At 39.4% G+C, this 57,671-nt stretch carries 42 protein-coding genes (2 of these 42 cut by a window edge); 27 read left to right on the top strand and 15 right to left on the bottom strand.

The genetic code is table 11. The features are described 5' to 3' along the window. Positions 1-1,748 carry the 3' portion of an ATP-dependent Clp protease ATP-binding subunit ClpA gene (clpA, locus tag PMI_RS03395; RefSeq protein ID WP_004244559.1) on the top strand. 547 nt of this gene lie to the left of the window's left edge, so 1,748 of the gene's 2,295 nt are visible here — the last part of the coding sequence; its start codon lies beyond the left edge, outside the window; its stop codon occupies positions 1,746-1,748. 119 nt (positions 1,749-1,867) lie between these two features. Here clpA and infA read toward each other — a convergent pair whose 3' ends face one another. From infA to trxB, 5 genes are all read right to left on the bottom strand, one after another. Next, positions 1,868-2,086: a translation initiation factor IF-1 gene (gene infA / locus PMI_RS03400; RefSeq protein WP_004244560.1), complete on the bottom strand. Its 219-nt coding sequence runs from the start codon at positions 2,084-2,086 to the stop codon at positions 1,868-1,870. Between the two features lie 319 nt (positions 2,087-2,405). Then, the gene (gene aat / locus PMI_RS03405; RefSeq protein WP_012367702.1) at positions 2,406-3,098 is read right to left on the bottom strand and encodes a leucyl/phenylalanyl-tRNA--protein transferase; all 693 of its coding nucleotides are present in this window, start codon (positions 3,096-3,098) and stop codon (positions 2,406-2,408) included. Between the two features lies 1 nt (position 3,099). Next, complete coding sequence (gene cydC, locus PMI_RS03410) at positions 3,100-4,851, bottom strand: heme ABC transporter ATP-binding protein/permease CydC (RefSeq protein WP_012367703.1); 1,752 nt, start codon at positions 4,849-4,851, stop codon at positions 3,100-3,102. 2 nt (positions 4,852-4,853) lie between these two features. Beyond that, on the bottom strand, positions 4,854-6,623 hold the full coding sequence (gene cydD / locus PMI_RS03415; RefSeq protein ID WP_012367704.1) for a heme ABC transporter permease/ATP-binding protein CydD: 1,770 nt from the start codon (positions 6,621-6,623) through the stop codon (positions 4,854-4,856). A 141-nt stretch (positions 6,624-6,764) separates the two neighbouring features. Then, a complete protein-coding gene (gene trxB, locus PMI_RS03420) occupies positions 6,765-7,724 on the bottom strand; it encodes a thioredoxin-disulfide reductase (RefSeq protein ID WP_004247618.1) in 960 nt (319 codons plus the stop codon). A 542-nt stretch (positions 7,725-8,266) separates the two neighbouring features. On the opposite strand from trxB, the gene lrp reads away from it, so the two are divergent. From lrp to serS, 5 genes are all read left to right on the top strand, one after another. Then, positions 8,267-8,761: a leucine-responsive transcriptional regulator Lrp gene (lrp, locus tag PMI_RS03425; protein ID WP_004244566.1), complete on the top strand. Its 495-nt coding sequence runs from the start codon at positions 8,267-8,269 to the stop codon at positions 8,759-8,761. A gap of 127 nt (positions 8,762-8,888) precedes the next feature. Continuing rightward, positions 8,889-12,692, top strand: coding sequence for a DNA translocase FtsK (locus tag PMI_RS03430; RefSeq protein WP_012367705.1), 3,804 nt, complete (start codon positions 8,889-8,891; stop codon positions 12,690-12,692). A gap of 112 nt (positions 12,693-12,804) precedes the next feature. Continuing rightward, the gene (lolA, locus tag PMI_RS03435; RefSeq protein ID WP_004244569.1) at positions 12,805-13,410 is read left to right on the top strand and encodes an outer membrane lipoprotein periplasmic chaperone LolA; all 606 of its coding nucleotides are present in this window, start codon (positions 12,805-12,807) and stop codon (positions 13,408-13,410) included. A 10-nt stretch (positions 13,411-13,420) separates the two neighbouring features. Then, positions 13,421-14,770, top strand: coding sequence for a replication-associated recombination protein A (locus PMI_RS03440; protein ID WP_012367706.1), 1,350 nt, complete (start codon positions 13,421-13,423; stop codon positions 14,768-14,770). Between the two features lie 133 nt (positions 14,771-14,903). Then, entirely contained in the window at positions 14,904-16,193 is a 1,290-nt protein-coding gene (gene serS / locus PMI_RS03445; RefSeq protein ID WP_004244571.1) for a serine--tRNA ligase, read from the top strand. A gap of 179 nt (positions 16,194-16,372) precedes the next feature. Here serS and PMI_RS03450 read toward each other — a convergent pair whose 3' ends face one another. Continuing rightward, entirely contained in the window at positions 16,373-16,705 is a 333-nt protein-coding gene (locus tag PMI_RS03450) for a hypothetical protein (protein ID WP_004244572.1), read from the bottom strand. Between the two features lie 400 nt (positions 16,706-17,105). Here PMI_RS03450 and allD point away from each other — a divergent pair, with 400 nt between their 5' ends. Next, positions 17,106-18,155 carry an ureidoglycolate dehydrogenase gene (gene allD, locus PMI_RS03455; RefSeq protein WP_012367707.1) on the top strand — a complete coding sequence of 350 codons (1,050 nt, stop codon included), beginning with the start codon at positions 17,106-17,108 and terminating at the stop codon, positions 18,153-18,155. Between the two features lie 72 nt (positions 18,156-18,227). On the opposite strand, the gene PMI_RS03460 is transcribed toward allD, so the two are convergent. From PMI_RS03460 to ycaO, 5 genes are all read right to left on the bottom strand, one after another. Then, complete coding sequence (locus PMI_RS03460; RefSeq protein ID WP_004244574.1) at positions 18,228-19,133, bottom strand: BPSS1780 family membrane protein; 906 nt, start codon at positions 19,131-19,133, stop codon at positions 18,228-18,230. A 357-nt stretch (positions 19,134-19,490) separates the two neighbouring features. After that, positions 19,491-20,231 carry a pyruvate formate lyase 1-activating protein gene (pflA, locus tag PMI_RS03465; protein WP_004244575.1) on the bottom strand — a complete coding sequence of 247 codons (741 nt, stop codon included), beginning with the start codon at positions 20,229-20,231 and terminating at the stop codon, positions 19,491-19,493. Between the two features lie 107 nt (positions 20,232-20,338). Continuing rightward, positions 20,339-22,621: a formate C-acetyltransferase gene (gene pflB / locus PMI_RS03470; RefSeq protein ID WP_004244576.1), complete on the bottom strand. Its 2,283-nt coding sequence runs from the start codon at positions 22,619-22,621 to the stop codon at positions 20,339-20,341. A gap of 54 nt (positions 22,622-22,675) precedes the next feature. Next, the gene (gene focA / locus PMI_RS03475) at positions 22,676-23,530 is read right to left on the bottom strand and encodes a formate transporter FocA (RefSeq protein WP_004244577.1); all 855 of its coding nucleotides are present in this window, start codon (positions 23,528-23,530) and stop codon (positions 22,676-22,678) included. A gap of 670 nt (positions 23,531-24,200) precedes the next feature. Then, positions 24,201-25,958 (bottom strand): 30S ribosomal protein S12 methylthiotransferase accessory factor YcaO, encoded by a 1,758-nt coding sequence (ycaO, locus tag PMI_RS03480; RefSeq protein ID WP_012367708.1) that lies wholly within the window; start codon positions 25,956-25,958, stop codon positions 24,201-24,203. Positions 25,959-26,185: 227 nt separating this feature from the next. Between ycaO and ansB the strand changes: the two genes are divergently transcribed. Then, positions 26,186-27,223 carry an L-asparaginase 2 gene (ansB, locus tag PMI_RS03485; RefSeq protein ID WP_004244579.1) on the top strand — a complete coding sequence of 346 codons (1,038 nt, stop codon included), beginning with the start codon at positions 26,186-26,188 and terminating at the stop codon, positions 27,221-27,223. A gap of 74 nt (positions 27,224-27,297) precedes the next feature. Here ansB and PMI_RS03490 read toward each other — a convergent pair whose 3' ends face one another. Continuing rightward, complete coding sequence (locus tag PMI_RS03490; RefSeq protein WP_012367709.1) at positions 27,298-28,566, bottom strand: two-partner secretion domain-containing protein; 1,269 nt, start codon at positions 28,564-28,566, stop codon at positions 27,298-27,300. 136 nt (positions 28,567-28,702) lie between these two features. Further along, on the bottom strand, positions 28,703-30,133 hold the full coding sequence (locus PMI_RS03495; RefSeq protein WP_012367710.1) for an MFS transporter: 1,431 nt from the start codon (positions 30,131-30,133) through the stop codon (positions 28,703-28,705). Positions 30,134-30,269: 136 nt separating this feature from the next. Between PMI_RS03495 and serC the strand changes: the two genes are divergently transcribed. From serC to kdsB, 11 genes are all read left to right on the top strand, one after another. Continuing rightward, the gene (gene serC / locus PMI_RS03500) at positions 30,270-31,358 is read left to right on the top strand and encodes a 3-phosphoserine/phosphohydroxythreonine transaminase (protein WP_004244582.1); all 1,089 of its coding nucleotides are present in this window, start codon (positions 30,270-30,272) and stop codon (positions 31,356-31,358) included. 196 nt (positions 31,359-31,554) lie between these two features. Then, the gene (gene aroA / locus PMI_RS03505; RefSeq protein ID WP_012367711.1) at positions 31,555-32,841 is read left to right on the top strand and encodes a 3-phosphoshikimate 1-carboxyvinyltransferase; all 1,287 of its coding nucleotides are present in this window, start codon (positions 31,555-31,557) and stop codon (positions 32,839-32,841) included. Positions 32,842-33,129: 288 nt separating this feature from the next. Continuing rightward, positions 33,130-33,807 carry a (d)CMP kinase gene (gene cmk, locus PMI_RS03510; RefSeq protein ID WP_004244585.1) on the top strand — a complete coding sequence of 226 codons (678 nt, stop codon included), beginning with the start codon at positions 33,130-33,132 and terminating at the stop codon, positions 33,805-33,807. Positions 33,808-33,988: 181 nt separating this feature from the next. Then, a complete protein-coding gene (gene rpsA, locus PMI_RS03515) occupies positions 33,989-35,662 on the top strand; it encodes a 30S ribosomal protein S1 (protein WP_004244586.1) in 1,674 nt (557 codons plus the stop codon). 64 nt (positions 35,663-35,726) lie between these two features. Then, positions 35,727-36,014: an integration host factor subunit beta gene (gene ihfB, locus PMI_RS03520; RefSeq protein WP_004244587.1), complete on the top strand. Its 288-nt coding sequence runs from the start codon at positions 35,727-35,729 to the stop codon at positions 36,012-36,014. 421 nt (positions 36,015-36,435) lie between these two features. After that, complete coding sequence (locus PMI_RS03525) at positions 36,436-38,805, top strand: DNA internalization-related competence protein ComEC/Rec2 (RefSeq protein WP_012367712.1); 2,370 nt, start codon at positions 36,436-36,438, stop codon at positions 38,803-38,805. Positions 38,806-38,841: 36 nt separating this feature from the next. After that, positions 38,842-40,587: a lipid A ABC transporter ATP-binding protein/permease MsbA gene (msbA, locus tag PMI_RS03530; RefSeq protein ID WP_004244589.1), complete on the top strand. Its 1,746-nt coding sequence runs from the start codon at positions 38,842-38,844 to the stop codon at positions 40,585-40,587. Next, positions 40,584-41,585, top strand: coding sequence for a tetraacyldisaccharide 4'-kinase (gene lpxK, locus PMI_RS03535; protein ID WP_012367713.1), 1,002 nt, complete (start codon positions 40,584-40,586; stop codon positions 41,583-41,585). The genes msbA and lpxK overlap by 4 nt, the downstream gene beginning before the upstream one ends. Before the next feature lie 495 nt (positions 41,586-42,080). Beyond that, on the top strand, positions 42,081-42,296 hold the full coding sequence (locus PMI_RS03540) for a cold-shock protein (RefSeq protein ID WP_004247631.1): 216 nt from the start codon (positions 42,081-42,083) through the stop codon (positions 42,294-42,296). A gap of 414 nt (positions 42,297-42,710) precedes the next feature. Continuing rightward, positions 42,711-42,890: a Trm112 family protein gene (locus PMI_RS03545; protein WP_004244593.1), complete on the top strand. Its 180-nt coding sequence runs from the start codon at positions 42,711-42,713 to the stop codon at positions 42,888-42,890. Positions 42,891-42,894: 4 nt separating this feature from the next. Next, positions 42,895-43,656 (top strand): 3-deoxy-manno-octulosonate cytidylyltransferase, encoded by a 762-nt coding sequence (kdsB, locus tag PMI_RS03550; RefSeq protein ID WP_004244594.1) that lies wholly within the window; start codon positions 42,895-42,897, stop codon positions 43,654-43,656. 123 nt (positions 43,657-43,779) lie between these two features. Here kdsB and elyC read toward each other — a convergent pair whose 3' ends face one another. Continuing rightward, the gene (gene elyC / locus PMI_RS03555; protein WP_004244595.1) at positions 43,780-44,610 is read right to left on the bottom strand and encodes an envelope biogenesis factor ElyC; all 831 of its coding nucleotides are present in this window, start codon (positions 44,608-44,610) and stop codon (positions 43,780-43,782) included. 379 nt (positions 44,611-44,989) lie between these two features. On the opposite strand from elyC, the gene cmoM reads away from it, so the two are divergent. The 4 genes from cmoM to mukB are packed head-to-tail and all read left to right on the top strand — an operon-like array spanning position 44,990 to position 52,261. Continuing rightward, the gene (gene cmoM, locus PMI_RS03560) at positions 44,990-45,763 is read left to right on the top strand and encodes a tRNA uridine 5-oxyacetic acid(34) methyltransferase CmoM (protein ID WP_004244596.1); all 774 of its coding nucleotides are present in this window, start codon (positions 44,990-44,992) and stop codon (positions 45,761-45,763) included. A 9-nt stretch (positions 45,764-45,772) separates the two neighbouring features. Beyond that, complete coding sequence (mukF, locus tag PMI_RS03565; protein WP_004244597.1) at positions 45,773-47,095, top strand: chromosome partition protein MukF; 1,323 nt, start codon at positions 45,773-45,775, stop codon at positions 47,093-47,095. Continuing rightward, positions 47,076-47,807 carry a chromosome partition protein MukE gene (gene mukE / locus PMI_RS03570; RefSeq protein ID WP_004247634.1) on the top strand — a complete coding sequence of 244 codons (732 nt, stop codon included), beginning with the start codon at positions 47,076-47,078 and terminating at the stop codon, positions 47,805-47,807. Before mukF ends, mukE begins: the two co-directional genes overlap by 20 nt. Beyond that, positions 47,804-52,261, top strand: coding sequence for a chromosome partition protein MukB (gene mukB / locus PMI_RS03575; RefSeq protein WP_012367715.1), 4,458 nt, complete (start codon positions 47,804-47,806; stop codon positions 52,259-52,261). Before mukE ends, mukB begins: the two co-directional genes overlap by 4 nt. A 282-nt stretch (positions 52,262-52,543) precedes the next feature. On the opposite strand, the gene catA4 is transcribed toward mukB, so the two are convergent. After that, entirely contained in the window at positions 52,544-53,197 is a 654-nt protein-coding gene (catA4, locus tag PMI_RS03580; protein WP_004244601.1) for a type A-4 chloramphenicol O-acetyltransferase, read from the bottom strand. 405 nt (positions 53,198-53,602) lie between these two features. Between catA4 and aphA the strand changes: the two genes are divergently transcribed. The 4 genes from aphA to PMI_RS03600 all read left to right on the top strand — a co-directional run. After that, on the top strand, positions 53,603-54,316 hold the full coding sequence (gene aphA / locus PMI_RS03585; protein ID WP_004247637.1) for an acid phosphatase AphA: 714 nt from the start codon (positions 53,603-53,605) through the stop codon (positions 54,314-54,316). 349 nt (positions 54,317-54,665) lie between these two features. Next, entirely contained in the window at positions 54,666-56,381 is a 1,716-nt protein-coding gene (gene ldtD / locus PMI_RS03590) for a L,D-transpeptidase (protein WP_012367716.1), read from the top strand. 337 nt (positions 56,382-56,718) lie between these two features. Continuing rightward, a complete protein-coding gene (gene mepK, locus PMI_RS03595) occupies positions 56,719-57,267 on the top strand; it encodes a peptidoglycan L,D-endopeptidase MepK (RefSeq protein WP_004244605.1) in 549 nt (182 codons plus the stop codon). A 49-nt stretch (positions 57,268-57,316) separates the two neighbouring features. Beyond that, positions 57,317-57,671 carry the 5' portion of an MBL fold metallo-hydrolase gene (locus PMI_RS03600; protein ID WP_012367717.1) on the top strand. 296 nt of this gene lie beyond the right edge of the window, so only the first 355 of its 651 coding nucleotides appear in the window; the start codon lies at positions 57,317-57,319; its stop codon lies off the right edge, out of view.

A 57,671-nucleotide genomic window follows, 5' to 3' on the forward strand; every position in this document is an offset into this window, starting at 1 on the left:
TGGCGCGTCAGGGTAAAATTGATCCACTTATCGGCCGTCAAGCGGAATTAGAAAGAACGATACAAGTCTTATGTCGTCGACGTAAAAATAATCCATTACTGGTCGGTGAATCGGGTGTCGGTAAAACGGCAATTGCAGAAGGGCTCGCATGGCGTATTGAACAAAATGATGTGCCTGATGTGATGAAAGGCTGCACGCTCTATTCTCTTGATATTGGATCTTTATTAGCAGGAACCAAATATCGTGGTGATTTCGAAAAACGCTTTAAAGCGTTATTGAAAACACTTGAAAAAGATGAAAAAAGTATCTTATTTATCGATGAAATTCATACCATCATTGGTGCTGGCGCCGCCTCTGGTGGGCAAGTTGATGCCGCTAACTTAATTAAACCACTATTATCAAGTGGTCGTATTCGTGTGATTGGTTCAACCACTTATCAAGAATTTAGTCAGATCTTTGAAAAAGATCGCGCCTTGGCTCGTCGTTTCCAAAAAATTGATGTAATTGAGCCTTCGGCAGATGAAACCGTATTAATTATTAAGGGATTGCGTCAGAAGTATGAAGCACATCACGATGTGCGTTATACCAATAAGGCAATTCAGGCAGCTGTTGATTTATCGGTTAAATACATTACTGATAGACACCTTCCTGATAAAGCCATTGATGTTATTGATGAAGCCGGTGCGAAAACCCGTTTAATTGCACCAAGTAAACGTAAAAAGACGATTAATGTCTCTGATATTGAATCGGTAGTAGCAAAAATTGCCCGTATTCCAGAAAAAACGGTTTCTAGCAGTGATAAGTCAATGCTAAAAAATCTGGATAACCAATTAAAAATGTTGGTGTTCGGTCAAGATCAAGCTATTCATGCCTTGGCTGAATCTATCAAAATGAGCCGAGCAGGTTTAGGGCAAGAGAATAAGCCGGTTGGCTCTTTCTTATTCGCCGGACCTACTGGGGTGGGTAAAACAGAAGTAACGGTCCAGTTGGCGAAAGCGCTTAATATTAAGCTACTGCGCTTTGATATGTCTGAATATATGGAACGACATACGGTAAGTCGTTTAATTGGGGCACCTCCTGGTTATGTTGGTTTTGATCAAGGTGGATTACTCACAGATGCGGTGATTAAAAACCCTTATTCTGTAGTGTTACTTGATGAGATTGAAAAAGCACATCCCGATGTGTTTAACATTCTGCTACAAGTGATGGATAACGGAACACTTACTGATAATAATGGCCGTAAAGCTGATTTTCGTAATGTGATTTTGGTGATGACAACCAATGCGGGTGTTCATGAAACGCAACGTAAATCGATAGGGTTTACTGAACAAGATCATAGCACTGATGCCATGGTTGAAATCAAAAAAGCGTTTTCCCCAGAGTTTCGTAACCGTTTAGATGGCATTATTTGGTTTAATGCGCTATCAGCCGATATTATTGCTATGGTGGTTGATAAATTTATTGTCGAGTTACAAGCTCAATTGGATGATAAAGGGGTATCGCTAGAGGTAAGTCAAGAAGCTCGCCAATGGTTAAGTGATAAAGGTTACGATAAAGCAATGGGAGCAAGACCTATGGCTCGCGTAATTCAAGAAAATCTGAAAAAACCATTAGCCAATGAAATTCTGTTTGGCTCGTTAGTTAATGGCGGCTCGGTTTCTGTGACCTTAAATGACCAAGAAAATAAATTACAGTACCAATTTACTAGCCAAGAAAAATTGGCTAAAAAAGAAGATACCGTTATTTAATAATAGCGGTTTATCTTAGGCTAAAAAGCAGACACCACAGGTCAGCATCAATTCATGCTTTGCCTGTGGTGTTTTTTTTCACCCGAAATGATGATATTGCGGGAGAGAATGGATTGGGATCAACGGCTACGGAAGATGATACGGCCTTTGCTCAGGTCATATGGGGTCAGCTCAACGGTAACCTTGTCGCCTGTCAGGATACGAATATAGTTTTTACGCATTTTTCCTGAAATATGAGCGGTAACGACGTGTCCGTTTTCTAATTCTACACGGAACATCGTGTTTGGCAGAGTATCCAGTACAGTGCCTTGCATTTCAATGTTGTCTTCTTTGGCCATCTAATCCTCTAAGTTTTAATAACCATATTTTTTAAACGGCAAGATAATGCCGAAAATATTGTCCTATGTAAAGGAATGTTATTGGTTAACAAAGATGTTTGCTTTGCTAACAAGTTAATATTCCTTACCGTTACTTGTGTTTTAGTTGCTGAAAAACAAGGTTAATAACACAAGTCATAATTCTTTATTGTGCGGTATTTATTGCAATAAAATAACAACATCCAAACCACACTTTGGATGTGCAAGATGAATTTTTGTATAGACCACAGCAGTGAAATTCTATTTAAAATCTGATGGGCTTTACAAAAACGAGTGGTGATTATAATTCCAACGATTGCTGATACCAACACTTTTTATCAATAATCACCTTTTTCCAACGAGATAGCGCCTCTAAATAGCGATCTCTGGCAATTTCTATCGCACCTAATGCTGCCGTATGAGAGTTTAACACTTGGCAATCAAATAGTTGACCCCCATAACGCAGAAAATGGTTATAAAAAGCAACAAAGGCACATTTAGAAGCATTATTTCGACGACTAAACATTGATTCACCGCAGAAAACGGCACCAACGTTAACTCCATATAAACCACCGATCAATTCGTCGCCCTCCCAAACTTCTACAGAATGGGCTTCTCCTTGTTGGTGCAATGCCCGATAGCCGGTTTTTATATCAGGGCCTATCCAAGTTCCCTCATCACGTACACTACAGGCCTCAATGACATCAGAGAATGCCTGATTTAAGGTGATGGTATAAGGCGCTTGGCGTAAAAACTTACGTAACGTACGACCAATATGCAATGTTCCTGCGGGTAAGACGGCTCGGGGATCGGGTGACCACCATAACGGCGTTTCATGGGGTGTATACCAAGGGAAAATCCCCGTTTGATAAGCCTCTTTCAAACGAGCAGGGGAAATATCGCCGCCAATTGCCAATAACCCACTTGGCTCTTTTAAAGCCAAATGGGGGGCAGGAAAAGTCACATCGTGTTCATCTAATTGAAACAACGGCATATTACGCCTCATCATGTGGCATTAACAATGCTTGTCTTTGATGAAATTTAGCATACTGACCTTGCTGTTGTAATAACTGACGATGCGTGCCGGTTTCGACAATGTGACCGCCATCCATCACACAAATTTTATCCATTTTATCTAACCCAGAAAGCCGGTGGGTGATCATTAATACCGCTTTGCCTTGGCAATGTTGCTGTAATAGTGCGAGGATCTGTTGCTCTGTATCTGCATCAAGACCTTCTGTTGGCTCATCAAGTAAGATAAGTGGTGCATTATGGAGTATGGCTCTTGCCAGCCCTAAACGTCGTTGTTCGCCTCCAGAAAGCTGTCTTCCACCATCACCCATCCATGCATTTAAACCTTCATCATTTTCGACCAGTTGTTCAAGACCAACTTGGCGTAGAACATGAGTAAGCTCTTCATCTGTCGCATCTTCTTTTGCCATAATTAAGTTCTCTCTTAAAGTATGGCTAAAAACATGCACACGTTGAGGTACAACAGACATCATTGAACGTAATGTCGCTTCATCATAATCAGCAAGAGATAAATGATTTAATGTGATCACGCCCTGAGAGGGATCGAATGCGCGATTGACTAATTGTAAGAGTGTTGATTTACCACAACCCGTTTTACCCAGTAATGCCACATGTTGTCCTGCTTCAATGGTGAGATCAACATGATTGATCACAGGCATGGGTTGATTAGGATAGGTAAAGCAGACATCCCGTAGTGTTAATGAGGCGCTCGGTTTTATCTCTCCCCCTTGGGCTGGGAAGGTGACATCGGGTTGTTGCTCAATTAAATGCGTAATACGCGTAGCCGATGTCATGACTTGCCCTAAATGTTGAAATGCGACAGTCACCGGGCCGAGCGATTCAAATGCCGCTAATGCACAGAAAGTAAAGAGAGCGATGAGTGCTTCTGGCATAAAGTGGGCATCAATACCATCGGCAGCTAACCATAAAATCAGTGTGGCGGTTAATCCCGAGGCCAAAATCATTAGCGATTGAGATAAACCAGTTAAGTTAGCTTGTTGTGCTTGACGGCGCAGCCAGCGTGCTTCAAGTTGTGCTAAATTTTGTCTAAAGCGGGGAAGGGCGCCAAAAATTGTTAATTCAGCTTGCCCTTGTAACATACTGGTGAGTACGGTGCGATATTGCCCTCTTAGGTCTGTGAGATCACGACCAATGGGCTTTCCGGCATAATAAAATACAAAAGGTAATACCACCAGCAGGGTGAGCATAATACCACCTAGCGTATTTGCTAAGTGAGCATCAATAAGCCCAAGCCCAAACATAATGGTCATGATAACCACAAAGGCGGCAATTATCGGTGAGATCACCCGGATATAAAGGTGATCTAAGGTTTCAACATCAGCTACTAAACGGTTAAGTAATTCACCTTGACGAAAACGGGCGATCCCCCCAGGAGAGAGCGGTAAAATTTTCTTAAAAGTGAAAACACGCAAGTGTGAGAGTACACGAAAGGTGGCATCATGACTGACAAGACGCTCAAAATAACGCCCCGCAGTACGAAATATTGCCGCACCTCGTACCCCAGCGGCGGGTAACATATAGTTAAAACTATAAATGCCCGCAAAACCCGCTAATGACGTGCCCGCTAAGAACCAGCCAGAAAGTGTTAAAAGGCCGATACTGGCTAATAATGTTAAAATTGCCAACAAAATACCCAGTAACAGCATAAACCAGTGACGACGGTATAACGCGAGAAAAGGAAGCAGTACTCTCATGATCAAAGTTCCTCTTTACGATGAGCAAGAAGACGAGCAAAGGCACCATGTTGTTGACTGAGTGACTGATAAGTCCCAGTTTCAATGATTTGCCCTTTTTCCATTACCCAAATCTGATCATATTCCATCGTTTCTTCTAATAAGTGGGTAATCAACAGCGTCGTTTGATGTAATGAAGCTTCATTAAGCGCTTGCATAACGCGCTGTTCACTGTGAGAGTCTAAACTTGCTGCAGGCTCATCTAATAATAAAAAGTGACAAGGTGATAAAAGGGCGCGAGCTACCGCAATACGTTGGGCTTGACCAACGGAAAGACGGGCAGCATTATCACCAATAATGGTGTTTAAACCATCCGGTAATTCGTTAATAAAATCACTTACATAAGCTTTTTCAATAGCTTGATTTATCTTCGCTTCACTGGCGTTCGGATCACTTAAACGAATATTATCCAGCAGGGTTTGCTCTGGTAAGTTAGGGTTTTGTCCCACCCAGCTGATACATTGGCGCCATGCCTGTGGAGAGAGTTGAGTTAACTCAACACCATTGACGGTTAATGAGCCACGATAAGGTAAAAAACCTAACAATACATTAAGTAATGAACTCTTACCTGCGCCACTTTGCCCGACCAGTGCAATACGCTGTATGGGATGAATGGTAAAGTTAAGAGGGCCTGCCAGTTTGGCTCCTTGATGTGACAAGATTTCTAATTGTTGGGCAACTATTTCAATACCTTGGTCGGTATTAATAGTTTGATTACCCGTAGGTTGGGGCTGTTCACCTTCGGCTTCTAAAAACTCAACCAAAGAGCCAGCTGCACCTACCGCCTGTGCTTTAGCATGATAATAGGTGCCTAAGTCGCGTAATGGTTGGAAAAACTCAGGGGCAAGGATCAGGGCTAAAAAACCAGAAAATAACGTCACGCCTAACCCATAATCACCAAAGCTCAATTCTCCAAGATAGGAAAAACCAAAATAGACCGCGACGACCGCAATGGATACGGCGGTAAAGAATTCTAATACGCCAGAAGAGAGAAATGCCATACGTAGCACTTCCATGGTTCGCTTACGAAAGTCTTCCGTTGCATCCGTTATCTGTTTTACTTCTGCATCACCACGGTTGAATAGGCGCAATGTATCCAAACCACGTAATCTATCAAGGAAGTTGCCACTTAAGCGACCTAAGGCAAGAAAATTACGCCGGTTAGCATCTGCTGCGCCTAAGCCAACTAACGCCATAAATAAAGGAATAAGAGGGGCTGTGACAAAAAGAATTAATCCTGCGGCCCAATTAATAGGAAAAATGGTAATAAGAATCAGCAAAGGTACAATAGAGGCGAGATACATTTGCGGCAGATAACGCGCATAGTAATCTTGCATATCTTCTATTTGTTCTAGAATAATCGTTGCCCAACTTCCTGCGGGCTTGCCTTTGACCCATACAGGGCCTAGCGCTTCAAGTCTATCAAGTACTATTTTGCGAATTTGCTGTCTGACCGCCATACCACAGCGATAGCCTACACGTTCGCGTATCGCCATCACGACAGCGCGTAAAATAAAGATGCTGATAAGGATAAGGAAAGTAGTCGTATGTGTATCACGACTTAGCCCATCCATAATGAACGCTTGTAGTAGAATGGCTAATAACCATGCTTGCGCAATAATTAATAAACCACTGACTACCCCTAAAATCATTGATAGCCGTAACCAACGGCGGGCTGGAGCACTTTGCTGTTTCAGCCATCGAACCAATTCATTTTGTTTAGTTTTATCCATGAGAAAAGATTCAAATCTGCAGGTGAGATACAAAGTATCAAAAACGCCAAGAATAATAATGATTACTCTTTAACGACCAAGCTAGTATGTTACATGGTAAAAGGCGCTACTGAAATAGCGCCTTGAAAGGAAGTGAGGATTTTAGTTAGATTTTAGTGCGTCTAAGTAACGTTCTGCATCTAAAGCAGCCATACAACCTGTACCAGCTGAGGTAATGGCTTGACGATAAATATGATCCATTACATCACCTGCGGCAAAAACACCTTCAATAGATGTTTGGGTAGCATTGCCTTGCGTACCGGATTGAACTTTAATGTAACCGTTATCTAAGGCTAATTGATCTTCAAAAATTGCCGTGTTAGGGCTATGACCAATAGCAATAAAGACGCCCATGACCTCTAGCTCTTCGGTTTTATCACTTTTCGTATCTTTTAAGCGCACTTTAGTGACACCCATATCATCACCTAACACTTCATCTAAGGTACGATCGGTATGCAAAATGATATTGCCATTCTTAACTTTGTCCATTAAACGGTCAATTAAGATTTTTTCAGAGCGGAATGAATCGCGGCGGTGGATTAGGTGCACTTCTGAGGCGATATTTGCTAAATACAGTGCTTCTTCTACGGCAGTATTACCACCACCGACAACAGCAACTTTCTGGTTACGATAGAAAAAGCCATCACAGGTTGCACAGGCAGAAACACCACGGCCTTTAAATGCTTCTTCAGAAGGTAAACCGATATAACGTGCTGATGCCCCTGTTGCAATGATCAAGGCATCACAAGTATATTCTTGTTCATCACCAAATAGGCGGAAAGGTCGGTTTTTCAGATCGACTTTGTTGATATGGTCAGAGATAATCTCGGTATTAAATTTTTCAGCGTGCTGAAACATGCGATCCATTAAACCAGGACCAGTTAATCCTTCAGGGTCGCCAGGCCAGTTTTCAACTTCAGTTGTGGTAGTGAGCTGTCCTCCTTTTTCAACACCCGTAATCAGCACGGGTTCTAGGTTAGCTCGTGCTGCATAAACTGCTGCAGTATAGCCGGCAGGACCTGAACCTAAAATAATAAGTTTGCTATGTTTGATGGTGCTCATGGATACCTCATCTTTGATTAGGCTTGATGCGAATTGAGCGATTGTAGGAGAAATAAGACGTTAAAAAAAGCCAAGAAAGGGAAATAGCGATAATATTTTAACTATTTTAGCAATAGTTAATAGTAATATAGTTTAATAATTATAGAGTTATATTGCGTTAACATCATCGAATTAACCTGAAACATTTTGCTTTACAATTGCTGTTTATCTTGCATATATAGACAATAACATAGCGCCTTGTTCTGATTTTTGCTCATTTGCTTTGACAATCCGCTGTACATTTGCGAAAACATGACTGTAAAAGATAATTATCCTCAGACGTAATAGGTATTATTTTTAGACAGACAGGGCATAGGATAGTGCTTTTGCAAGATGAATAGATAAGAATTTGGATAAAATGATTGTTTTATCTGGCATTAAATAAAAATAGATTGGTAGTTTGCTCTGACCGTTTGATACCGAGGTCTCAATATGATGCTGAAGGTGTACAGGTATGGGTATAGGAAAATAAAGTAAGAGAAAAAGAGAAAGAGAGTATAGAGATGATTGATAATAAAAAACGTCCGGGTAAAGATCTTGATAGAATAGACCGGAATATTCTAAATGAGCTTCAGAAAGATGGTCGTATCTCAAACGTTGAGCTGTCTAAACGCGTTGGTTTATCACCAACCCCATGTTTAGAGCGTGTACGCCGATTAGAACGCCAAGGATTTATTTCTGGTTATACTGCGCTATTAAACCCCCATTACCTAGATGCATCTCTGTTGGTATTTGTGGAAATCACATTAAACCGTGGTGCACCAGATGTCTTTGAACAATTTAATATGGCTGTTCAAAAACTTGAAGAGATCCAAGAATGTCATTTAGTTTCTGGTGACTTTGACTATCTGTTGAAAACTCGTGTACCTGATATGTCTGCTTATCGTAAATTATTAGGCGAAACGCTATTACGTCTTCCTGGTGTAAACGACACCCGCACTTATGTGGTGATGGAAGAAGTAAAACAAAGCAATCGCCTAGTGATTAAAACACGCTAAGCCTGCTAATAGGTTAGTGCAAAACAGGATAAAGTTAGGTACACTCCTGTTTATGTATACAGTTTCAACGCTGGGTTATCTCAGCGTTGTTCCGTTTAAACCTTAAGTGAAACCTGGAGAGCCCTCTTTGAGCCAGGAATATACAGAAGATAAAAATATTCGTTTTACTAAGATAAGTAACCGCCGTCGTATTTGGGAAGCCCTTCTTATTTTGATAGGCATTGGTGCTATCTTTTTAATGATTTCTTTACTGAGCTTCCATCCAGCCGATCCGAGTTGGTCACAAACCACGTGGAATGAACCTATTCAAAACTTAGGTGGCAATATTGGTGCATGGCTTGCTGATATCCTTTTTTCAGCATTTGGCTTGCTCGCTTATGCAATCCCTATTGTGGTGGTATTTGGTTGCTGGAATGCATTACGTCATCAAAAAAATCGTGAATACACAGATTTTTTCTCCCTTGCATTACGTACAATTGGTGCCTTGGCTCTGGTTCTTACATCTTGTGCGTTAGCTGATCTTAATTTTGATGATATCTACAATTTTAGCTCTGGTGGGGTGATTGGTAGCTTATTTAGCAAGGCATTGCTACCTTGGTTTAATATGCTAGGTGCAACACTGGCGCTACTATCAGTATGGGCGATAGGCTTTACGCTATTTACTGGCTGGTCATGGCTGACGATTACCGAAAAGATTGGTGCGGTTATCTTAGGTGCGGTTGCTTTTATTACTAATCGTGGTCAAAAAGATATTGACTATGATGATTATGAAGAACCCGCCGATCCTATTCAGGCAGATCCCGAGGTGCTGGTGGATAACAACACCCAGCCAGAACATCAACTTTCTGCGCAAATAGAACCAGATAGTGATGATATTCTCTTTTCTGCACCTTCCGCCCTTGAGTTAGCGCGTCAGCAAGAAATGGCGATCACGCCACAACATGATGATATAACTGAAACTTCAGAAGTTGCTAGCGGATCTGCAACCCCAACGATTTCAGCCACAGAGACAGTTATCGCTGAGGCGCACGAGAGCAAAGAGCGGGCAGAGCATATTGTTGATAATCAACAACCGACGCATGCCACAACCCATGATGCAGAAGTAACACCGCCATCCATTATGGCTACTCATGACGCTAGCCCAGTCACTGAGCCTGAACCTGAACACTATCGCTTTGAAATACCATCGGCATTTCTTAAGCAACAAGCGCATTCCTCTGATTCTATGGCAGACAATAGTGTCGTGACAGAAGAAGTACCGACAACCATGCCACTGACGGAAAACAAACCTATTGAGACAAACGAAGCGCCAATTGTCTCGCAAAAAACAGCGGCGGATAATAGCGACCATAGTGCATCATTATTTACGCCATCATTTACGCCATCTGCTACATCAACAGATAGCAATTCAGCTTCATTAACTCAAACAGCCGCCGGTGTTGCCAGTGTGGCAACAGCAGCAATAGTCAGTCACGGTGCACAAGTTAAACAAGGATTAGGGCCTGAATTACCTCGACCAAATCCTGTACGATTACCAACGCGTCGAGAGCTTTATGGTATTCGTATCCCATCACAACGTGAGGCGGAATTACGCCGCCGTGAAGAAGCGCTTCAACAAGATCATGAAGACGATTTAGCGGATATACAAGAGCAGGCTAATTTCGAACAATCGTTACGTCAGCAATTTCTTGAGCAACAACGTGAGCGCTATGGTGAGGATACATCAGCAACACAAAATGTTGAGCCAACCATCACGATGTCATCAGCGACATCTAGCTCGCAGTCAACCTATGACGAGTATGACGAGTCTGATAATCAACCTTTCATTGATACCCATACCTTTTCTGCGCAAGAAACAGAAGAGGAGAGTGATGAGTATGAACAACACCTCGCTGAGCAGTTTAAGCAACAACTGCAAGAACGTTACGGTGAGGATGTTTTACAGGATGAAGATGACGAGGTATTGCCATCAGTCACGACTGGAGCATCCGAGACGTCAGCCTCGGCACAAGGGTATCATCCCCATATTCAGCACTCTTTTGCGTCTCAATCTACCCCTGTTACTCAACAGACTGATAACAGCACTCTTTATCCTAACAGTGATGCATTCTTACAAGTATCACCTCGTGATGATGAAGAAGAGGAATACACACCGACTATCGAGTTACAAGAAAATCTTGATGCATTAGGCTCGTTATCACCGGTGGATGATTTGTTAGATGAAGAGCCTGCAGAGCCTGTTTTTACGCCGATGGTAACCCCTGCAGAGCCAGTATCTTCTGTATCTTCTGTAGGGCAAACACCTATTGAGCCTCAAGCACAGATGGCTCAACATTTTGCACAGCAACAGCAACAGCAACAGCAACAGCAACAGCAACAGCAACAGCAACAGTCATTAATTCATCCGTTATTAATGCGCAATGATAGGCCGTTACAAAAACCGACAACACCAATGCCATCACTTGACTTATTAACCTCTCCTCCTATGGATGATGAACCTGTTGATATGTTTGAGCTTGAGCGTATTGGTAAGTTAATTGAAGCGCGTTTAAATGACTACCGTGTTAAAGCAAAAGTGGTTGGTATTTCACCGGGCCCGGTGATCACCCGTTTTGAGCTAGAGCTAGCGCCTGGTGTAAAAGCTGCACGTATTTCAAATCTATCCCGCGACTTAGCACGTTCACTTTCCACGACGGCAGTGCGTATTGTTGAAGTTATACCGGGCAAACCTTATGTTGGGCTTGAGTTACCAAACAAAAAACGCCAAACCGTCTATATGCGTGAACTATTAGATAGTGATGCATTCCGTGACAGTCGTTCACCATTAACTGTGGTATTAGGGAAAGATATCGGTGGGCAACCTGTGGTTGCTAACTTGGCTAAAATGCCTCACTTACTGGTTGCTGGTACTACAGGTTCGGGTAAATCTGTTGGGGTGAATGCGATGATCATCAGCATTCTCTATAAAGCGAAGCCAGAAGATGTACGCTTTATTATGATTGACCCGAAAATGTTGGAATTATCGGTTTATGAAGGTATTCCGCATCTGTTAACCGAAGTGGTCACAGATATGAAAGATGCTGCGAGTGCTTTGCGCTGGAGTGTCGCAGAAATGGAACGCCGTTATAAATTAATGTCCGCATTAGGGGTACGTAACCTTGCGGGCTATAACGAAAAAATTAAAGAAGCGGAAGCCATGGGGCGTCCAATTCCAGATCCACTATGGAAACCTTCTGACAGCATGGCACCTGAGTTGCCTATGTTAGAAAAAGAGCCTTATATTGTGGTCATCGTCGATGAGTTTGCTGATCTAATGATGACCGCGGGTAAAAAAGTGGAAGAATTAATTGCTCGCTTAGCACAGAAAGCACGTGCGGCGGGAATTCACTTAGTATTAGCCACTCAGCGCCCTTCAGTGGATATTATTACTGGTTTAATTAAAGCGAATATTCCAAGTCGCATCGCATTTACCGTATCGAGTAAAATCGACTCGCGCACTATTTTAGACCAAGGTGGTGCCGAATCCTTGTTAGGTATGGGTGATATGCTTTATGCCCCTAATGGCTATATGCCAGAGCGTGTACATGGTGCATTTGTCAGCGATGATGAAGTACATGCGGTTGCAACAGACTGGAAAGCACGTGGCCGACCTCAATATATTGAAGCCATTACCAAATGTGGTGAAGAAGGCGAAGGTGGCAATGGTGGTGGTTATGATGATGGTGAAGAGCTTGATCCGCTATTTGATCAGGCCGTAGAATTTGTGGTTGAAAAACAGCGAGTCTCCATTTCCGGTGTACAGCGTCAATTTAGAATAGGCTATAACCGTGCAGCTAGAATTGTTGAGCAGATGGAGATGCAGGGTATTGTCAGTGCACCTAATCACAATAATACGCGTGATGTATTATCACCACCGCCAGCAGAAATGTAATATCTTGAAAACAGAGTTATCAGCGCTTAAATCAGCATGATAATCTAATAAATATCACTATAACTTATACGCCGACATGATGTCGGCGTAATCTCAGTCAGAGGCGTGTTGAATGAAAAAAGTATTACTCACAGTCTGTGCTATCGCGTTGTTTGGTAGCCAAGCCGCTTGGGCGGATGCTCGTCAAGACTTACAACAACGTCTTAATAAAGTGAATAGCTTTCAGGCTAACTTTAGTCAAACGGTGACCAGTAACGAAGGTGCGTTAATTCAAAAAGGGGAAGGACATTTAAAAGTACAGCGTCCTGATCTGTTTAATTGGCAAATGACGGCACCGGATGAGAGCACACTAATTTCTGATGGTAAAACATTGTGGTTTTATAACCCATTTGTCGAACAAGTGACGGCAACTTGGTTAGAGAGTGCCACAACGAATACCCCTTTTATGTTGATTGCGCGTAATGATAGTAAAGAATGGCAAAATTACGATGTTAAGCAAAATGGTGATCGCTTTGAATTAACCCCTAAAACAGAGAACAATTTAAAGCACTTTTCTATTACCGTTTCACCTAATGGTCAAATCCAACAATTTGCGGCTACAGAGCAAGATGGGCAAGTCAGCCAATACCAATTAACGGCACAAAAGGTCGCCCCCATTGATGCATCAGCGTTCCGCTTTACACCACCCGCGGGTGTGACGGTGGATGACCAACGCTAGTGAGGCTATTTTGAGTAATTTATCACTCGACTTTTCACAAAATGAATTTCAACCTCTGGCCGCGAGAATGCGGCCTGAAACATTAGAACAGTATATTGGGCAGAAGCATCTACTCGCTGAAGGTAAACCGCTACCACGGGCGATAAAAGCAGGCCAATTGCATTCAATGATCTTATGGGGACCTCCGGGTACAGGAAAAACCACATTAGCTGAAATTATCGGGCGCTATGCCCAAGCGGATATAGAAAGACTTTCTGCGGTGACGTCAGGGATCAAAGAGATCAGGGCCGCCATTGACATAGCGCACCAAAATAGAAATGCGGGGCGTAGAACCATCCTATTTGTTGATGAAGTTCATCGTTTTAATAAAAGCCAACAAGACGCTTTTTTGCCACATATTGAAGATGGCACTATCACCTTTATTGGTGCAACAACGGAAAACCCTTCTTTTGAATTAAATTCGGCACTGCTATCACGTGCACGAGTTTACCTGCTACGCTCATTGACAGAAACAGACATTGAACAGGTATTACAGCAAGCATTAGATGATACTGAACGTGGATTAGGTGGGCGTAATATTATTTTACCTGATAATACACGCAAAATGATTGCTGAATTAGTCAATGGCGATGCGCGCCGTTCACTCAACCTGCTTGAAATGATGGCTGATATGGCAGAAGTCGATAGCCAAGGCAAACGAACACTAACAGCGGAATTATTAAAAGAAATTAGTGGTGAACGTAGCGCCCGTTTTGATAATAAAGGTGATCGATTTTACGATCTTATCTCTGCTTTGCATAAATCAGTACGTGGCTCGGCACCTGATGCAGCACTTTATTGGTATGCTCGTATCATCACTGCGGGGGGAGATCCACTGTATGTTGCTCGTCGCTTACTGGCTATTGCTTCAGAAGATGTCGGTAATGCAGATCCTCGTGCTATGCAAGTTGCCATCGCTGCATGGGATTGCTTTACGCGGGTAGGCCCTGCAGAAGGTGAACGTGCGATAGCACAAGCGATTGTTTATCTTGCTTGTGCGCCGAAAAGTAATGCTGTGTATACCGCTTATAAAGCCGCACTGGCAGATGCGAAAAGTAAACCTGATTATGATGTACCTGCACATTTACGTAACGCGCCAACGCAATTAATGAAAGAGATGGGCTTAGGTGCAGAGTATCGCTATGCTCATGATGAACCTAATGCTTATGCGGCAGGAGAGGTCTATTTTCCTGCTGAAATGGCACAAACGCGTTATTATCACCCTGTTAATCGAGGGTTAGAGATCAAGCTTGCTGAGAAATTAGACTGGCTTTCTCAGCAAGATCAAAATAGTGTGACAAAACGCTATCGCAAATTGTAAAGATGCGGTAAGGTTATTCAATCATTAGTAATTTTTTTAACTACCCCTTATCTCAGGTATCTTCGCGATAGGTAAACAAGAGAATGATAGGAGATAAGGTTTTTATTAATCTATCAATAAGCACAGGATAAGCATGCTCGATCCAAATCTACTGCGTAATGAGCTAGACGCGGTCGCCGAAAAACTGGCTCGCAGGGGGTTTACCCTCGATGTGGAAAAAATTCGTCAACAAGAAGAACGCCGTAAGGTGTTACAGGTTGAAACAGAATCCCTGCAAGCAGAACGTAATTCCCGATCGAAGTCTATTGGTGCTGCTAAAGCGCGTGGTGAAGATATTGAGCCACTTCGTCAGGAAGTTAACCAATTAGGTGAAAAACTTGAAGCGGCAAAAGCGGAATTAGATAAACTGCAAGCCGACATTCGTGACTATGCGTTAACTTTACCGAATCTGCCTCATGACTCTGTGCCTAATGGTAAAGATGACAGCGAGAACGTTGAAGTATTTCGTTGGGGTGAACCAAAGACTTATGACTTTGAATTAAAAGATCACGTTACTCTAGGTGAACTTACAGATGGTTTAGATTTCCCATCTGCCGTGAAAATCACCGGTTCACGTTTTGTTGTGATGAAAGGTCAAATTGCACGTTTACATCGCGCGATCGCCCAGTTCATGCTGAACTTGCATACAGAACAACATGGCTATCAAGAAATGTATGTGCCTTATTTAGTTAACCATGCCACTTTATATGGCACAGGACAGTTACCTAAATTCAGTGGTGATTTATTCCATACCAAACCACTTGAAGAAGAGTCTGAAAGCCAATATGCGCTGATCCCAACAGCAGAAGTACCTGTTACCAATATGGTTAGAGACGTTATTCTCGAAGAAGACGAACTACCATTGCGAATGACTGCACATACGCCATGTTTCCGCTCAGAAGCGGGCTCTTATGGCCGTGATACACGTGGTCTGATCCGTATGCACCAATTTGATAAAGTAGAGTTAGTACAAATTGTACATCCTGAAAAATCAATGGATGCATTAGAAGAGCTAACTGGCCATGCAGAGAAAGTGTTGCAATTGCTCAATCTGCCTTACCGTAAAGTGGTACTTTGTACAGGTGATATGGGCTTTGGTGCACGTAAAACCTATGACTTAGAAGTGTGGGTACCGGCACAAAATACCTACCGTGAAATTTCTTCATGCTCTAACTGCTGGGATTTCCAAGCACGCCGTATGCAAGCACGTTTCCGTGCTAAAGGTGACAAGAAAACTCAACTTGTGCACACTTTAAATGGTTCAGGTTTAGCTGTAGGGCGTACTTTAGTCGCCATTATGGAAAACTATCAAACCGCTGATGGTCGTATTGAAATTCCAGAAGTTTTACGTCCTTATATGAATGGCCTTGAGTATATTGGTTAATAAAAACCTAATTACTCAGTGGTTATAATATTAAAACCCCCTATTAAACAGGGGGTTTTTTAATGGTATAAAGAGCATCAAAAGACTAGTGGTGGTAATTTCTATTAACCTTTTAACCTGAGTATAATTTTATTAATGTTTTATATTCTGGCTATATACTAGCTTCAGTATCTAATACTTCAATGAGGTTGAGATAAGTAAGGCAACAAAGAGAAGAATACTTCTATTTTTCTTTCATTTGTCATATCAACAAAATCGTCCATTGCAATTTCTATAAAATCAATGGTGTTATTATCAATAGTGAATTTATACATTAAATGGCCACTCCAACTGCGATGAACATAGACACAGTTTTCTATACTATATGAAAGCCATTTATCTTCCATACATGCAGGTAACCAGCCGTTTAGTATATTTTTTTTAGCATCTTCAGTTAGGGAATAATTAATATGATGAATCAATGGTGTTTTTTCAAAATACTTTAGGTTCTTTAACATTTCTTTATTTATCATTCTTTATTCCACAAATAATAATTGTTATTACAGACTACCTAAATGGACTTAAATGATCAAAAGAAACATATCATTTTTTCTCTTTAATACAGATGAAGGGTGACATTATTAATAAATAATAGCAGGTAGTTTTTTACTGATGATTTTTTTAATAAAAGAGCGTTTTATTGCTCTTAATATTATTTAATAACAGTTATCAGGTGCAGAAAAAACAGATGATTATTAAAAAATTCTTACTAAAATAAGTGAGATTAAATAAAAATATAATGCAATTCGCTATTGGTTAAACTGATCACAGCAGATCATCTCTATACTGCTACATTAAAATTATCGCTCAAGTTAATTTCAATTATCTTATGACGTTTCTATTTATTTAGAACCCTACTAAAGAGCCTATTGTATGATAATTTCTAAACAGCAGTTACACCAATTAATCAAAAATAAGTTACATAATGCAGGACTGAATGAAAACCATGCAGACATTGTTGCCGATGTATTAGTTCATGCTGATGTGAAAGGAATTCATTCCCATGGTGCTGTACGTGTGGAATATTATGCTGAGCGCATTAGTAAGGGAGGAACAAATACGCATCCTAAGTTTACTTATCAAGAGACAGGACCTTGTAGTGCGATTTTTGATGGTGATAATGGTGCTGGACATGTTGCTGCTAAGCAGGCCATGGAGCACGCGATTAATATGGCACAAGAGAAAGGCATTGCTGTTGTTGGGGTTAGACGTATTGGTCATAGTGGGGCGTTATCCTACTTTGTAGAACAAGCCTCTGCATCTGGAATGATTGGTATTTCACTTTGCCAATCGGATCCTATGGTAGTGCCATTTGGTGGATCTGAAGTTTATTATGGCACTAATCCTATCGCTTTTTCAGCCCCGAGTGCAGATGATAAACCTATTACCTTTGATATGGCGACGACGGTGCAGGCATGGGGTAAAATTCTCGATGCGCGGGCTAAACATAGTGACATTCCTGACACATGGGCGGTAGATGAAGCGGGCAAACCAACCTGTGATCCCTTTGCAGTAAAAGGTTTATTACCTATTGCGGGGCCAAAAGGCTATGGCTTGATGATGATGGTCGATGTATTGTCCGGTATTTTATTAGGATTACCCTTTGGTAAACATGTTAGCTCTATGTATCATGATTTGACACAAGGTCGTGAATTAGGTCAGCTCCACATTGTGATTAATCCAGCCTTTTTCACTGATGCTGATTTATTTAAAAAACACATTTCTCAAGTAATGGCTGAGTTAAAGAGTATTAAGCCTGCAGTCGGTTTTGAACAGGTATTATATCCTGGGGAAAATAGTCAGCTTGCAGCGCAGCGAAGCGAAAAAGAGGGGATAGAAATAGTTGACGAAATTTATCATTACTTAAATTCTGATGTATTATTTAATCAATCTTATGATAATAAAAATCCATTTGCCAGCTAAGTTATATTAATAAAAAAACAGCCATCCATTAATTAGGTGGCTGTTTTTGGGTTATCCAAAATTATAAAATATTTAACTGACTAATTTACCGATATTCGATTCTGCGGTTTTATTTAAAGAAACTTTATTCCCACCATCACCATTATTGTCATTGTTATCAGTATGGTTATTAGTCATATTACCCATATTTTTCTGATAGAAAATATGGCGATATGATCCATACATTGCAGTAAAAGAGAGTGGAATAGTGATAAATAAGCCTAATCCAAATGGGATAATACTCAAGCCAATAATGATGCTTAACAGCACAAAGAATAGAAAGCCACCAAATAAGTTGTTTTTAACCGCCATAAAACTGGCTTTAACGGCAGGGATAGCTTTATAGTCATTTACTAAAATTAAGGCAGGGGCAAACCAATAAGAGGCAGTACTGATTAAGCTAAAAATGATAATAATGATAGAAGAAAACGTAATTGGTGTCAGGTTATCAGCCAATAAGCCTTGAATATAGTAGGTTGGTGCATCATTAAGAGCGGCTTGAGCAACTTCCATCAATAATGAACCACTGATTAATAGTGCTAAAATAAAGCCTGCTAAGATAATAAGCACACTAATACCATAAGCACCCATGATGCTAAGGTAGCGTTTGTTCTGGAAACCAGAAAATAAATTATCCAGATTTAGCTGACCAGTCTCATATTGCTGATGGGCTATCATCATAAGCCCGGCAACTAATACAGCTGAAATAAACGGGGAGATAATCGGCCCAATAAGTGGGATAAATCCAAGGATAGATGAGATAATTAAGTTAACAAGAAAGTAAATAATTACAGCGCCTACCCACATAAAAAAGCGCTCTTTAACTAAATCCCAGCCAATACCTAACCACTCGGTTGCCCCTGAAGCACCTCTTTGTAGAGGAACTGGCGTAAACACCTCTTCTGGCTCCGTAAGCGATGAACTATTATCTTGTTCCATTTTTTTCTCTGCCTTAAAAATAATTAATTGTTTATAAATATAACTTTTTATAATTCATATCATATCTTTTTATTTTGTAATTAATCAATACTATTAAACTAAAGAATGCTTAAGGATAATCTTAGAAACTTCTAAATGACCATTAGAATGAGTAACAATTTTATATTGTCATAATTAACTGCAATAGTCGTTATTAAAAATATCTTTATTTGAGGTATGGAAAACAATATTTTTTAATTTAGTGGCTGGCGCTTTCTCAAAAGAACATGCCGCAGGGAGGGGAAAACTTGATGGCAGTTTTACATAAAAAAAGCAGTACATTGTGCACTGCTTTTTAAAATGGGGGTGTATAAAAGCTTAATACATCACTTTATGACCATAAGATGCAATAATTGCTTTAACATTTTCCATCGTCTCTTTTGACGGTGGATGAATACCATCGAGTTTATACTCTTCTCCTAAAGCAACCCATTTATGTTTACCTAATTCGTGGTAAGGGAGAAGCTCGACTTTTTCGATATTTTTCATATCTTTTATAAATTCGCCTAAACGATGAGCAGAATCATCATCATCAGACCAACCGGGCACAACTACGTAACGTATCCAGGTTTTTTGGCCTCGTTTAGCTAAATAGCGGGCGAATTCCAGTGTACGTTGGTTAGAAACACCAACCAGTTTTTGGTGAATGTCATCATTCACTTGTTTTAAATCCAGCATGACTAAATCAGTCACGTCCATTAATTCATCGATGACAGGATCATAACGGCGTACAAAACCGTTAGTATCTAAGCAGGTATGGATATTTTCTTTTTTACAAGCACGGAACCAATCACGTACAAATTCTGCTTGTAAGATAGCTTCACCACCAGAAGCTGTAACGCCACCACCAGAGGCATTCATAAAGTGACGATAAGTCACTGCCTCTTTCATTAATTCATCAACTGTGACGATTTGCCCACCATGAGTATCCCATGTGTCACGGTTGTGACAATAGAGGCATCTCATTAGGCATCCTTGGAAGAAAACAATAAAGCGTATTCCGGGACCGTCAACAGTACCGCAGGATTCAAATGAGTGGATACGACCAAGTACGGACATAACAGGGTTACTCCAAAACTGTCTAGATAAAAAGGCCCCAAAGTAGGGGCCTTTATTCTAAGCGATTTTATCTACTTTCTCAGTAAATAAATGCATGAGTTATCAAATTACATTGTTTGAGTGAATGTACGAGTGATAACGTCTTGTTGCTGCTCTTTAGTTAATGAGTTGAAACGGACTGCATAACCAGAAACACGGATAGTTAATTGAGGATATTTCTCAGGATCTTCCATTGCTTCTAACAGCATTTCACGATTCATTACGTTAACATTCAGATGTTGGCCACCTTCGATATCCGCTTCATGATGGAAGTAACCATCCATCAGACCTGCAAGGTTTGCTTTACGAACATCATCATCTTTACCTAACGCGTTAGGTACGATAGAGAAGGTATAAGAAATACCATCTTTCGCGTAAGCAAATGGCAGTTTAGCAACTGAAGTTAATGAAGCAACTGCACCTTTTTGGTCACGGCCATGCATTGGGTTAGCACCTGGTCCGAATGGTGCGCCAGCACGACGACCGTCTGGAGTGTTACCTGTTTTCTTACCATACACAACGTTTGAAGTGATGGTCAGAATTGACTGAGTTGGCACTGCGTTACGGTAAGTGTGCAGTTTCTGAATTTTCTTCATGAAACGTTCAACTAAGTCACAAGCGATATCATCAACACGAGAATCGTTGTTACCAAATTGTGGGTATTCACCTTCAATGTTGAAGTCTACGGCTAAACCGTTTTCATCACGGATTGGTGATACTTTTGCATATTTGATAGCAGACAGTGAGTCAGCCGCAACAGATAGACCTGCGATACCACAAGCCATAGTACGGTATACATCACGGTCATGAAGTGCCATCAGTGCTGCTTCATAGCTGTATTTATCGTGCATGTAGTGGATAACATTCAGTGCAGTAACATACTGAGTTGCTAACCAATCCATAAATTGATCCATACGGTTCATCACAGTATCAAAGTCTAATACTTCGTCCATGATAGGTGCGTGTTTTGGACCTACTTGGATTTTCAGTTTCTCATCCACACCACCATTGATGGTATACAGTAAGGTTTTAGCTAAGTTTGCACGAGCACCGAAGAACTGCATTTGTTTACCCACAACCATTGGGCTAACACAACATGCAATTGCATAGTCATCACTGTTGAAGTCAGGACGCATTAAGTCATCATTTTCGTACTGGATTGAAGAAGTATCGATTGAGACTTTAGCTGCATATTTTTTGAAATTAATAGGCAGTTGTTCTGACCATAGGATAGTCATGTTTGGTTCTGGTGAAGGACCCATGGTGTACAGGGTATTTAAGAAACGGAAAGTATTCTTAGTTACCAAAGTACGACCATCTAAACCCATACCACCTAATGATTCTGTTGCCCAGATTGGGTCACCAGAGAATAATTCATCATACTCAGGAGTACGTAAGAAACGAACCATACGTAATTTCATGACTAAGTGGTCAATTAATTCCTGAGCTTGTTCTTCAGTCAACAGACCTGCATCGAGATCACGTTGGATATAGATATCTAAGAAAGTAGATACACGACCGAAGGACATTGCTGCGCCGTTTTGAGATTTAACGGCGGCTAAGTAACCGAAGTAAGTCCATTGTACTGCTTCTTTCGCATTTTGAGCTGGGCGAGAAATATCACAACCATATTTCGCAGCCATTTCTTGGATTTGACCTAATGCAGCGTGCTGCTCTGCGATTTCTTCACGCAGTTGGATAGTCATTTCCAGATCTTCACCTTTTTCCAGTTTTTCTTGTAAAGAGGTGAATTGAGCGAATTTGTCTTTACGTAGGAACTCGATACCGTACAGTGCAACACGACGGTAGTCACCGATGATACGGCCACGACCATAAGCATCTGGCAGACCAGTTAAGATACCTGATTTACGGCATTTTAAGATGTCTGGAGTATAAACATCGAATACACCTTGGTTGTGTGTTTTACGATATTCAGTAAAGATTTTTTTCAGCTCTGGATCTAGCTCACGGTTATAAGCGTGGCAAGAACTTTCAACCATACGGATCCCACCGAATGGGATGATTGCACGTTTTAGAGGTGCATCAGTCTGTAAACCGACGATTTGTTCTAAATCTTTTTCGATATAACCCGCATCGTGTGAAGTGATAGTTGAAGCAACAGAAGTATCAAAATCAACCGGCGCATGAGTGCGGTTTTCAATTTTGATGCCTTCCATAACTTGTTCCCAAAGTGTATCAGTTGCTTTAGTGGAACCTGCTAGGAAAGATTCGTCGCCTTCATATGGAGTATAGTTTTTTTGAATAAAGTCACGAACATTAACATTGTTCTGCCATTCACCTTCAGAAAAACCTTTCCATGCTTCAGCAAATTTTTCATTTAAATCAGACATGATACTTCTACCTTTTTACAATGGAACTTAAGAAATCAGTCATAACTGCACGGATTAATGTTTATCGCCGCGCAGATGCATTAACCAGTATACCAGACCGACTAGGACTGCTCCGCCGATAATATTACCGATAGTGACTGGCAATAAATTATCAACGAGGAAATTTGATACTGTTAGATTTGAAAATTGTTCTGGTGATGCACCTACTGTAGTCCAGAATTCTGCCGGTGCAAAATTCTTAATTACAATACCTAAAGGAATAAGAAACATGTTAGCGATACTGTGCTCAAAGCCACTCGCCACAAACATACCGATAGGTAAAATAAGTGCAAAGAGTTTATCAATTAAAGTTCGACCTGCATAACTCATCCAAACTGCAAGACAAACCATTAAATTAGCTAAAATACCTAAACAAACTGCTTCAATAAAGGTGTGCTCAACTTTATGCTGTGCAGTTTGTAATACATTCAGACCCCATAACCCATTAGCTGCTGCATATTGACCTGCAAACCACATTAAGGCAACAAAGAATAGGGCGCCAATAAAGTTACCAATATAGACATTTATCCAATTAGCGAACATCTTAGCCCAAGAAATACGTCCTGTCGCTTTAGGAATAATGGTGAGTACAGTTGAAGTGAATAAGTCTGCACCACAAACAACCACGAGCATTAAGCCTAAAGAGAAACAAATTCCTCCAACGAGTTTAGCGAGACCAAATGGAACAGATGCGGTGCCTGTAGTCGCTGTAATATAAAAAACAAACGCAATTGAAATAAACATTCCCGCAGTAAAAGCAGATAAGTAAGTTGTTGGGATATGTTTGTTTGCTTTATAACAACATGCATCATCGGCAACTTTTGCCATATCAGCAGGTGATAATAAATTAAAAGGGCTGTCAGCTTTCATACTAACACTCTCTTATATGTTGGAATAATTATAGCACGCAATAATAGTAGCAAAGGGTCTTACTCCTAAAGTTGATATGGATCATAGTCGCTTATGAGAGACGCAATTTTAGTACGTAAAAACCGGCTAAATTAGCTATAATTATTTGATTAATAATAAGAAAAAATTTTTTAAATTTTATCAAAAAATTTTAGCCTGGCTGGATAAACAAAGTAAAAAGTAAATATAACGTATTATTTATTTCTATTGACGTTAACAGTTAAAAATAAAATTTAACGCTCCATTTACTTTTGTGCTAAATATAAACATTACTTTATTTGTGGATAATCTAATTGATTACGCCAGCCTTAAAACCATTATAAAAATACGGTTTTTAAATTTTTGAGATCTAGGTAAATAATTAGCAATTTAAACTATATTTTTGTGTTTTTTTTAGATTAAAAAGTTAATCTTATCTTTTTACGTCATATTTAAAACTTAAAATCGTCACTTTTGACATATTTGACACTTTTGTCATTTGACATAATTGTCATGGTGGCAAAATTGTCGTTATATTTTTTTATATATAATAAAACACTCTACTTGTTAGTAGAGTGTTTTGATTTTAAACAAAGCGATTATTATTCAGTTAAAAATAATTATTTAATAAATAACCTTAAATAAAATAGTGTTATTTATTCGATTGACGTTTTGCTTGTTGTAATTTTTCATACGCGGCTAATAAAGATTGATGAACTGGCAAATTCGCTAATGATGGATCAATGGGTTGCAAGCCATAAAAAGGTTGTTTACCTTCAATTGCATTTAATGCAGCTTGCAGTGTTTCCTCGCCATACATACGAGAAAATGCCTCCATATATTGTGCAGGCCCACGCTCATGCTCTTCACGTAATAGTAAAAGATTATGCAGGCAACGATAATAATTTTGACGCGCTGGTGTAAATAATGATGCGTTGAAATCTTGTGTCCACTCAACCCAAACTAATGCTTGTTCTAAATCGCCGCCAGCGAGTGCTAACATTGATTTTAATTCACCTACACGTAAATGACTCCAGCCATTATCTTTACCCGGTGCAATACCAATCATTTCTCTGATACGAGTAAAGTCATCTAAGCCATCTTCATCAAATTGGCCAATAAGTGAGAGGTACTCTTCCTTTGTGCCATGACTTGTTGGTAAAGAAAGAATGGTATCACGCCAATGGACACCCATAATATTATTGGCTAGTTGCAGATCTTCAGCAGGATAAATATCGGATAAGCCAGGGACTAAAATACGGCAAGCATAAACCCCTAAATGGTCATAATCCATAATATACACTTCCGCACCACATTGCTGGCACAGTGACATTAATGTGTGAAATTCTTCTTCGGTTGAACCACTGAAATCCCAATCAACAAATGGATAGTCTGCATCTTTTTTAAACAGATCCCAACTAATTAAACCACTAGAGTCGATAAAGTGGGTTTCAAGATTAGTGTGGTCACCGACTTCTTCATCATCAAAACTCGGTGGATTGAAAACATCGAGATCTTTAAGGCTACGGCCTTGCAATAACTCAGTAACAGTACGCTCTAATGCCACACCAAAATCGGGATGAGCACCAAAAGAAGCGAAACAAGTCCCATTTTGTGGGTTAAACAGCACGACGCAAATAACGGGGAATTGTCCCCCTAAAGATGCATCAAAACTAAAAATAGGGAAGCCTTCTTTTTCTAATGTCGTAATAGCTTCAATAACAGCAGGATAACGAGCTAAAACTTCATGGGGGATTTTAGGCAAGCTAATTCTTTCGCTGATAATTCTATTTTTGACATAGCGTTCAAACACTTCAGAAAGCCCTTGCACTCGAGCTTCATTTTGCGTATTTCCTGCTGACATACCATTAGATGCATAAAGATTTGCAATGATATTAACAGGTATATATACAGGTGTTTTATCTGATTGGCGAATAAACGGTAAGGCACAAATACCACGTTCTGAATTACTTGATTGTAAATCAACCAGTTCACTGCCACATAGCTCACCTTCAGGATCGTAAAATTGACGTAAACGTGCATCTAATAAGCCTTCAGGTACAGCATCATCATCTGTCAGTGGAAACCATTTTTCATTTGGGTAATGAACAAACTCACCTTCTGCAATATCAGCACCTAACCAGAAATCAGAAAAGAAATAATTGGTTGAGAGACGTTCAAAATATTCGCCTAATGCTGAAGCCAATGCTGCTTTTTTAGTAGCACCTTTGCCGTTAGTAAAACATAACGGACAATCTTTATCACGAATATGAACAGACCAAACGTTAGGAACAGGATTTAACCATGAAGCTTCTTCAATGTTAAAACCTAACTGAGTTAATTTTTGCTGAAAGCTAGCGATAGAGTCTTCCAGTGCGGCATCTTTGCCGGGAATAAATGTTTGTGACATGGCAGGTTTCATCAATATTTTACGAGTGATAGTTAGGGGCACATGATACTGAAATCGTCGCTAATGCACTAATTATTTCTCGTGTCGGTTGATTTTAAATAACATTCCTTATCATTAATGCACTAATATATTAGTTCTTTTGATAAATTCGTTCTATTTATCACGGAATTACTGATAATAAATCATCATAATTGGACGCGATTTTATAGACTCATAAGGATTAAAAAATGATAAGAAAAACATTGCTAGCCAGCTTATTAACCGTAATTAGTGGTACCGTTTTTGCTTTACCTAATGTGACAATCCTCGCAACTGGGGGAACCATCGCAGGGGGTGGAGACTCTGCCACTTCTTCAAGCTACACAGCAGGAAAATTAGGCATTGATACATTGATTAATGCCGTACCTGAGGCAAAAAAAGTGGCTAACTTAACAGGCGAGCAAGTGGTTAATATTGGTTCGCAAGATATGAACGACCAAGTGTGGTTAAAACTGGCGAATAAAATTAATACGGATTGTGATAAAACAGACGGCTTTGTGATAACCCATGGTACAGATACGATGGAAGAGACCGCCTATTTTCTTGACTTAACCACAGCATGTAAAAAACCGGTGGTGATGGTAGGGGCAATGCGCCCAGCAACAGCATTAGGTGCTGATGGTCCATTAAACCTCTATAATGCCGTGGTGGTGGCAAGTGATAAAGCATCTGAAAATCGTGGTGTATTAGTTACCATGAATAATTCGGTGATTAGTGGTAAAGATGTTGTCAAAATGAATACGACAGAAGTGCAAGCATTCCAGCCGATTAATGCAGGTGCTCAAGGTTATGTTCATGATGGTAAAGTACACTATTATACTGCTGCAACACCACGCGCTGAGAAAGTTGCCTTTGATGTCAGCAAATTAACCGAATTACCAAAAGTAGGTATTGTTTATAACTATGCTAATGCATCTGATTTACCGGCTAAAGCGTTTATAGATAACCACTTTAAAGGTATTGTTAGTGCAGGTGTCGGCAATGGTAACTTATATTCTGACATCTTAAATACTTTAGCAGATGGTGTAAAAAAAGGTGTTGTTGTGGTTCGTTCAAGTCGTGTTCCGGTTGGATTTACCACACAAAATGGTGAAGTAGATGATGCAAAATATGGCTTTATTGCTTCAGAACGTTTAAATCCACAGAAAGCAAGAGTGTTATTACAGTTATCTTTGACAGAAACACAAGATCCCGCCACGATCCAAGAAAACTTTGAAAAATATTAATTAGATTTTTTGTTTTTTAGTTAAATCAGAAAACCATCTGCTGATAAATAGCAGATGGTTTTCTTTGTTAAATATTATTTTATTTTGCGTAACTTAGTATAAATTTTGATATCTTCTCTATTATTTTGAATATTATTCATATTTTTATCGCGTGTGTGTAAACGTTCTGTCTTGATAATACCATCATTTATCAGCTTGCTATCCTCACTAATATTTAAAGTTAAGTTTTTCATTTGGCTAATAGTATTTTTGGGTATTAACCCTATGTATGTCTCGCTATAGCTATTGTTATTTTTACCAGTATTAAGCCAATATTGCATGCCAATAGTTCCATTTTCCATATTGTATATGAAAGACTTATTTTGCAGATCTAAATATCCGTTTCTAGCGAGAATATATCCATGGTTATTAAATATTGTTTTATTTAGATTAAGTTGTATGGCATTTTTACTACGGTTACTACTTTCTAAACTACCATAATTATAAATAGTAGTATCAGAAGCATTGATAATGATATTTTTAGAAGAAATTATACCTTGTTCTTTAGAATTACTATTTTTATCACCTAATATTATCTGATTGGGGAGATTATTTCTTTTTATATTTGAGCGCATGGCGTATTCTTGTTTTAAGATACTTTCGCCTTCTTTAATTATTACTTCTTCTTTACCTGAATGAATATTTATCTCTCCTTTAGAAGATATAAATCCTTTTTCTAACTTAATGTTATTAGATATGATAATCAGGTTATTAAAAGAAGGATTAGAACTGCGGTCATTTTGATTACTGAATACAATTTTGCCAATATGATCAATTGGCTTACCACCAAAAGCTCTTTCATCTAAGGAAGAGATTGATGTTTCTAATCGGTAACCGATTAATTCTCTATTATCGATAATAGGTTTTCCGGTTGATAACGTTTCAGATAAGGTATTCGAAAAGCGACACCCCTGACATTCAATACCATTTGGGTTGGCTATAACAACATGAGCTGCATTGCCAGCTACCGCAATATTCCCTGATAAGAGTGACGTTGCTCCATTAACCACTTCATTAATAATAGTCTCAGCGGCAACCTCTTTATTATTTAAAATAATGCCAGCATCAGTTACATGAAATCTATCATATTTATTATAAGAAATGCCTTTGGCATTTTTTGGTGCTATTAATATTTCTGCTTGATTAGGATTAGCTTCATTGGGTTTAATTGTGGTTGAAGAATCTTGATTAATAAAAACAAGATTAGAATAATGTTTATCATGTTCATAGCTAGGCTGTACTACGGCTTGGCATATTGATGGTGTGTATATTACACCAATTATTATTGCATTTATTAATTTCATATGTTTACCCTTGTATATTATTTAGGGCTAATTTAGCGATATTAAAAACATAAATAAAGATAGTCAGGTTTAAAAGGCGTTTATTTATAAAAAATAAAAAGGCTATTTTTTTAATAGCCTTTTGGGTTATATGTTATTAATGTTTTCTTATATTGGAAACAACGATTTTTGCAGTAATAAATGCAATCAGTGGGGTAATAGAAAATACAATAAATAACCAATGGGCTGCATTTTGTGCGCCAGCAATACCTCCGGGGTTGGTTAATCCTGCCATATTTACAACAGTACCTGAAATGGCAGCACCTACAGCGGTTGAAAATAGCTGAATAGTGGTGATTGACGTCGCCGCTTTTTGCGCTTCTTCCCCTTGAGAAACCTGTAATACACGAGTGAGATAATGAGGCCAAGCCATGCCAATTCCTGCACCTGTAAAAAAGAGGGCTAGACAAATAATAATCACTTGGCCATAAGGTAAAAGAAGATAATTTGAAATTAATAAGCCAAGAACAATTATGGCAGTAAAGTTAATGGCAGGGCCGATACGCATAATACGCTGAGCAATACTGCTTGGTTGAGATGAAGAGATAATAGCCGAAAAAGACCAACCAGCACCGACTAAAGCAGCTAAATAACCGGAAAGTAACGGAGTAATGCCATGGATCATTTGTAAAAAATAGGGCACAAACACTTCTGTCTGAACACTTATTCCTAGCAATGCCATAGTCAGATAAATAGGGGATAGTGGGGCTGAGAAAGAGAATGTTCCTTTAGGAAAAAGCCCATCATGAGATCTCTTATCGATATAAATTAATAATAAGATAAAAATAATTGCTAATAGAAAAGATAAAATATGATATAGCGTAACGTGATACAAGCTACCGATTGAGATAGATAACACTGCTAATATTAATAAGGTAAGTTGTAGGTAGGGAAGTGATGTTTTTTTGTTAGCAATATCAGCACTGTTTTCCTTAGGAAGGATAGTAAACAGTAGAATAGCATAAGGAATGCCTACACAAAGAATAGACCAAAAAGCACCCCGCCAAATATTATATTCTGCAAATATTCCTCCTAATGCGGGACCCAGCAACGTTGATATTCCCCACATACTGGACATTAACGCCATAGCTCGAGACCATAATGGTTGCGGAAACATCACCCTGACCAATGAATAAGCTAAAGCCAGTAACATTCCGCCCCCCGCACCTTGAATAAATCGGCCAACCAACAAGATTGGCATTGAAGGGGCGGTAGCACAGATAATAGAGCCGACTAAAAAGCAGAGTGTGGCAAATAAGTAGCTATTACGTGGCGCGAGCAAAATTAATAAACGAGAAGTTAGCGCCGAAGAGAGAATGGATGCCAAAATAAAAACGGTGGTATTCCATGCATATAAATTAAGCCCCCCGATATCACGAACAATAGAAGGTAGGGTGGTAATGGTGATATAGACATTAATAGCATGTAATGCCACTCCCCCTGCTAAAGCGAGTGATTTTAGACTATTTCGTCCTTTAAGTAGCATTCCCCAGCTCGCATCTTCCTTTTTATACTGACTCCCCGACATAAAATACTCCTAACGATTATTTTTGTGTGCTACACATAATACGTAAGTTTACAAAAGTCATTGCGCCAATTAGAGGAGAATGATACAACCGATAGAGGTCGTTTTGTCAAAACATATTCAGATAGGGTGAATTTGAATGAGTCAGGTATATAACTTTAGTGCAGGTCCGGCCATGTTACCGGCAGAAGTTCTTCGTCGTGCAGAATTAGAATTATGCAACTGGCACGGATTAGGGCGTTCTGTTATGGAGATCAGCCACCGCAGTAAAGAATTTTTGGAGGTTGCCCATCAGGCAGAGCAAGATCTACGGGATCTACTCAATGTACCAGAAAATTATAAAATTCTGTTCTGTCATGGTGGCGCTCGTGGTCATTTTGCGGCATTACCGCTTAATTTATTAGGTGAGAAAACCACCGCTGATTATATCGATGGAGGATATTGGGCTAAAAGTGCTGCCGATGAAGCGGAAAAATATTGTTCACCTAATATCATTAAAATAAAGACAGAAATTGACGGTAAAATCGCGGTTAAACCAATGAAAGAGTGGCAATTAAGTGATAATGCAGCCTATGTGCATTATTGCCCAAATGAGACTATCGATGGGATTGCTATCCACGAAGAGCCGGATTTTGATGATAAAAAAATTGTTATTGCCGACTACTCTTCCGCTATTTTATCTCAGCCACTTGATGTTAGCCGTTTTGGCATGATTTACGCTGGAGCACAAAAAAATATTGGTCCTGCGGGGTTAACATTGGTAATTATTCGCGAAGATTTACTGGGTAAAGCACGTAAAGAAACCCCTTCAGTATTTGATTACACAGTACTGGCTGAAAATGACTCCATGTTTAATACACCGCCGACTTTTGCTTGGTACTTATCAGGCATGGTGTTTAAATGGTTAAAAGAGCAAGGTGGCTTGCAAGAGATAGCAAAACGCAATTATGAGAAAGCGACACTGCTTTATAGTGCGATTGATAACAGTGATTTCTATATTAACCGTATTGCCACAGAAAACCGCTCTTTGATGAACGTACCTTTCCAAATGTCTTCTCCTGCTTTAGATGCGGTTTTCTTAAAAGAAGCTGAAGAGCAAGGATTAGTTGCGCTGAAAGGGCACCGTGTTTCAGGCGGTATGCGTGCATCTATTTATAACGCAATGCCTTTTGCTGGTGTACAAGCATTAGTTGATTTTATGGCTGATTTTGAGCGTCGCCACGCTTAATGGTTACCTTTTCACTGCTGCAAAACCTGCCTTATTGGCAGGTTTTCTGATAATTAAAGCACAGAGAGCCAATAACTGTTATCTCTGTGCCAATATGGCAAATAGATAAATATTAATTACGATAATCATACTATTTGACATTATTACACAGCGTCTCTACCTATTTTGACTTATCTAGCGGAGCTTTTACCTGTTTATGGAATCGTTGACATTACAACCCATCGTACATATTGAAGGCACTATCAATTTACCCGGATCAAAAAGTGTCTCTAACCGTGCACTTTTATTGGCAGCTTTAGCCAAGGGAAAAACGCGTTTAACTAATTTATTAGATAGTGATGATATTCGTCATATGCTCAATGCGCTAACCGCCTTAGGGGTACAATATCAATTATCAAATAATAATACGGTATGTGATATTGAAGGGTTAGCAGGTTCTTTTCATCCCCAGCAGCCACTTGAGCTTTTTTTAGGCAATGCAGGAACAGCGATGCGCCCATTGGCGGCAGCTTTAAGCCTCGGAGAGCACGATATTGTTCTTACGGGTGAGCCTCGTATGAAAGAGCGTCCTATTGGTCATTTAGTGGATGCGTTACGTCAAGGGGGGGCAAAAATTGATTATCTTGAACAAACGGACTATCCGCCACTACGTGTTTGTGGGGGATTTTCGGGCGGGAGTGTTGATGTTGATGGCACCGTTTCCAGCCAATTTCTGACCGCATTACTAATGATGGCGCCTTTAGCTCAGCAAGACACCACTATTACCATTAAAGGTGAATTAGTCTCTAAACCTTATATTGATATCACGTTAGCCTTGATTAACACTTTTGGTGGAGAAATTGAAAATCAAAACTATCAGCGTTTTATGATTAAAGGTGGTCAACAATATCAATCTCCGGGTAAATATTTGGTTGAAGGCGATGCATCTTCTGCCTCTTATTTTTTGGCGGCAGCCGCCATTAAAGGAGGGATCGTGCGAGTAACCGGCATTGGTAAAAATAGCTTGCAAGGTGATATCCATTTTGCGTCTGTGCTTGAAAAAATGGGGGCTACAATACGTTGGGGTGACGATTATATAGAGTGTGAACGTGGCAAGTTAAAAGGGATAGATATGGATATGAATACTATTCCTGATGCGGCAATGACGATTGCTACGACAGCGCTTTTTGCTGAGGGTGAAACGACTATCCGTAATATCTATAACTGGCGGGTAAAAGAGACTGACCGTCTATCTGCCATGGCGACAGAATTACGTAAAGTTGGTGCGATGGTTGATGAAGGTCGCGACTACTTAACTGTGATACCGCCTAAACAGTTAACGACGGCTGAAATAAAAACCTATAATGATCACCGGATAGCTATGTGTTTTTCACTTGTGGCATTGTCTAACACGCCGATTACTATTCTTGATCCTGGCTGTACGGCAAAAACATTCCCTGACTATTTTGAAAAACTAGCAAGTATTTCTCATGCAAAAGTTTAATTAAAATAGCATCAATTAAATCGATAGTATTGGCTTTTCTCTAGTACGATACTATCGATTTTCTTAATTTAAGCGTGTTTTTATTCTATAAATAAGTAGATTAATAAAAAATTATCTTTAAAAAGCACAGCTTGTTTTTAACTGCTTGTTTCCTCCTCTAGAGAGTATGCGTATAATGACGCGCAATATATTAATACTGTTTTTCTCTGTTTAGAGCTTATGTTGTAGAACGCCATAGGTTCACGGCAGTAAATATAGAAAAACAGTGCCCATGAAAAGGAGAAACTCATGGCGGTTATCGTCCCTGTAATTACTGTTGATGGGCCTAGCGGAGCAGGTAAAGGAACATTGTGTCAAGCATTAGCAAAAGCCTTTGGTTGGCATTTACTTGATTCCGGTGCTATTTACCGTGTATTAGCATTAGCAGCATTACATCATCATGTGGACATTACATCAGAAGATGCATTAGTGCCTTTAGCGGCGAATTTGGATGTGCGCTTTATTCCTAATGAAAATGGATTAAGTGTTATTCTGGAAGGTGAAGATGTTTCAACCGAAATTCGTACTGAAACCGTTGGCAACACAGCGTCACAAGCAGCAACGTTTCCTCGCGTAAGAGAAGCATTATTACGCCGTCAGCGTGCATTTCGTACTGCACCGGGATTAATTGCTGATGGCCGAGATATGGGCACAATCGTTTTTCCTGATGCGCAAGTAAAAATATTTCTTGATGCCAGTGCGCAAGAGCGTGCACGTCGTCGCATGTTACAGTTGCAGGAGAAAGGCTTTAATGTTAACTTTGAACGCCTTTTATCCGAGATAAAAGAGCGTGATTATCGTGATAGAAATCGCGCAGTAGCGCCTTTGGTTGCGGCAAAAGATGCATTAATTCTCGATTCAACAAGCTTATCTATTGATGAAGTTATTGAAAAATCGTTAGCTTATGCGAAAAAAATCTGCAATTAACAGCGTAATTCGTTTTTATTTCGTTTATACTAGGTAATTATTAAAATCGGGTTGACGTGTTAATGAATACACAATAATGCCCGATGACCTTGTCACAAAGGATGTAACGAGGTATGTGAAACAACCCCATTCGGCCGGATGCTAAATGGACGTTAATTAAATTTACTTGAAGATCATTAACATGACAGAATCTTTTGCTCAACTCTTTGAAGAATCCCTAAAAACAATCGAAACTCGTCCAGGTGCAATCGTTCGTGGCGTTGTTGTTGCTATCGATAAAGACGTTGTTCTGGTTGATGCAGGTCTGAAATCAGAATCTGCGATTCCTGTAGAACAATTCAAAAACGCGCAAGGCGAATTAGAAATCCAAGTGGGTGACGAAATTGACGTTGCTCTGGACGCGGTTGAAGATGGCTTCGGTGAAACCGTTCTGTCTCGTGAGAAAGCTAAACGTCACGAAGCGTGGCTGATGCTGGAAAAAGCTTACGAAGAAAACGAAACTGTTGTTGGTATCATCAACGGTAAAGTTAAAGGTGGTTTCACTGTTGAACTGAACGGCATTCGTGCGTTCTTACCGGGTTCACTGGTAGACGTTCGCCCAGTTCGCGATACAACTCATCTGGAAAACAAAGAGCTTGAGTTCAAAGTCATCAAATTAGACCAAAAACGTAACAACGTTGTTGTGTCTCGTCGTGCGGTTATCGAATCTGAGAACAGCGCAGAACGTGATCAACTGTTAGAAAACCTGCAAGAAGGCATGGAAGTTAAAGGTATCGTTAAGAACCTTACTGACTACGGTGCATTCGTTGATCTGGGCGGTGTTGACGGCTTACTGCACATCACTGATATGGCTTGGAAACGTGTTAAACACCCAAGCGAAATTGTCAATGTTGGCGACGAAATCACTGTTAAAGTCCTGAAATTCGACCGTGAGCGTACTCGCGTATCATTAGGTCTGAAACAACTGGGCGAAGATCCATGGGTAGCTATCGCTAAACGTTATCCAGAAGGTACTAAACTGACTGGTCGTGTAACTAACCTGACTGACTATGGTTGCTTCGTAGAAATCGAAGAAGGCGTTGAAGGTCTGGTACACGTTTCTGAAATGGATTGGACTAACAAAAACATTCACCCATCTAAAGTTGTTAACGTTGGTGATGTTGTTGAAGTTATGGTTCTTGACATCGATGAAGAACGTCGTCGTATTTCACTGGGTCTGAAACAGTGTAAAGCAAATCCATGGCAGCAATTCGCAGAAACTCACAACAAAAACGACCGTGTTGAAGGTAAAATCAAGTCTATCACTGACTTCGGTATCTTCATCGGCTTAGACGGTGGTATTGACGGTCTGGTTCACTTATCTGACATTTCTTGGAATGTTGCAGGTGAAGAAGCTGTTCGTGAGTACAAAAAAGGCGACGAAATCGCTGCAGTAGTACTGCAAGTTGACGCTGAGCGTGAGCGTATCTCTCTGGGCGTTAAACAATTATCAGAAGATCCATTCAATAATTACCTGTCTGCTCACAAAAAAGGTGCTATTGTTTCTGGTAAAGTAACTGCTGTTGATGCTAAAGGCGCAACTGTAGAATTAGCTGACGGCGTTGAAGGTTACCTACGTGCTTCAGAAGCTTCACGTGACCGCGTTGAAGATGCAACTCTGGTTCTGAATGTTGGCGATGCTGTAGAAGCTAAATACACTGGTGTTGACCGTAAAAACCGCGTTATCAACCTGTCTGTTCGTGCTAAAGACGAAGCAGATGAGAAAGACGCTATCGCTTCTGTAAACAACAAAGAAGAAGCTGGTTTTTCAAACAACGCTATGGCTGAAGCTTTCAAAGCAGCTAAAGGCGAATAATTTAAGTTATTAACGGAAGGCAACGAGAGTCGTTGCCTGTTTATCGGTAGTCTAGGGAGGTAATATGACCAAGTCTGAGTTAATCGAGAGACTTGCAGGCCTACAATCTCATCTTTCGGCTAAGACGGTTGAAGAAGCTGTAAAAGAAATGCTTGATCATATGGCTGATACTTTGGCTGATGGTGAGCGTATCGAAGTCCGCGGATTCGGCAGTTTTTCTCTACACTACCGTGCGCCGCGTACGGGTCGTAACCCGAAAACTGGTGATAAGGTAGAGCTGGAAGGTAAATACGTTCCACACTTTAAGCCAGGTAAAGAGTTACGTGACCGTGTAAATATTTATACGGAATAATAGTTTCCTATCAAATAGGCATAAAGTTAGTAAACTTTTTCAAAAACGGTGCTTCGGTGCCGTTTTTTATTGGGTTATCGGTTGGTATTAAGTTACGTTCTACTATTCTCTATTCTCTATTCTCTATTCTCTATTCTCTATTCTCTATATTCTTTATCACTTCTCTATATTCTCTTTATTAGCGATTGTTGTAAGACATTGGGCTTACCTTACGTGATCTTTCTCTATTTGGCTTGAGTTAATTTTGATATTTGCCGTTATTCCATCACTTTTTAGAACAACTTCGCAAAAAATAGTGTATGCGCTTAAAACGAAAGTTTTTATTAAAAGAGAGTTCGAAAAAAATACGATTTTAACTATCTTAGGTAACAATTTAACAGCATGATATTACAAGGAAAAATTAATTATATGGATGTAAAATATGATTTTATTAGCCAAGATAAAATATATTTATAGAAATAAAATAGCGTTAATAAAATGGCATTATCTATATGCTAAATATATTGCAATGCTAGGGCTAAAACCTCTTAATATAGATTATCTTGCCGTTATCATTATATTAAGTTGCTTACCTTTACTTATTCAACGTGAAACACTGAGTTTATCTCTGAGCTATACACTGATTATCGTAGGGGTATTATTATATTTAATTCCTTTTTCATACTTACGTTTTTTGTTGCTATTACTCTGTTTTTGGTGCTATGCAAACAGTACTGCCTCCTCTTTAATGGCCAAAACCTCTCAACTTGCTGACACCATTGCCACAATAGAAAGCGCAATTCTAGAATATCGTCGCTTGCCGGATAGCAATATAATGATTAAAGTTGCTATTCCTAAACAGCATCTCTTTTCTGCTAAGCTCTATGCCAATATATATTGGCGTCATCCGCCTAAAAATGTCGTAGTCGGGCAAACATGGCTGTTTAAAATTCACTTTCGTGCAGTACATGGTTATTTAAATGAGGGAGGATTTGACAGCCAAAAATATGCCGTTTCAGTAAGAGAAACATTGTCAGGAAAAATATTATCAGCCACATTAACGAATTCTCACCTTCCTATTTATACTCAATTTATTCACTATCTTTCATCTTATTGGCAAGCCACAAAAAATAGTGGTGAAATCACAGCATTAGTGTTAGGTGATAAACGAGGTATTTCTGCCGAAAATAAAATACTTTATATGAAAACAGGTATTTCGCACCTTATTGTGATTTCAGGGCTGCATATTGGCCTTGCTGCTCTGTTTGGTTGGCTGATGGCGAGAGGAGTACAATATCTTTTCCCAACGCAATGGATTAACCCACAATTTCCTTTGGTTATTAGTTTAGGTTGTGGTGTTTTTTATGCGGCTTTATCAGGATGGGGGATCCCCGCAACCAGAGCGATAATAGGCCTAACTATTTGGGTTTTACTCCATTGGCGTAGTGGACTTTTTTTACCTTGGCAGTGGGCGATTTGGAGTGCGGCAGTGATTTTATTGCTTGATCCGCTTGCCATATTATCCGCTAGTTTTTGGTTATCCTTTTCTGCGGTATTTGCCATCATTGTTTGGTATTGGCTCTATCCATTAAATAAAAGATTTAGCCAGCAAAAACGTTGGTTTGTTATTAGACTCATTCATTTGCAACTAGGGCTATTGATCATCTTATTACCTTTTCAATACTACTTATTTGGTGGTGGTAATCTTTTTAGCTTGCTTGTTAATTTATGGGCTGTGCCTATTATTTCGTTTATTACCGTACCACTTATTATGTGTGGGCTATTTACTGCCTTTTTACCTGTTCTACAACCTATTATTTGGTCATGGGTTGATCAGTCTATCAATTGGGCATTTTTCTGTGCGCCTTATTTTCTTACGTATTGGCAACCCTGTGGCGCTGTCCCCTGGTTATTTGCATTAAGCGGTATTATGACTCTTTTAGTTATCAAAATGAGCTGGTGGCGTCATCATGTGATTATTTTGATCACTATTGCTACTTTTTTATATTGTGAACTGTCTTTCTCTAAACGTTATGATTGGCGAATAACCATGTTAGATATTGGACATGGTTTAGCTATTATTATTGAAAAAGAGGGAGAAGCGGTTATCTATGACACAGGGATACGCTGGAAAAGTGGTGGCACTATTGCTAAAAATGTCATTATTCCCTATCTAACGCATCATCGATTACAGCCTGTTGCCATGATAATTAGCCATGATCACCTTGATCATACTGGTGGTATTGACGACTTATTACGTGCTTATCCCAAGTTAACTATCCGTAGTAGCTTTGACAATCCCCAACATTTACCGTGCTTACAAGGGGGAGTATGGCAATGGAAAGACCTTACTTTCAACGCGCTCTGGCCGCTGACATTATCTCGTTCACCTAAAAATAATGATTCTTGTGTGATTTCATTAACGGATGGTAACAGTGTTATTTTATTAACAGGCGATCTGGAAAAAGAGGGGGAAGCACAATTACTGAGAAGGAAAAAAGCCTATTTAAAAGCGGATATTTTGCAAGTTCCTCATCATGGTAGCCAAACATCATCCACATTGGCGTTTATTCAAGCAATATCACCAAAATATGCACTAGTTTCTGCTGCACGTTATAGCCCTTGGCGTTTACCTTCTGATAAAGTACATAACCGTTATAAAAAAGAGGCCATTGATTGGCTAACAACATCGATAAATGGGCAAATTTCTATCGAGTTTAAACACGGAAAGATTGATGTAGTCACCTATAGACGAGATATTTTACCTCGTTGGTATCATCAGTGGTTTGGTGTTTTGACGTTTCCCGAGTAGAATAGCCCGCTATTTATTAAAAGTTTGGTAATATATATGAATGATATAGACCTATCAACGTGGCAAACATTCCGACGCTTATGGCCGATGATTCGGATCTTTAAAGCGGGGTTGTTTGCTGCAGCAGGCGCATTAATCATAAATGCGGGTGTTGACGCATTTATGATCTCTTTATTGAAACCTCTGCTTGATGAAGGCTTCGGTAAAGCAAGTAATGATGTATTAAAATGGATGCCTTTAGCCGTTATTGGCCTGATAGTTCTGCGTGGTATATCTAACTTTATTTCTAGTTACTGCCTTTCTTGGGTATCAGGAAAAGTCGTGATGAATATGCGCCGTCGGCTGTTTTCTCATATTATGGGAATGCCGGTGAGCTTTTTTGATCAGCAATCTACAGGTACGTTATTATCACGTATTACCTATGATTCAGAACAGGTCGCTTCATCTTCATCAGGGGCTTTGATCACTGTTGTCCGTGAAGGGGCTTATATCATCGGCTTATTTGGCTTGATGTTCTACTATAGCTGGCAGTTATCACTTATCTTGATTGTGATCGCACCTATTGTGGCGGTGGTGATCAGAATGGTATCAACACGCTTTAGAACCATCAGTAAGCGTATCCAAAATAGTATGGGGCAGGTGACAACAAGTGCTGAACAAATGCTTAAAGGCCATAAAGAAGTCTTAATTTTTAATGGTCAAGAAGTTGAGAATAAGCGCTTTAATCATGTTAGTAACCATATTCGCCGCCAAGGTATGCGTATGGTGGTGGCATCTTCTATATCAGATCCCATTATCCAGCTTATTGCTTCTTTTGCTTTAGCCTTTGTTTTATATGCAGCCAGTTTTCCTGAGATTATGGATACCCTGACAGCAGGGACAATTACGGTGGTCTTCTCTTCAATGGTTGCTTTAATGCGCCCATTAAAATCATTAACTAACGTTAATGCTCAATTCCAACGAGGCATGGCTGCTTGCCAAACATTATTTGCTATCCTTGATATGGAACAAGAGAAAGATACTGGCACCCTTGAGCTGAAAAAACCAACAGGTGATATTGAGTTCCGTAATGTCACTTTCCAATATATCACCAAAGATACACCTGCTTTGAAAAATCTGTCCTTCACTATTCCTGAAGGGAAAACAGTGGCACTAGTAGGGCGTTCAGGCTCAGGTAAATCTACTATTGCAAACCTCCTCACTCGTTTTTATGACGTTAACGAAGGGGAGATTTTGATCAATGGTCACGATATTCGTGATTACACATTAAGATCACTACGTAATCAGGTTGCGTTAGTTTCACAAAATGTACATCTGTTTAATGAAACGGTAGCAAACAATATTGTGTATGCTTGTGAAGACCAATATACCCGTGAGGATATCGAGAAAGCGGCTAAAATGGCCCATGCTATGGACTTTATCCAAAAATTAGATAATGGTCTCGATACTGAAATTGGTGAAAATGGCGTGTTGTTATCAGGTGGTCAGCGTCAACGTATTGCCATTGCAAGGGCACTATTGCGTGATGCGCCTATTCTTATCTTAGATGAGGCAACTTCAGCATTAGATACTGAGTCAGAGCGGGCAATTCAAGCCGCACTTGATGAACTGCAAAAAAATAGAACATCATTAGTGATTGCTCACCGTCTATCAACCATTGAAAAAGCAGATGAAATTTTAGTGATTGAAGATGGGGAAATTGTTGAACGTGGTGCTCATCTTGATTTAATTGAGCGAAAAGGCGTTTATGCTCAGCTACACAGGATGCAATTTGGCAAATGATTGAGCGGATTTGGTCTGGTAAATCGTGGTGTTACCTTCTTTTATTGCCTTTTTCATGGCTCTATGGGGCGATCAGCCTTTTTAGGCGTTTTGCCTATAAACAAGGCTGGTTATCCTCATGGAAATCCCCCGTACCTGTTGTTGTGGTAGGTAACTTAACGGCGGGAGGTAATGGTAAAACACCAGTGGTGATTTGGCTTGTTGAGCAATTAAAAGCACAAGGCTTTAAACCTGCGGTTGTTTCTCGTGGTTATGGCGGGAAATCAGACCAATATCCTTTATTATTGTCGCCAGAAACACAGCCGGCCGTCGCAGGAGATGAACCGGTTTTAATTTATCATCGCACTGGCGTACCTGTTGCCGTTGCACCTTCTCGCAGTGATGCAGTCAAAGCGCTATTAGCGCAATATGATCTTGATATTATTATTACTGATGATGGATTACAGCATTATGCCCTACAGCGAGATTATGAAATCGTCGTTATTGATGGACAACGGCGTTTTGGTAATGGCTGGTGGTTGCCCGCAGGGCCGATGAGAGAGCGCGCTCATCGTCTTGATTCTGTTAATGCGGTTATTGTCAATGGTGGTGATTGTCAAGCGAATGAAATAGCGATGAGTTTAGAGGGAGAAATCGCGGTAAATCTAAAGACAGGTGAGAAAAAAGCCATTACTGAGTTGGGTAATGCAGTTGCTATGGCAGGGATTGGTCATCCTCCTCGTTTCTTTAATTCCTTGCAAGATAAAGGGGTTAAGTTAATTGCGACTAAAGCCTTTAATGATCATAGTGAATATACCCTACAAGAGTTACAAATACTGACGCCTCACCAAGAGCCGCTGATTATGACAGAAAAAGACGCAGTTAAATGCCAGCATTTTGCGCAAAACAACTGGTGGTATTTGCCTGTCAGTGCGGTATTGGAAGATCTATCTGTGCTAAATCAAGTCAGCCAATTAGTGACAACGCGAAAAAAACTTGTATATGATCTGAAACAATGATATTTATAATGGAAATCAGGATAGCGTTACATAAAGATTACCTACCCACTAATCGCATACCGCTTTTGTCGTAGTTCAATTTAACTCGCTAATACCCTATCTACTCAAAAGCCTTGTGTGGAGAGTTTTTAGATCTTTATTGTAGAGTTAATATTGTTATGCTGTGGATATTATTCATGCTTGATAGTTAAAATGCTTTCGAATAGAAATTACTTTAACATTTATATCAAGCAAGTTTATTGATAGGTACAGGCTACAATATAGAATATGTCATATATTTGTCATGAATATTTTGTAGTTTAGTGTCTGTTCAATAAATAGTTATCTAATTTAGCTATCACGATTTTGAACATTTATATTGAATAATAAAATGCACTACTTAAATTAATGTGTTCAGAATTTAATGGGGTTTTATATAAGAAGACTTAATAAAAAGTAGAATGCATGTGTATAGAAGATAAAAACTATACAAAGAACAAAAGGAGTTTATCTATCATGACATTACAATTAAGAATGGGTCGCGTAAAATGGTTTGACAATAATAAAGGATATGGTCTTATTGTTGCAAAAGATCTTGAACAAGATATTTACGTCAATAAAAAAGCGATTGCCAATACAAAAAATAAAGCACTAACCGAAGGCCAAGACGTTGAGTTTTCTGTTATCAAAACAGCAGCAGGTCTAGAAGCCGCTGATGTTATCGGGTTCTAAATAGTCGACACCTATAATAAATGGGTAAGACCATGTTTTAACCTATTGATTTAATTAAAATCTATCATTACGTTGATGCAAAAAGGATAAAATAAGACGTTATCACTGATTGCTCAAGGTAATATAAAATGGTTGCCACGTTAATTAGAATGCAATAAAGATAATAAAAAGGTTAAATTATTATCAATAAAAGCGGAATGTAATTCTTTATTAATGATGTTGCAGACAAAACGATAAAAGGCCACATTATTGTGGCTTTTTTGTTGCTTATAGTGAAAAAGAAAATAGTAAATTTATTAATAGAGAAAATATTTAGCGAATAATTACCAAACCCGCGGTGTAGAGTATTAACGCTGATCCTTCCTTATGATATCCTTTTATCCTATAACATGATTAACCCTTGTGAGGGACAAAATGGATCACCGCTTACTCGAAATTATTGCTTGCCCAGTTTGCCATGGCAAACTTATCTTTGATAAAGAAAATTCAGAGCTTATCTGCAAAATTGATCATCTCGCTTATCCTGTTCGTGACAATATTCCGGTTCTACTAGAGAATGAAGCCAGAGAGTTGTCATTAGAAGAGGAAAAATAACCTAATGTTTACGGTCATTATCCCAGGTCGATATGCGTCGACTCGGTTACCCGGTAAGCCACTTGCTGATATTCATGGCAAACCGATGATTGTTCGTGTTATGGAACAAGCAAAGCGTTCAGGTGCTAAACGTGTCATTGTTGCAACTGATAACTTAGATGTGGTTCGCGCTGTTGAACAAGCGGGTGGAGAAGCGTGTATGACCCGTGAAGACCACCACTCAGGTACAGAGCGTTTAGCTGAGGTTATCGAAAAATATCAATTCGCAGATGATGAGATAATCGTTAATGTACAAGGCGATGAACCACTCATTCCACCCGCAATTATTACGCAAGTGGCAGAAAATTTAGCTAATTGTGGTGCAGGTATGGCAACTCTTGCTGTGCCTATCGTCGACTCAAAAGAAGCCTTTAATCCTAACGCTGTAAAAGTGGTTATGGATGCGAAAGGTTTTGCACTTTACTTTTCTCGAGCCACTATTCCTTGGGAAAGAGATCGTTTTAATCTCTCTCATGATGAAATAGGCGAGCATTACTTACGTCATATCGGTATTTACGCTTATCGTGCAGGCTTTATTCGTCGTTATATTACTTGGGAGCCAAGCCCATTGGAGTCTATCGAAATGTTAGAGCAGCTGCGTGTATTGTGGTATGGCGAGAAAATCCATGTAGCAAAAGCGCTTGAAGTACCGGGTGTCGGGGTTGATACTCAAGATGACTTAATTGCCGCGAGAGCCGCTTTTCGGGCACTAAACCAAGAGTTCTAATATTTGCAGTATATTGCAAATTAATGTTTAACGGCACTGGTATTCAGTGCCGTTGTTGTTTTCTACCATCGATAAAAAAGAGGATTGATTATTTTTTTACCTAATGATCTCATTCTTCATACGCTATTTTATGCCATTGTCAGCTTCATTTTTATTCTCAACAACCGCCTCTATATTAGATGATTCGCTAGGCTTTATGGTTTGCCAAATCGAGCCGATAAATTCATACCATGCTCGCTCACTATGCTGAAAATAATACGCGGAAGGGGTATATTTTTCCCAAGGATGCAGAGGGGTAGTAATGGCTAGCTGATTAGCAGGTGCAACAATAGGGTGCATACCTCTAGCTAAAAAGAAACGTTCTGCCCGCGCTAAATGGTTTGCTGAGGTCACCAATAAAAAAGGTTGTTTACCGATAAGTTTATCCACTTCATACGCTTCTTCTTCGGTATCTTTAGGTTGAGAAAGGGCGATCGTTTTTTCTGCTGGAACACCTAATGATTGTGCAACTTGTGCAGCCACTTCGGCGCTACTTATTTTATTGACGCCGGCACCACCGGTAAAAATTAAGCTGGCATTAGGATAACGATAATAAAGCCTTACGCCTTCAGCAACACGAAATAAGCTATTATTTAGCAGGTTAGCACTAGGTGCCCATTCAGGGTTATAAGTAAAACCGCCCCCTAAAACGACAATGTAGTTAACATCTTGTGGTGAGTTTTCGCGTAATTCATAACGTGCTTGATACGCTTTTTCACTCGGCATCAATAGAGTATCTGCGACAGGTTGCATGCCTAACAGCGTAAGTAACACAATCACGATAGTGAGTACGCTTTTTCCTGTTTTTTGCCAACGAGTAAACCACAGTAAAATAAGCGCAAAAAAAGCAATTATTAATAACAGCGGTAGTGGCATGATTAGGCTACCAAGATATTTTTTGAGCAAAAACAGCATAAATCTTCCTAAGTTGAGTGAAATGTCAGCAACTGAGAGTAAAAATCTAGTGAGAACTAGGGGATTGATAAAGCATTGTGTCAAAATAGCGTATAAGTATAGTTTTTACTAAATGCTAACGAATAGAAATACTCACTAATTTAGAAATTGTAAAACGATAAACGTTTGAGCGTTAATTTTTTCATTAATAAGCGTTATATTTATACTGCGCTTTGCGAATAATCTGATTCATGGCTTATTTTGTGATTGAAAACAGCCAGTATCATCGAACACTGGTAAAATTGTTGTCTTTGTTTACCTTCAGTACAGTGTCTCATATTTTTGAATTTATCAGAATGCAAAGAGCGCAAGTAACAAGTTGTTATCATGAGGCGTTTTAATGTCAGACCGTAATTTTGACGATATTGCTGATAAATTCTCTCGCAATATCTATGGCACAACAAAAGGAAAAATCCGCCAAGCGGTGATTTGGGATGATTTACAACAATTATTAACTCAACTCCCTGATCGTCCGTTGCGTATTTTAGATGCGGGGGGTGGTGAAGGTTATTTTTCCAGACAACTGGCAAAATTAGGGCACCAGATAATTTTATGTGATCTATCACAAGAGATGCTTAACCGCGCACAAGAAGCGGCTATTGATGAAGGTGTTGTCAATCAAATGACGTTTATTTGTTGTGCAGCACAAGAGATAAACCAGCATCTAGATGATGGTGTTGACTTAATTCTATTCCATGCCGTATTAGAGTGGATCACAGATCAGAAAAACGCCATAAATGTACTTACCGATATGCTACTTCCTAATGGTATCCTATCGTTAATGTTTTACAATGCGAATGGCATTGTCATGAGAAATGCTATTTTGGGAAATTTCCATTTGGCAAATCCGGAAATACCACGCAGAAGAAAACGCTCATTATCCCCACAAAATCCGCTACAACCTGAGGATGTTTATCAATGGTTAGCGTCATTTTCAATGACGATTTTAGGAAAAACGGGAGTGCGTGTTTTTCATGACTATTTGCAAAGTCGTCAGTTGCAAAATAAAGATTTTCCAGCGTTGCTTGCCTTAGAGCAACGCTATTGTCGGCAAGAGCCCTATATCAGTCTGGGGCGTTACATTCATGTCATGGCACAAAAGTGTGTAAATTAAGGATGTACTATGAGTGATTTTACCCAGACCGTTCCTGAGTTAGTGTCTTGGGCGAGAAAAAATGATTTCTCTATTTCACTGCCACCGGAAAGGTTAGCTTTTTTGATGGCAGTTGCTGTATTAAACAGCGAACGCCTTGATGGCGAGATGAGTGAAGGGGAGTTGATTGATGCCTTTCGAGAGGTGTGTAAAGGCTTTGATCAACCCGCAGAATCAATACAAGTTCGTGCTAATAATGCCATTAATGATATGGTCAAGCAGCGGCTTTTTAACCGTTTTACCAGTGAACTGGTAGAAGGTAATGCGATATATCGTTTAACGCCATTAGGTATTGGCATCAGTGATTACTACATTCGTCAACGTGAGTTTTCATCACTACGCTTGTCGATGCAGCTGTCAATTGTGGCAAGTGAGTTAGATTCAGCGGCAAGTGCCGCAGAAGAAGGTGGTGATGCATACCATTGGCATCGTAATGTTTTTGCACCGTTAAAATATTCGGTGGCTGAGATATTCGATAGCATCGATTTATCTCAACGCATTATGGATGAACAGCAAAATATCGTTAAAGAAGATATTGCTGCACTATTAAACCAAGATTGGCAAGCTGCCATTTCAAACTGTGAACAATTACTATCTGAAACCTCTGGGACATTAAGAGAGTTACAAGACACACTGGAAGCGGCAGGGGACAAATTACAAGCAAATCTATTACGTATTCAAGAAGCGAATATGAGTTCAGGCCATGTCGACCAAATAGATACTTTAGTCTTTGAGTTACAAAGTAAACTTGACCGTATTATTAGTTGGGGACAGCAATCTATCGATTTATGGATAGGTTACGATAGGCATGTGCATAAATTTATTCGCACGGCGATAGATATGGATAAAAACCGTATTTTTTCACGTCGCCTACGCCAATCCGTACAAAACTATTTCGACAGCCCATGGGCATTAACTTATGCTAATGCGGATAGGCTATTTGATATGCGTGATGAGGAGCTTGTGTTGCGAGATGAAGAAGTGACCGGGGAATTGCCTGAAGAGCTGGAATATCAAATGTTCAGTGAAGTAAATGAACAAATTGCTCAATGGGTTGAACAAGAGCTGGCTGCTTATAAATTAGAACAACGAGCGTTAGATCTCAGTTCAGTATTAGTTGAGTATCTTAATCGTTATCCACAACAGAAGCATTTTGATGTGGCACGGATTGTCATTGATCAAGCGGTACGATTAGGTGTCGCGCAAGCTGAACTTGCAGGATTGCCAGCAAAATGGGCAGAAATTAACGAATATGGAGCTAAGGTACAAGCGCATGTCATCGATACATACTGAACAATTTATACCAGCTAAATTAGCACAGGCATTAGCGAATTCACTTTTTCCTGAACTGGATAGTCAGCTACGTGCAGGTCGACATATTGGTATAGACTCACTAGATAACCATGCTTTTTTGATGGACTTTCAAGATGAGTTAACAGATTTTTATGCGCGTTATAATGTCGAATTAATTCGAGCACCTGAAGGCTTTTTTTACTTACGCCCCCGTTCAACGACGCTTATTCCTCGTTCAGTGCTTTCTGAAATGGATATGTTGGTCGGCAAAATTCTTTGTTATCTCTACCTTAGCCCTGAGCGATTAGCTAATCAGGGGATCTTCACTGTGCAAGAATTATTTGATGAATTACGCACACTGGCCGATGAAAGCAAATTGTTACGCTTAGTTAATCAACGCTCGACAGGATCGGATTTAGACCTACAAAAACTGCAAGAGAAAATGAGAACGTCACTTAACCGACTACGTCGTTTAGGGATGATTTCGTTTTTACCCAATGATACGCAACGTTTTTCAATTACTGAATCGGTGTTTCGCTTTGGTGCTGATGTGCGTAGTGGTGACTCTCCTCTTGAAGCGCAAATGCGTATGATCCGCGATGGTGAAGCTATGCCACTAGAGCAAGATAGCGAGCCAAGTGATGACGATGAACAGGAAGATGAGCAATTAGAGTCCAGTGAAGATGATGATGCAGAGGAAGAAAATAAATGATTGAACGAGGAAAATTTCGCTCATTAACATTGATCAACTGGAATGGGTTTTTTGCTCGTACTTTTGATTTAGATGAATTAGTCACGACTTTATCCGGTGGTAACGGAGCGGGTAAATCCACCACCATGGCGGCTTTTATTACCGCGATGATCCCCGATCTGACTTTACTTCATTTTAGAAATACCACTGAAGCCGGTTCAACCAGTGGCTCTCGTGATAAAGGATTATATGGGAAATTACGCCCGGGAGTTTGTTACGCTGTTTTAGATGTGATTAATTCCCGCCATTTACGAGCTGTCGTTGGCGTACGCTTACAACAAGTTGCCGGACGAGATAAAAAGGTTGATATCAAACCTTTTATGATCCAAGGGCTACCTATTGCTGAAAATCCAACAGAAATTTTGACGCAAGCTGTCGATGGACGCCAAGCACGTGTTCTACCACTTAATGAATTAAAAGAAAAAGTAGAAGCGATAGAAGGCGTTGTTTTTAGACAATTTAACTCGATTACTGATTTCCACTCTGTACTCTTTGATTTAGGGGTTATTCCGAAACGTTTACGCTCAGCAAGCGATCGGGCAAAATTCTATCGTCTTATTGAAGCTTCATTATATGGCGGTATTTCAAGTGCCATCACTCGTTCTTTACGCGACTATTTATTACCTGAAAATAGCGGAGTAAGAAAAGCCTTCCAAGATATGGAAGGGGCATTACGTGAAAACCGCATGACCTTAGAAGCTATTCGGGTCACTCAATCCGATCGTGATCTGTTTAAACATTTAGTTACCGAAGCGACCTCGTATGTTGCAGCGGACTATATGCGTCATGCTAATGAAAGACGAGTACACCTTGATCAGGCTCTATCTTTACGTAAAGAGTTGTGGGATCAGCGTAAAGCGATTAACAATGAAGCTTATCGCTTTATTGAAATGGGCAAAGAGTTAGAAGAGCAACAAGCGTTATCGGCTGATTTGGAAACGGATTATCAAGCCGCCAGTGATAGACTTAATCTTGTACAAAATGCGGTACGCCAACAAGAAAAAATCGATCGCTATGTTGCGGATGTCGAAGAAATCACATTCCGTTTAGAAGAGCAAAGTGAAGTTGTTGAAGAAGCAACATCAAAAAAAGAAGAGTTGGAAGCGCGAGTTGGATCTGCGGAAGAAGAAGTTGATGAACTGAAAAGTCAATTGGCAGATTATCAACAAGCGTTAGATGTTCAACAAACCCGAGCTATTCAATATCGTCAGGCGGTACAAGCATTAGAGCGTGCGAAAGCACAATGTGGCATTGATGATTTAGATGAAACCAATGCCGAGCTATGGGCTGAACGTATTCAAGCAAAAATTCAATCCATCACGCATTCATTACTTTCTATGGAGCAGAAACTCGGTGTTTCTGATGCGGCCAAAACGCAATTTGATCAAGCCTATAAATTGATCACCTCGATTGTTGGGGAAGTTGAGCGTCAAAATGCGTGGAGTGCGGCTAAAAGCGCATTACGTGAATGGTCATCACATCGTCATCAAGCCGATCGTGTTCACCCTATTCGGATGCAATTAGCTGAATTAGAGCAACGTTTACAGCAAAGAAATAATGCTGAACGTCAACTTGCAGAGTTTAATAAACAGTATGGCAAAAATGTTGAGCCTGATGATCTATTTACTCTACAAGAAGAGCTAGAAGCAAAGATTGAAGAGCTGAGCGATTATGTTAGTGATTCTGGCGAACAGCGTATGCAAATGCGCCAAGAGCTTGATCAACTAAAACAACAAATTGAAAAATTAAGAAAACAAGCGCCAGTTTGGTTTGCTGCACAAGATGCTTTAACGCAACTGTGTGAACAAACGCATCAATCTTTTGAAACAAGCAATCAAGTTACTGAATATATGCAACAGTTACTTGAGAAAGAGCGTGAAGCCACGGTTTTGCGTGATGAAACCGCTGCTCGCAAACAGCAAATTGAAGCTCAAATTGAACGATTAAGTCAGCCTAGTGGGGCTGAAGATAGTCGATTAATTACTTTAGCAGAACGCTTTAACGGGGTTTTATTATCAGAGATTTACGATGATATCACCTTAGATGATGCACCTTATTTCTCAGCATTATATGGACCTGCGCGCCATGCGATTGTGGTACAAGATCTCAGTGCGATCGAAGAGCAGTTAGCTTCTTTAGAAGATTGCCCGGAAGATCTCTATTTTATTGAAGGTGATCCACAATCCTTTGATGATAGCGTGTTTAATGCCCAAGAGATGGAAAAAGCGGTACTTATTAAAAGTTCAGATAGGCAGTGGCGCTATTCACGTTATCCCGAAATTCCATTATTTGGCCGTGCAGCACGAGAAAACCAGCTAGAAATATTATCCCGTCAACGAGATGAGCTGTCAGAGCTGTATGCCACACAGGCCTTTGATGTGCAGAAAATTCAACGTGCACACCATGCATTTAGCCAATTTGTTGGGCAACATATTTCAGTGGCATTTGATGCCGATCCTGAAGAAGATATTCGCCAATTAAATCAACGTCGTAATGAATTAGAGCGCGAGTTATCACAATATGAAGAGGGCACTCAGCAACAACGTCAGCATTATGCGCAAGCTAAAGAGTCGCTCAATTTATTAAATAAACTCATTCCTCAAGTCAATTTATTATTGGACGAAACATTAATTGATCGTGTTGAGGAGCTACGTGAAGAGCTTTATAACGCAGAAGAGTCGATGCGTTATTTACAGCGTCATGAGAAAGCATTAACTGCGTTAGAGCCTATAGCCTCGATTTTACAAAGCGATCCACAAGAGCATGATCAATTAACACAAGATTATCAATACGCAAAAGAAGAGCAGCAACGTTATCAACAACAAGCATTTTTGCTGGTGGAAGTGGTTCAGCGTCGTCCACATTTTAGTTATAGCGATGCGGTTGAAATTGTCAGTGAAAATAACGATCTCAATGAAAAATTGCGTCGTCGTTTAGAAATGGCTGAAACAGAGCGAGCGACAGCGAGAGAGTTATATCGTCAACAGCAGGCACAATGTGATCAGTTTAATCAAGTACTAGCCTCACTAAAAAGTTCTTTTGATACTAAATCAGAACTATTAAGAGAGCTTGAGCAAGAGATGAAAGAGACTGGCTTGCAAATTGATGCGGGTGCAGAAGCGCGAGCCAAAGAGTTACGTGATCAACGTTATGCTGCGGTGAGTGCTAACCGTACGCGTATTAGCCAACTTGAGCGTGATATTGCGCTTAGTGAAGCTGAACGTGAAAATATGGCGAAGAAAATTCGCAAATTAGAACGTGATTATGGCCAAATGCGTGAACACGTCGTCAGCGCTAAAGCCAGTTGGTGTGCTGTTATGCGCTTAGTGAAAGAAAATGGTATGGAGCGCCGTTTACATCGTCGTGATTTTGCCTATCTTTCAGCGGATGAGTTACGTTCAATGTCGGATAAGGCGCTAGGTGCGTTACGTCAGGCTGTGGCGGATAATGAATATTTACGGGATGCATTACGTCGCTCTGAAGACGCAAAATACCCTGATCGTAAAGTCCAATTCTTTATTGCGGTTTACCAACATTTAAGAGAACGCATTCGACAAGATATTATCAAAACCGATGATCCGGTTGATGCTATCGAACAGATGGAAATTGAATTAGCTCGCTTAACCGAAGAGCTAACCAGTCGTGAACAAAAACTGGCGATCAGCTCTCGCAGTGTGGCAAATATTATTCGTAAAACTATCCAACGTGAACAAAATCGCATTCGCATGCTAAATCAGGGCTTACAAGCGGTTTCCTTTGGTCAGGTTCGTGGTGTACGGTTAAACGTTAATATTCGTGAAAGCCATCAAATCTTACTGGATGTATTATCGGAAGAAGAAGATAGCCAATATCAAGATCTATTTAAAAACCAAAACCTAACCTTCTCTGAAGCGATGGCAAAACTGTATCAACGCTTAAATCCACAGGCTGATTTTGGTCAGCGTATGCCACAAACGGTGGGTGAAGAGCTACTTGATTACCGTAACTATCTTGAGATGGAAGTTGAAGTTAATCGTGGGCCAGAAGGTTGGTTAAAAGCAGAAAGTGGTGCGCTATCAACAGGTGAAGCCATTGGTACAGGTATGTCTATCTTAGTGATGGTGGTTCAAAGTTGGGAAGAAGAATCACGACGCTTAAGAGGGAAAGATATTTCGCCTTGTCGTTTGCTCTTCCTTGATGAAGCGGCACGTTTAGATGCGAAATCTATCGCGACCCTGTTTGAACTGTGTGAACGACTTGATATGCAACTTATCATTGCCGCACCAGAAAATATTAGTCCAGAAAAAGGCACAACTTATAAATTAGTGCGTAAAGTCTTTAATGGAAGCGAGCATGTTCATGTGGTCGGATTAAAAGGCTTTGGGCAACAAAGTGAAAAAGATAAACATTTATCCGAAAATATTGCAGATAGTTGATGAAGGATCATGATGAGTAAGTGAATAACCTTATAATATAACTTATTGTTTTCATTATTTTATATTTTGGTTATTCATGAGTGTTAATGGCATTTAGTATTTTTATCACCGTTATTAGTACAAATCAGTGTACAAATTTTATAGCGTGACCCCTCAATAAAAAGGGAAATACTAAATGCCTCTCATCAATTTATATCGATGTTAAAATAATCAATAAAAGTGGAAACAGAGGATAGCGACAGGTTTGAGTGGAACAAAAACATGTGCTTTAAGTCCCATTGATTATTTACATCCCTCATCGCAGTATTGCTGTATTTCATTGAGTAATCTGCCTACATGGAAGCCATCACATACGGCATGATGCACTTGAATTGCTAGTGGCATCAGAACTTTATCTCCTTGCGTATAATATTTACCTATTGTAAATACAGGGGCAAAGAAATTGTTTATATTCGCCACATTCAAGTTAAAACTGGTGAAACTTACCCAAGGATTTGCTGACACAAAAAACATATTTTCGATAAATTCTTTTGGAAAATAGGCTAGATCGTCACCGTATTGTGCTATATCTTCTGAATAAGTTTTCAAAAAATGATTGATATCTTTGTGGTAGTAACTCCATAAAGATGAAAATGTTTCGGTCTGTTCATGAAAGATAGTATACCCAGGGTTAACACTATCCCATATCACCAATTCCCCGTCTTTCATTGCCATGCGGAATTCTGCATGTTTATTTACCAATAGGCTAATGATGTATATAAATGTCGGATAGAATTTGTACCCATTTTGCTTTACGGTTTTTAATAATGAAGTAATATCCAGTTGAACGGTCTGGCTAAAGGTGCATTGAGCAAAAGACTGAAATGCTTCAAAGTGTTCTTTTCGTCCCCATTGGGATAGATCAACAACAGTATATCCCACGCGCTTTGTGTCCATATTAGCTTTCCTATTTTCTAATCCAAATTTAAATTAATTGTATATTACTTATAAATTATTAAAACAATTTCGAACCTCTATCTGTAGATAAACCCATAACCTATGATAGGTAATAGGTTTTTCTTGGCTAATTTTAAAATGTTTATTTTTTACCAAAAAATGTTTCAAAAATAACAGAGTCATTGATGTGTTCATTTGGGAACGACTTAGATAATAACGGCGCTATCTGCTTTCGTAGATAGTGCTTTCTTTTTTCAAAGTGTTAGATAGATCAAAAAATGAAAGTAAACTAACAAAAGAGTACCAGCCTAAATAAAATAACGTGCGCTATATCTCATTTAAATGTAATTATGATGTTTATTATTATCACCTTCTGTGATTAATATAAAAATTAAAGGAAAGAGAATGCGTAAAGTTACACTTACTCTTAGTGCAATTGCGTTGGCGTTAAGTTTAAATGGCGCAGCAATGGCAAAAGTTCATATGCCAGAAGTTGTTAGCCCAGGGGTTACTGTTACTGAACTTGCACATCAGCAACCAATTAAATGGGTTTCTGTTGCAGAAATTGAAAAAAGCTTAGAAGGCCAAGCACCAATGGCGGTAGGTTTTGATATTGATGACACTGTTCTGTTCTCAAGCCCAGGCTTTTATCGTGGTAAACTGGAATATTCTCCAAACGATTTCAGTTATCTGAAAAACCCAGAATTCTGGGAAAAAATGAACAACGAATGGGATAAATTCAGTATGCCTAAACAAGTCGGTATCGATCTTGTTCAGATGCACTTAAAACGTGGTGATACTGTTTATTTCATTACCGGTCGTACACAGACTAAAACAGAGACTGTGACTAAATATGTTCAAGAAGGTTTAAATATTCCTGCAGACAAAATGCAACCTGTTATTTTTGCCGGTGACCAACCTGGCGCAAATAACAAAGTAAGCTGGATGCGCGATCACAAACTGAAAATTTACTACGGTGATGCAGATGCTGATATCGCAGCAGCTGATGAGCTAAATATCCGTGGGATCCGTATCTTACGTGCTGCTAACTCTTCTTACCAGCCGTTACCTAAAGCGGGACAATTTGGTGAAGAAGTGGTTATCAATTCAGAGTACTAATCTGTCTCTGTGCTGTTGACCTTTATTTGTTAGGCGTAGGAAACTACGCCTTTTTTATTTTGGGTTTCTTTATAAAACAAAATAGAACCATATGATAGATTAAATCTATATACTTTATACTTTCTATTTGAATATTTATTGTGCACGGCATTGTGAGTATTTAGTATTTATACTCTTATTTAATATAAAAAGTGTATTAAACATCTTTTTATGATGATTTAAGTGCCTATTGTTGAAAAGATTTTATAAAACTTTACAAATATTAGTTTATTCCTATAAAACTCTTTGTCTAACTCATCTAATATTTTACGATAGCAAAATAATAACAAGGGATGAGGCACTGAGGACTATGGCGCAACAAGCAATTAAAAGAGCAATAACGTATTCGGTCGTAATAGGTACACTTCTCTCAGGGCATAATGTTATTGCCTCAGAAAGTGAAACACCACCGCTATTCACATCAGAAACACCTGCATTAGTACCCGCATTCACAGAAGATGTGGCAACACAAGATACATTAAATTCACCATCAGTGAGTAAGCAGGAAGTTAGTACTAAACTACAATCTTGGTTACCAAGCGAATATAAACCACTTTACTTTAAGCAACTCGTGGATGTTTATCAAAGCAATGATTTAGCACTGATTTGGCAAGATGAACAAATTACACAACAACTAGAGCAGCAATTGGCAGAGGTTGCCTTAACTGGAATTCAACCACAATTTGGACGTTGGTTAACGCTATTAGAAACAGCACAATTAACGCCAGAAGCACGAGATATTATTTTATCTGACGCTTTTTTAGGTTATATCAGCTTTGTTGAACAGATTAATCAATCAGGAACAACACTGTTATATCGCGCTGCGATACAAGCATTACCGGCACCAACTGTGCAAGCTGTCGAGCATTTCCAACTCAATCTACAACAAAATACCTTAGGGCGCTTTGTCGTCTCCTTTGCACCCTCACACCCTTACTATCCATTAATGAAAGAGGAAGTGCGCAAACAGCTTCATCAAGAGGTTATTTGGCCCGTCATGGAAGGGAAAAATTCATTAAAGCCAAACCAATCGGCAGAAGAAGTTATTGCATTAAGACAAATATTGCGTAACTTAAATTTACTGCCTCAATTGGCTGAAAGTGAGCAAGAAGTAGCAACAACGATTTATGATGCGCCTTTAATTGCTGCTGTAAAATCGTTTCAAGCGGCCCATGGATTAGAAACTGACGGTATTATTGGTAGACAGACGCGTAATTGGTTAAATATGACACCAATACAGCGTGCTGGAATTATGGCATTAAATATACAGCGGTTACGTTTAACCCCACCTATTGGTGACACTGGAATTTGGGTTAATATTCCTGATTACTCCCTCTATTTTTATGCTAATAATCAACTGATTTTAGATTCAAAAGTGATTGTTGGTCGACCAGATAGAAAAACCCCCATTATGAGTAGTGCGCTTAATAATGTTGTGGTTAATCCGCCTTGGAATGTACCTACGAGTATGACGCGTAAAGATATAGTTCCAAAAGGAAAGGCTGATCCTAGTTATTTTAGCCGTAAAGGTTATACGATTTATTCAGGGTGGGGGAATGACGCCTATCCAATTAATCCTTACGATATAGATTGGGAAAACATCTCTGCGGCTAATTTTCCATATCGCATTTGGCAAGCCCCTGGGCCAACTAACTCCCTAGGTCGATATAAATTTAATATGCCAAACTCTGAAGCAATTTATCTGCATGACACACCAAACCACAATTTATTTACTAAAAATATGCGAGCAATTAGTTCAGGTTGTATTCGTGTGAATAAAGCGGCGCAATTAGCGACGATATTATTAGGTGATGCAGGATGGAAACAAGATAGAATTGATGCAGCCTTAAAACGAGGTTCAACACAATATGCACCAATTCCAGAACGTATCCCTGTCTATTTATATTATCAAACAGCTTGGGTAGCAGAAGAAAATGCCCCTCAATATCGAGCAGATATTTATAATTATGACCAAAGCATTAATAATGCAACCTCTTTTTTAGAGAATATTAAGAAATATTTGTAATAGAACAGATGGCTAACAACAATAAAGAGTAAGTATTATGCTTGCTCTTTATTTTTTATAAAAATCAGTAAGATAAAATAATTTTATTCAGTTTTATTAATAAATTTTAAAAAATAGCTATTATTTTTAATCTATTTTTAGAAATAACATTAATATTAATATTAATAAAATGTTAATTGCTAACACGGCTATTATTAATAATAAAACATAAACTTTTATAAAATAATATCAATGATATGTTTACAAATCTATACAAACAATAAGCAACAATTCAAGAAAAATATTGTCATAATAAAGGTCTGTTCTTCCTTCTATCATTATTTTGAGTGTAGCTATCATGGATATTGTTGATTCACATCGTCGTAAGTGGTTAGGCCTTGGTATGGCTGCTGTTGGTTTAGGTTTACTTCCCTCACATGCATTTGCATCATTAGCAACTCCCCGACCGAAAATTCTTCGCTTTAATAATTTAAATACTGGTGAAACTATTAAAGCCGAGTTTTTTGATGGTAAACGTTATAATAAACAAGAGCTTGCTAGACTAAATCATCTTTTTAGAGATCACCGTCAAAATAAAGTTAAAACTATCGATCCAGCCTTATTTGATCAAATCTATCTGTTACAGGTGATGTTAAACAACAATAAAGCCGTTGAACTTATTTCGGGTTATCGTTCACTCGCGACTAATAATCATCTACGTCAACACACCAGCGGTGTTGCGAAAAAAAGCTATCATACCCGTGGTCAAGCAATGGATTTCCGTTTAGTAGGTACTGATTTATCTAAAGTACGCCAAGTAGCACTAAGAATGAAAGCGGGAGGAGTGGGTTATTATCCACGAAGTAATTTTGTTCATATCGATACAGGACCCGTGCGCTCATGGTAATCTATGTAATAAATAAATAGATATAGATTAAGAAAGCGCGGAGTAAGCTATGATGTATCACATTATACCTGTGACAAATTATATGCAAAATTGCACCGTTATCTGGTGTGATGATACCAAAGAAGCGGCCATTGTTGATCCCGGTGGTGATGTCGAAACATTAATTGCAGAAATTGAACAACGTCAATTAAAGTTGACTAAAGTGCTATTAACTCATGGTCACTTTGATCACGTAGCAGGAACGGCTCAAATTGTTGAGCATTTTCATGTGCCTGTTTATGGGCCACATAAAGATGATAACTTCCTTATTGAAGATTTAGAACAACAGTGTCGTATGTTTAACTTCCCCAGTGGAAAATCTTTTACGCCTGATCAATGGTTAAATGAAGGGGATACTGTCACTA

Origin of the sequence: Proteus mirabilis HI4320 (assembly GCF_000069965.1) — a bacterium.
GTDB classification, from domain to species: Bacteria; Pseudomonadota; Gammaproteobacteria; order Enterobacterales; family Enterobacteriaceae; genus Proteus; species Proteus mirabilis.

Coding starts and splice junctions, on each gene's coding strand:
- lpxK (WP_012367713.1), top strand. CDS start 40,584: ATGATTGAGCGGATTTGGTCTGGTAAATCGTGGTGTTACCTTCTTTTA.
- cydC (WP_012367703.1), bottom strand. CDS start 4,851: ATGAGAGTACTGCTTCCTTTTCTCGCGTTATACCGTCGTCACTGGTTT.
- mukE (WP_004247634.1), top strand. CDS start 47,076: ATGTCATCGATACATACTGAACAATTTATACCAGCTAAATTAGCACAG.
- PMI_RS03525 (WP_012367712.1), top strand. CDS start 36,436: ATGATTTTATTAGCCAAGATAAAATATATTTATAGAAATAAAATAGCG.
- PMI_RS03540 (WP_004247631.1), top strand. CDS start 42,081: ATGACATTACAATTAAGAATGGGTCGCGTAAAATGGTTTGACAATAAT.
- mukF (WP_004244597.1), top strand. CDS start 45,773: ATGAGTGATTTTACCCAGACCGTTCCTGAGTTAGTGTCTTGGGCGAGA.
- PMI_RS03460 (WP_004244574.1), bottom strand. CDS start 19,133: ATGGAACAAGATAATAGTTCATCGCTTACGGAGCCAGAAGAGGTGTTT.
- infA (WP_004244560.1), bottom strand. CDS start 2,086: ATGGCCAAAGAAGACAACATTGAAATGCAAGGCACTGTACTGGATACT.
- cydD (WP_012367704.1), bottom strand. CDS start 6,623: ATGGATAAAACTAAACAAAATGAATTGGTTCGATGGCTGAAACAGCAA.
- serC (WP_004244582.1), top strand. CDS start 30,270: ATGAGTCAGGTATATAACTTTAGTGCAGGTCCGGCCATGTTACCGGCA.
- kdsB (WP_004244594.1), top strand. CDS start 42,895: ATGTTTACGGTCATTATCCCAGGTCGATATGCGTCGACTCGGTTACCC.
- pflB (WP_004244576.1), bottom strand. CDS start 22,621: ATGTCTGATTTAAATGAAAAATTTGCTGAAGCATGGAAAGGTTTTTCT.
- lolA (WP_004244569.1), top strand. CDS start 12,805: ATGAAAAAAGTATTACTCACAGTCTGTGCTATCGCGTTGTTTGGTAGC.
- catA4 (WP_004244601.1), bottom strand. CDS start 53,197: ATGGACACAAAGCGCGTGGGATATACTGTTGTTGATCTATCCCAATGG.
- allD (WP_012367707.1), top strand. CDS start 17,106: ATGATAATTTCTAAACAGCAGTTACACCAATTAATCAAAAATAAGTTA.
- cmk (WP_004244585.1), top strand. CDS start 33,130: ATGGCGGTTATCGTCCCTGTAATTACTGTTGATGGGCCTAGCGGAGCA.
- PMI_RS03495 (WP_012367710.1), bottom strand. CDS start 30,133: ATGTCGGGGAGTCAGTATAAAAAGGAAGATGCGAGCTGGGGAATGCTA.
- elyC (WP_004244595.1), bottom strand. CDS start 44,610: ATGCTGTTTTTGCTCAAAAAATATCTTGGTAGCCTAATCATGCCACTA.
- PMI_RS03545 (WP_004244593.1), top strand. CDS start 42,711: ATGGATCACCGCTTACTCGAAATTATTGCTTGCCCAGTTTGCCATGGC.
- lrp (WP_004244566.1), top strand. CDS start 8,267: ATGATTGATAATAAAAAACGTCCGGGTAAAGATCTTGATAGAATAGAC.
- PMI_RS03450 (WP_004244572.1), bottom strand. CDS start 16,705: ATGATAAATAAAGAAATGTTAAAGAACCTAAAGTATTTTGAAAAAACA.
- mepK (WP_004244605.1), top strand. CDS start 56,719: ATGGATATTGTTGATTCACATCGTCGTAAGTGGTTAGGCCTTGGTATG.
- ihfB (WP_004244587.1), top strand. CDS start 35,727: ATGACCAAGTCTGAGTTAATCGAGAGACTTGCAGGCCTACAATCTCAT.
- PMI_RS03490 (WP_012367709.1), bottom strand. CDS start 28,566: ATGAAATTAATAAATGCAATAATAATTGGTGTAATATACACACCATCA.
- mukB (WP_012367715.1), top strand. CDS start 47,804: ATGATTGAACGAGGAAAATTTCGCTCATTAACATTGATCAACTGGAAT.
- trxB (WP_004247618.1), bottom strand. CDS start 7,724: ATGAGCACCATCAAACATAGCAAACTTATTATTTTAGGTTCAGGTCCT.
- cmoM (WP_004244596.1), top strand. CDS start 44,990: ATGTCAGACCGTAATTTTGACGATATTGCTGATAAATTCTCTCGCAAT.
- serS (WP_004244571.1), top strand. CDS start 14,904: ATGCTCGATCCAAATCTACTGCGTAATGAGCTAGACGCGGTCGCCGAA.
- ansB (WP_004244579.1), top strand. CDS start 26,186: ATGATAAGAAAAACATTGCTAGCCAGCTTATTAACCGTAATTAGTGGT.
- ycaO (WP_012367708.1), bottom strand. CDS start 25,958: ATGTCACAAACATTTATTCCCGGCAAAGATGCCGCACTGGAAGACTCT.
- pflA (WP_004244575.1), bottom strand. CDS start 20,231: ATGTCCGTACTTGGTCGTATCCACTCATTTGAATCCTGCGGTACTGTT.
- aroA (WP_012367711.1), top strand. CDS start 31,555: ATGGAATCGTTGACATTACAACCCATCGTACATATTGAAGGCACTATC.
- focA (WP_004244577.1), bottom strand. CDS start 23,530: ATGAAAGCTGACAGCCCTTTTAATTTATTATCACCTGCTGATATGGCA.
- aphA (WP_004247637.1), top strand. CDS start 53,603: ATGCGTAAAGTTACACTTACTCTTAGTGCAATTGCGTTGGCGTTAAGT.
- aat (WP_012367702.1), bottom strand. CDS start 3,098: ATGCCGTTGTTTCAATTAGATGAACACGATGTGACTTTTCCTGCCCCC.
- msbA (WP_004244589.1), top strand. CDS start 38,842: ATGAATGATATAGACCTATCAACGTGGCAAACATTCCGACGCTTATGG.
- ldtD (WP_012367716.1), top strand. CDS start 54,666: ATGGCGCAACAAGCAATTAAAAGAGCAATAACGTATTCGGTCGTAATA.
- rpsA (WP_004244586.1), top strand. CDS start 33,989: ATGACAGAATCTTTTGCTCAACTCTTTGAAGAATCCCTAAAAACAATC.